Genomic DNA, 54732 nt, shown 5'->3' with positions numbered 1-54732 from the left:
CTCGTCGTGCAGGCGGACGCCCCGGACGACTACAAGGCGTACATGCACCGCTCCGGCCGGACCGGTCGCGCCGGCGCCGAGGGCACGGTCGTGACGATCGTCACCCGGAACCGCCGCCGCAAGATCGAGGGCATCCTCGACAACGCCGAGATCGAGGCCGACCTCGTCGAGGCCGCCCCGGGCGACCGCCTGGTCGCGGAGCTCGCGGCGCGCTGACGCGCGGAACGACGGACGGGAGGCACGGTGCCAGCTGGCACCGTGCCTCCCGTCCGTCTTGCTGCCGCGTCAGCGGTTGAAGAAGAGCAGACCGCGCACGTAACCGGCCTGGCCGGCGTGCTGGACGCAGTCGTCGAGGATGCTGACGAGCCGGACGCCCGCCGTCACCGGCGGGTCCCACGCGTCGTCGACCACGGTGTCGAGGTCCTCCGGTGCGAGCGTGGCGAGGTACTCGACGGTCCTGGCCGTCACCGCGTCGAGGTAGCCGGTCAACAGCTCCGCCGACGCCCGCACCCGGCCGACGTCGTCGCGGGACATGCCGTAGCCGAGCGCCTCGGTCGGGAAGGGCAGGCCGAACCAGTCGGCCCAGCCGTCCGCGGTCCAGACCTGCTCGGACCCGGCGAGGTCGGCGACCTGGGTGTCCTGGCCGCGTGCGGCGTGCCAGGCGAGCCACGCGAGGGTGTTCGCGCCGGCGGCCGGACGTGCGGCGAGCTGGTCCTCGGAGAGTCCGTCGAGGGCACGGCCGATCGTCTCCGGCACACGGGAGAACGCTTCGGTGAGGAGTTCGGAGGGGGTCATGCCCGCGACGCTACGCGCGTCGCGCGAGGGCGGAGCCCACCTCGTCGAGGACCGCGGCGAGGGCGGCGCGCTCACCCGGCGGCACGACCTGCCGGAACGCGTCGACCCAGCGTGCACCGATCGTCTCGGCGACCGCCACCCCGGACGGGGTGAGGTGCAGGAGGATGCTCCGCCGATCGGTCGGGTTCGGACGTCGTTCCAGGTGTCCGCGGCGCTCGAGCCGGTCGATGAGCGACGTCATCGCGCCCGTCGACAGCTCGAGGTGCGCACCGGCCTGCTTCGGGGTGATGCCCTCGCCGTCGGCCGCTGCGAGGTGGAAGAGGAAGCGGGCGTCGGTCGGGCCGAGGCCGTTGGCGACGCTCTCGTGGTCGAGGGCCCGCGCGTGCTGTGCCTGGAACAGGCGGAACGCGGTGAGGAGTCGCGTGAGGTCTGCATCGGGCGCGGGGGCGACGACGTCGGGGGAGACGGGCGCGGGGGGCAGCACGTCGGCCCGGCGGGCGGGGAGCACTGGGGCAGGGTCCGTCATCACGGTTCTCTCGGGTGGGGGCGTCGGTGCGGCGTGCACGACGTGGTGCTCATCTTCCAGGTATCTCAATGATTGAACCACCCCCGGAACAGGGGGTGTTCCTCGTCTTGTGAGACGCACGACGAGCAAGTATCTTGATGATCGTAACAACGCGATGGTCGCTCACCTCGATCATCACCACGGCACGCAGCGCGACCAACCACCGCGGGTCCGGGCCGACCACCGATCAGATCTCTTCTCCGCTGGAGCACACACATGTCCCGTGTCACCCCTCGCGCCGCCCGTCTCGCCGCCTGGATCGCCGTCCCCGCCGCACTCGTCGCGTCGGGTGTCGTCGTCTCGACCGCCTCGTACTCGGCCTTCTCGGCCACCACCGTCAACCCGACGAGCAACTGGACCGCCGGCACCGTCGCACTCACCGACGACGACAACAACACCGCACTCTTCACCGCGACCGGCCTCAAGCCGGGGTCGACCGGCACGAACTGCATCGCCGTGACCTCCACCGGCTCGCTGCCCTCGACCGTCAAGCTCTACGGCACGAACGCCGCCACGACCAACGCCCTCGCGACGAACATCAACCTCACCGTCGAGCAGGGCACCGGCGGCGGTTTCGGCTCCTGCACAGGCTTCACCCCGGCGACCACGAGCGGCACGCTCTACTCCGGCACCGTCGCCGGCTTCGGGTCGGCCTCGACGAACTTCGCCACCGGCGTCGGCACCTGGGCCCCGACCGGCACGGCCTCCGAGACCCGTGTCTACCGCTTCTCGTACACGGTGCCGACGTCCGCGCCGAACTCGATCCAGGGCGGCACCGCGGCCCTCGGCTTCACCTGGGAGGCCCAGAACAGCTGAGCCGTCCCGCTCCCGTCGTCGCGCTCCCCGTCGGAGGTCCTCGTGGTCAGCATCGCCGTGCCCGGTGGCAGCACACCGCGCAGTGCGTTCCACGACGCCGTCGACTGGGGGCGCGTCGTCGTCGGGACGCTCGCCCGCGGCGTGGTCGCCACCGTGCTCGGTCTCGCGCTCTGGGCCGCCGCCCCTGCACTCATCGGGTGGCAGCCGACCACGGTGATGACCGGGTCGATGGAGCCACGGCTCGTCCCGGGCGACGTCGTGGTCTCGCGCCCGGTGCCGCCCGCCGAGGTCCGACCGGGCAGGATCCTGCTCGCCGACGACCCCGACCAGCCGGGGCACCTGCGGATGCACCGCTACGTCGAGGAGGGCCCCCGCGGCACACTCGTCACGAAGGGCGACGCCAACCCGCAGGCCGACTCCACGCCGCTCGAGCCCGAGGCCGTGCACGGGGTGGCGTTCCTGCGGATCCCGTTCGTCGCGGCGCCGATCACCTGGCTCCGCGAGGGCGAGTGGGTCCGGCTCGCGCTGCTCGGCCTCGGGTTCGCGGCCGTCCTCGCGCTGTGCGCCGTGGACGGGTCGCTCCGTCGCTTCGCGGCCGGCGACGACGCCGACGGAGACGACGCGGACGGCGGCGACGCGGGTGGCGAGCCCACGGACAGCGCTGACGGTCCGGCGCGACCGGGTGACGGCCTGGAGGCACGGGGCGGGCCCGCACCGTCCCTCCCGTCCGGCGGTGGCACGACCGTCACCCGGCGCTCGCTCCGTCGACGTGACCGGAGGGTCCGGCGGGTGCGCCGCCTCGGCGGCGGGGCCGCCGTGGTCGTGCTGACCGTCGGGCTCGGCACACTGCTGTCGCCGCCGGCCGTGGCGGCGCCGTTCTCACGGACGACGAGCGCGGCGTCGACCTACGGGGCGGCGACCGCGGCGAGTGTGCTGACGCTGACCTGCACCCAGGCCACGTCGAACACGGTCACGATCGCGTGGACGTACCCGACAGGCATCGGGACGCCGAACTCGTTCGACCTCCTGGTCGGGAACACCCAGGTCGCGACCGCGTCCGGCGACGCCAGGTCACTCTCCTACCAGGGGAGTGGGCTGCTCGACCTCGGGACCACCTACACACTGACCCTCCGCACGAACCTCGGCGGATCGTGGACCACCGTGAGCACGCCGACGGTCCGCGTGAAGGTGGCATCGCTCCTCGGGATCACGTCCGCCACCTGCGCCTGACCGGACCGTCGTCCACAGGTCGCGCGGGGCGCCCGTGGATGTCCGTGGACGGCGCTACCGTGACGGCATGCGGATCCTGCACACCGGCGACTGGCACCTCGGTCGGACCCTCCTGGGCGCAGACCTGCTCGACCACCAGGCCGCCTTCCTCGACCACCTCGTCGACGTCGTCCGCGCGCGGTCGGTCGACCTCGTCGTCGTCGCCGGTGACGTCTACGACCGCGCGATCCCGCCGGTCGAAGCAGTCCGCATGCTCTCCGGTGCGCTCGAACGCCTCGCCGAGCACGCGACCGTCGTGATCACCCCCGGCAACCACGACTCCGCGGCCCGGCTCGGGTTCGGGGCAGGGGTCATGGCCTCCCGCGTCCGCATCCTCGCCGAACCCGCCGGCATCGCGACGCCCGTGCTCGTGGACGACCCGTCGGGTGCCCTCGCCGTGTACGGCATCCCGTACCTCCACCCCGACCTCACCCGGTGGGCGCTCGCCGCGGTCCCGGACGAGCCCCTCGCCCGGTCCCACCAGGCAGTCGTCGGTGCGGCCACCGGTCGCATCCGCGCCGACCTCGCCACGCGGCCCGGCACGCGGAGCGTCGTCGTCGCACACGCCTTCGTGGGCGGCGCCGAACCGAGCGACAGCGAGCAGGACATCCGCGTCGGCGGTGTCGACATGGTCGCGCGGTCGACCTTCGACGGGTTCGACTACGTCGCCCTCGGGCACCTGCACGGCCCGCAGCGCGTCGGTGACGGCGACCGGGTCCGGTACGCCGGCTCACCCCTCGCCTTCTCCTTCGGGGAGCGGCACCAGGCGAAGTCCGTCACCCTGGTGGACCTCGCGGCGGACGGCAGCGTCGCGGTCGAGCTGCTGCCCACGCCCGTGCCACGGCGGCTCGTCGACGTCCGGGCGCCCATCGCCGACATCGAGTCCGGAGCGTTCGCGGACCACGCGGACGCCTGGGTCCGCGTCGCGGTCACCGACACCGTCCACCCCGAACGGATGTACCAGCGCGTCAAGGACCACCTGCCGCACGCCCTCGCCATCACGCACGAGCCGGCCGCCGCCGCCGCACGTCCGGCAGCGCGTGCGGTCACGGCGACGTCCGACCCGGTCGAGGTCGCAGCCGACTTCGTCACCTTCGCGACCGGAGCCGCGCCCGACGATGACGACCGCGCCGTCCTGACCGAGGCGTACGAGTCCGCCGCGCGGGCACTGCAGACCGAGGGGGACCGCTGATGTACCTGCACCGCCTCGAACTCCGCGCGATCGGGCCGTACCCGGACACGGTGACGATCGACTTCGCCGCGCTCGCCGCGTCCGGGGTGTTCCTGCTCGAGGGCCCGACGGGTTCGGGCAAGTCGACCATCATCGACGCCGTCGTGTTCGCCCTGTACGGCGGGCTCGCCGGTGCGGACGCGAGCAACGACCGACTGCACAGCCAGCACGCCGACCCGTCGGTCGAACCGTACGTCGAGCTCGTCTTCGAGACCGGCGCCGGGGTGTTCCGCGTCCGGCGGACCCCGCAGTACGACCGCCCGAAGCAGCGCGGGACCGGCACGGTCAAGCAGCAGGCATCGGCACAGCTCCTCCGGCTCGCCGGGCCGTCCGACCCCGCGGGCGAACCCCTGTCGGCCCGCATCCCGGAGGTCGGAGCCGAGATCGCCCGCATCGTCGGGCTCGACCGTGCGCAGTTCCTCCAGACGGTCGTGCTGCCGCAGGGGGAGTTCGCCCGGTTCCTCCGCTCACCGGGTGAGGACCGTCGGAAGCTCCTGCAGTCGCTCTTCGGCACGCAGGTCTACGACCGCACCGCCGAGGAGCTCGCCGCACGCCGTCGGGCCGTCCTGGCCGAGGTCGAGGGTGCGGACGCCCGGGTCCGCGACGCGCTCGCCCGGTTCGCCCAGGCGGCGGACGTCGACACCGCGACCGAGTCCGACGTCCCCGGCACGGTCGACGCGCTCCGGGACGCAGCACAGCGTGCCGAGGGTGTGCGGGCCGATGCCGCCGCCGCTGCCCGGGCCGCCGCCGAACACGAGGCGCTGCTCCGGGCGCGCGCGACCGCGGTGGTGCGCCGTCGCGACCTCCTCGCGCGACTGGCCGCCCTCGACGCGGGCTCCGGCGAGGTCGAGGCCGCCCGGCAGCAGCTCGAGCGGTCGACCCGGGCAGCCCGGGTGGTGTCCTTCGCGGACAGCCTCGACGCCGCGCGCGACCGAGCCGCCGCAGCGCGGGCCGACGCGGCCACGCTCCGCGAACGGCACGGACTCGAGCACGGGGCCGACGTCGGAGCGTTCGCAGAACGACTCCGCGCCTCGGTCGAGGCCGAGCGCCACCTCGTCGACCTCGCCGCCCGGATCGATGCCCGGACGACCGCGCTCGACGCCGCCCGCCGCGACCTCGCGGCACTCGGGGACCACGTGGCCGAACGCGACCGTGAGCTGCAGGGACGACCCGCGCGTCGCGCCGAGCTCGTCGCCCGGGCAGCCGCGGCGGCGGAGACGGCTGCCGGCTGCACGGCTGCCGAACACGAGGTCGAACGGCTCGTGGTCGCCCGCCGCGAGCGAGCGGCCCTCGCGGAGGCCGCCCGACGCCGGTCCGGAGCGGAACAGGCTGTGGCCGCCGCCCGGACCGCCGCCGAGTCCGCCCTGGCGACCGAGCGTGACCTGCGGGACCGCCGCATCGCGGGGCTCGCCGGGGAACTCGGAGCCGCCCTCGAAGACGGTTCCCCGTGCCCGGTCTGCGGTGCCGTCGAGCACCCTGTCCCGGCTGCCCCGAAGGACGACCACCCCACCACCGACGCCGTCGACCAGGCGGCCGACCGCGCTCGTGCGGCGGAGGCAGCCCTCGGCGACGCCGCTGCCGACCTCCGCGTCGCGGAGGCCGAGCACCGACGGCTCGCCGACGCGGTGGGTGGCCTGGACGACGCCGACCTCGCCGCGGCGTTCGACCGCGCCACCGCCGCGGTGTCGGCCGCGCAGGACGCCTCCCGGACGGCCGTCGCCCTTGACCGCGAACTGACCACCTTCGACGAGGCCACGCGCGCGAGCGAACGCGCCCGCAACGACGCAGAGACCCGCCGTGCCGTGCTGGCCACCGCCGTCGAGGCCGACGCCGAGCGGCTGCGTGAGGACACCGAGGCGATCAGCGGCGCGGTCGCTCGGCTGACCGTCGTGCCCGTCCCGGGTGTCGAGGGCGGCTCGGCGCTCGCTCCGGTGGTCCGTGCGATCGAGGCGCACGTCGCGGTGCTCGGCGCCGTGGTCCGGGCCGACGCCGCGGTGGACCAGGACGACCGGGTCGTGGCCGACCGCACCGTCGAGGTCGACGCCGCCCTCGAGGAGCACGGCTTCGACGAGGTCTCCGACGCACGTGCGGCGTTGCTGGACGACGCCGCAGGAAGCCAGCTGCGGCAGATGGTCGACGACGCGATCGCCGCCCGGGGCGCCGTCGACGCGGGCCTCGCCGACCCCGCGGTGCAGGCAGCCGCAGCCGATGCCGACGCCGAGTTCGACGTCGTGGGCGCCGCAGCGGAACGGGAGCGGGCCACCGATCTGCTCGACGAGGCGACCCGGGCCGCGGTCACCGCCACCGATCGGTCGACCGCCGTGCAGCGCTGCGCCGCCGAGCTGGCCGGGGCGGTGCGGGCGCGTGACGACACCAGTGCTCGCAGCCGAGCGGTGGTCCGGCTGGCCGACGTCGCGAACGGTGCGACGGCCGCCAACCCGTCCGGCATCACCCTCGGGACCTACGTGCTGATGCGCCGCTTCGAGGACGTCGTCGCGGCGGCGAACGACCGACTCCGCGGCATGCTCGCCGGACGGTTCACCCTCGAGACCTCCGACGAGCGCGAGTCCGGGTCGCGGGCCCGTCGGACCGGCTTGGCGCTCGCGGTGCACGACCACACGACCGACACCGTCCGTGATCCGCGCAGCCTGTCCGGCGGTGAGACCTTCACGGTGTCGCTGTGCCTCGCGCTCGGGCTCGCCGACGTCGTGCAGGCCGAGGCGGGTGGGGTGTCGCTCGGCACGCTGTTCGTGGACGAGGGCTTCGGCACGCTCGACCCGGAGGCGCTCGACGGCGTGCTCGTGCAGCTGTCACGGCTGACCGCCGGCGGTCGTCAGGTGGGGATCGTCAGCCACGTCGAGGAGCTCAAGCAGCGGATCCCCGAGCGCATCGCGGTGCGCCGGACGCCGGACGGCGGGTCGCGCGTGACGACGACGGTCTGACGTCACGCGCATCTCCGGTGACTTCTCCGGTGACAGCGGCGGTGACCGCTACGGCGACGGGGTCGAGTCGATCGTGCCGTCGGGCGGCGGCAGGATGTCCGCCGCGACCCACGGGAAGACCCACGTGAACAGCACGTACACGATCGCTGCGAGCAGCACGACCAGCTCGATCACCTTGAGTGCGGTCGGTCCGGGCAGGAGCCGCCAGACGAGCGGGAAGATCACTTGGCGAGCTCCTTCGGGGTGCCTTCGGACACGGGCATCCAGTAGTCGAGCTTGGCGTGCACGATGTAGCGCTCCGCCGCGGACCACATCGGGTGGCAGGCGGTGAGGGTCAGCCAACGGTCGTCCGCCGTCGGCTCGACGCCGGGCTTGTTCGGGACGGGCGCGATCGTCTCGACCTTGTCCGGCGTGACGATCTGGGAGTCGGTGACCTTGTAGACGTACCAGACGTCGAACTTCGTCGCCTTGTCCGTCACCCGGACGACCACCGCGTCGCCGTCCTTGAGCTCGGCGATCTGGTTGAGCGGCTTGCCGTACGTCACGCGGTGCCCGGCGACGGCGAAGTTGCCCTCGGCGCCCGGCATCGCGGTGTCCTGGTAGTGCCCGAGCCCGATGGTGTTGAGCACCTTCTCACGGTCGGTGCCCTCGCCGATCGGACGGTCGTAGTCGGCGCCGAACCGGGGGATCTGCATCGTGCCGAACACGTCCTCGACGTCCTTCGGCTCGGAGAGGACCGGAGCCGGTCCGCGGTGCTCGGTCCCCGTGCCGGTCGTCGGGTCGGTCTGACCGAGCCCGTCGATGAGCTTCGTCTGGCCCTGGACCGCGACGACGTCCGTCCACCAGGCCGTCCACACGACGTAGAGCCCCGTCCCGGCGCCCGCGATGATGAGCAGCTCGGCGATGAGCGAGACGATCGCGCCGCCGACGCTCTGACGACGACGAGGCGCCCGACGTCGCGGTGCCTGACGGTCGTCGCCGCCCGTGTCGTCGCCGGATCGCGACGGGAGGGTGTCGTGCGCGGTCACGGTGCTCCTGATCCTGGGGTGGTCGGACAGTTGTACCATCCCATGCCGACGTCCGGGTGACGCCGTTCTCCACAGGACCGTTACCGTGTGGAGATGCAGTACGCGATCCGCACCTTCGCCCGCACCGACACCGACGCGGTCGTGGCGCTCTGGGAGGCGTGCCGGCTCGTCCGACCCTGGAACGACCCGCGGCGCGACATCGAGCGCAAGCTCACGGTGCAGCCCGAGCTGTTCCTCGTGGCTGTCGACGCGGACGATGCGGTGGTCGGTGCCGGCATGGCCGGGTTCGACGGGCACCGGGGATGGGTGAACTACCTCGCGGTGCGGCCCGACCTGCAGGGCTCCGGGCTCGGTCGGACGTTCATGCGGGAGTTCGAGCAGCGGTTGGCCGCGATCGGCTGCCCGAAGCTCAACCTCCAGGTGCGCGCCGGCAACGAGCAGGTGCTCGGCTTCTACGAGTCGCTCGGGTACGAGCCCGACCACACGGTGTCGCTCGGCAAGCGGCTCATCCCCGACGTCTGACGCCCCCTCGGCCCCGGCTGGCGACGGCCGAGACCCGGGTCTGCGGACACCTTGCGCGCCGATCCGCCGCGAAAGTGTCCGCGGGTCCGAGACTGGGGCGCGCCAGACCTGGCCCCGGACCTCACACCAGCGCGAGCCCCACCGACGCCGCGAACGCGAGCACGATGCCGACCGACTGCAGCACCGTCAGCCGTTCACGGAGCAGGACCCCGGCGAGCACCACCGTGCCGATCGGGTAGAGCGCGTTGAGCACGCTCATCACCGGCAGGGTCAGCGGGTCGGCGCTCGCGTGCAGTCCGGCCTGGATGAACACGTTCGCCAGGGCGTCCAGCACACCGCACGCTACGACGGTCCCGACGAACCGACCGGACCACCGCGTCCGCCCCGGAACGACCGCGGCAGACCCCGCGGCGACCGCAGCGGACCCCGCGACCGCGGCAGACCCCGCGGCCGGAGCCGACGGAGTGACGCGATCCGCGCCTCCAGGCCGCACCGCCCGACCGCGGCGGGCACGCCGCAGGACGACCGTCGCAGCCACTCCCAGCACCACCACCTGCAGCACCCGCGCCACCAGCAGCGGGGCGACCCCGGAGTCGGCCGGGGTCATGTCGTACGCCAGCACGATCCCGCCGAACCCGCACCCCGCGACCGCGGCCGCGACCACCCCGCGGACGGTGACCCGCGCGCCCGAGCCGTCCCGGACCGACGCGACGAGCACGACGGCGACCACCGCCACCACGAGCATGACGCCGGCGAGCGGGGACAACGTCGTCCCCCTGGACACCGCGACGAGCACGGGCACGCAGGCCGCGAAGACCGCGGTGAGCGGCGAGAGCACGCTCATCGGGCCGATCGCGAGCGCCGTGTAGAGCAGCAGGACCGCGACCCCGCCGGCGAGCCCGGCGACCGCACCCCAGAGCACCGCCCGGCCCGAGAACGCCGACGGCACGACCGCCAGCCCGACGAGCAACGGCGCGATCCCCACCAGCGCGGCGACGGCGGTGACGACGACGGGCCGGGCCCGACGCGAGGCCAGCCCGCCGAGGAAGTCGGCGAACCCGTAGACGAGCGCGCCGGACAGGCCGAGGACGACGGTGAGCACGGCTCCCATCCTGCCCGTCCTTGTACCCTGCACCGCGTGAGTGTTCCCTACCAGCGCCTGACCCGCATCGATGCCCGGTGGCGGTGGTGGCGTCCGCTCGTGGCGCTGGCGTTCCTCGCGGGGTGGTACCTCGTGTCGCAGGTGCTCATCGTCATCGCGTACACGATCCCGGTGGGTGCGACGAGCGGCGCCGAGGGGCTGATCGACTTCGAGCAGAAGCTGTCCAGCGGCGCACTCGACCCGACCGATCCGCTGACGCTGTCGGTGTCGCTCGTGTCCCTCGTGGTGCTCCTCCCCGGGATCGTCCTCGCCGTGCGGGTCGCGGGCCTCGGGCGTGGTGTCCTGTCGTCCGTGCGCTTCCGGGTCCGCTGGGGGTGGACGGCCTGGTGCCTCGTCCCGACCCTCGTCATCGCCGCGATCATGTTCTTCATGCAGGCGCTCTACCCGCTCGGCGACGGCATGATCACGGGCGACGGCTGGAACCACGCCGCCATCGGCCAGTCCACCGTCACGCTGTCGACCCTCGTGCTCACGGTCGCCCTCGTCGTCGTGCTCGTGCCGTTCCAGGGCGCGGCGGAGGAGTTCGTCTTCCGCGGCTTCCTCATGCAGACCGTCGCCTCGTGGATCCCGCGTCGCGCCGGGACGATCACCGCGGTCGCCGTCTCCACCGTGGTCTTCGCCCTGCTGCACATCCCGAACGGCTACAACGTCTGGGGCATCCTCGACGTCGGCTCGTTCGGTCTCATCGCGGCGATCATCGTGCTCCGGACCGGCGGCCTCGAGGCCACGGTCCTCCAGCACGCGTTCAACAACATCATGATCTTCGTGCTGCAGGCGCCGGGGTGGTCGCGGATCGACCTGCAGTCGCAGGACGCGAACGGGACTCCGGGCGGCTGGTTGGTCAGCCTCGGCACGTCCTTGGCGTACTGGGGCATGGTCGAGCTGCTCGCGAAGTGGCGTGGCCTCGACCGACGCTTCGCAGGTCACCAGGCGCCCCGCTTCCGCGGTCCGGTCCCCGCCTGGGCGGGCGGCCCACGGTGGACCCAGCCGGGAGGCGCGGGTTGGGACGGCACGCCGGCCCACGCGGCGGGGACGGCCGGTTCGGGTCCGGCGGACGACGCCGGTCGCGCGGACGGCGCAGGTCCTGTGGACGGCGTCGGCGCTGTGGACACGACCGCGGGTGTCGCCGGCCGCTCGTAGGCTGGGGGCATGAGCACGACGGCCACGACCTCCCCGTCGCGGTCCGCGGCGCTCGACGTCCTGCACCGGGTGTGGGGTTACGACGACTTCCGCGGGCAGCAGGCCGCGATCATCGACCAGGTCGTCTCCGGCGGTGACGCCCTCGTGCTCATGCCGACCGGTGGCGGCAAGTCGCTCTGCTACCAGGTGCCGGCCCTCGTGCGCGACGGCGTCGGGGTCGTGGTGTCGCCGCTCATCGCCCTCATGCAGGACCAGGTCGACGCCCTCGCCGCGAACGGCGTGCGCGCGGCGTTCCTCAACTCGACGCAGGGCCCGGACGAGCGCGCCCGGGTCGAGCGGGCGGTCGTGTCGGGCGAGGTGGACATGCTCTACCTCGCGCCCGAGCGGCTCCGGCTCGAGAGCACGCGGGCCCTGCTCGACCGCGCCCGCATCGCGCTCTTCGCCATCGACGAGGCGCACTGCGTCGCCCAGTGGGGCCACGACTTCCGGCCGGACTACCTCGAGCTGAGCGTGCTGCACGAGCGGTGGCCCGCCGTGCCCCGGATCGCGCTGACCGCCACGGCGACGCCGCAGACCCACCGCGAGATCTCGGCACGGCTCGGCCTCGACGACGCCGCGCACTTCGTCGCCGACTTCGACCGGCCGAACATCCAGTACCGCATCGAGCCGAAGACCGGCGCGCTGCAGCAGCTCCTGACCTTCATCCGGACCGAGCACAGCGGCGACGCCGGCATCGTCTACTGCCTGTCCCGCAACTCCGTCGAGCGCACCGCGGCCGCGCTCGCCGAACAGGGCATCCCGGCGCTGCCGTACCACGCGGGACTCGACGCCCGGGTGCGGGAACGCAACCAGTCGACGTTCCTGCGCGAGGACGGCGTCGTCATGGTGGCGACGATCGCCTTCGGCATGGGCATCGACAAGCCCGACGTCCGGTTCGTCGCCCACCTCGACCTCCCGAAGTCGGTCGAGGGCTACTACCAGGAGACCGGGCGTGCGGGCCGTGACGGCCTGCCGTCCACCGCGTGGCTCGCGTACGGCCTCAACGACGTCGTGCAGCAGCGCCGGATGATCGACCAGTCCGAGGGCGATGCCGCGCACCGCCGCCAGCTGAGCGCGCACCTCGACGCCATGCTCGCCCTGTGCGAGACGATCGAGTGCCGACGGGTCCGGCTGCTCGCCTACTTCGGGCAGGAGAGCACGGCGTGCGGCAACTGCGACACGTGCATCGCGCCCCCGGAGTCGTGGGACGGCACGGTCCCGGCGCAGAAGCTCCTGTCGACCGTGGTCCGACTCGAGCGCGAGCGCGGCCAGCGGTACGGCGTCGCACACCTCGTGGACATCCTCGTCGGCAAGCAGTCCCCGCGGGTGCAAGAGCTCCGGCACGACTCCCTTGCGACGTTCGGCATCGGCAACGACCTCTCCGAGGGGGAGTGGCGCGCCGTCGCCCGGCAGCTGCTCGCACAGGGGTTCATGGCCGTCTCCGGTGACGGCTACGGCACGATCGTGCTGAGTCCCACGAGCGCGGACGTCCTCGCCGGACGGGTCGTGGTCCGCATGCGCCGCGATCCGGTGAAGGCACCGCGGGCGAGCCGGTCGCGGCGCACAGTCGTGACCGACATGCCGCAGGAGGCCCTCGGGCTGTTCGAGTCCCTGCGCGCCTGGCGAGCCGAGCAGGCGCGGGAGCAGGGCGTCCCGGCCTACGTTGTGTTCAACGACGCGACGCTCCGCGGGATCGCCGCCGTGAAGCCCGCCGACGTCGACGCGCTCGGTGAGATCTCGGGGGTCGGATCGGCGAAGCTCGAGCGGTACGGCCGGGCCGTGCTCGACGTCGTCGCCACCGCGGTCGACTGACCGATCTCCGCACTCGGCGGGCCGCATGCCGTGTCGGGCATGTGTCCCCGGACGCGCTCACTACACTCGGAACCTCCCGTCACGAGGAGGCCCGGGTGTCCGGTTCGACGAAGTTCGCCACCGCTCTCAGCCGTGCGGTGGTCACGCCGCTCGCCCGGCTGCTGTGGCGTCCGCGGATCGTCGGACGGCGCAACGTGCCCCGGCACGGCGCCGTGATCCTGGCGAGCAACCACCGGTCCTTCATCGACTCCCCGGCGATCACGCTCATGGCGCCGCGGAAGGTGTCGTTCCTCGCGAAGCAGGAGTACTTCACGGGGTCCGGCGTGAAGGGCGCGGTCTCGCGGGCGTTCTTCGGCGGCATCGGTGCGATCGGCGTCGAGCGCGGGGCGGGGTCGGCGGCGCAGCACGCCCTCGACCTCGGACTCGAGCGGCTCGAGGCGGGGGAGGCCTTCGCGATCTACCCCGAGGGCACGCGCTCGCTCGACGGCCGCCTGTACAAGGGCCGGACGGGTGTCGCCTGGCTGGCCCTGACGAGCGGTGCGCCCGTGGTCCCGGTGGCACTGACCGGCACCGAGGACGTCCAGCCGGTGGGGTCGAGGATCCCCAGGCTCGCGAAGGTGACGATCGAGTTCGGGAAGCCCCTCGACCTGTCGTCCTTCGGTGAGGCGTCGTCCGGACGTGCCCGGCGCCACGCGACGGACGCGGTGATGGCCGCGATCCAGGAGCTCAGCGGGCAGCAGCCGGCGAACGCGTACAACAACCCGCCCGCCACCATCGTCGAACGGGTCAAGCAAGCACTCCGACGCGACGACCCGACCGCAGCCGTCGAACCCGAGTGAGTATTGCGCATCTGAAATACTGATGCTTCAATGGAGGCGTGCCGTCGGCACAGCGAGCGGACCGAACCGCTCGTCACACACCGACCGGAAGGCAGGCAGCATGTCCTCCACGCCCCTCTTCGACTCCGTCGCCCGCTCGCGCGAGCGGGCCGCTGTGCCCGTGCCCGAGATCGCCGCGACGCCCGTCCCGACCTCGCCGATGTCCGCGCCGCTCGGTGCCGGCTCCTCGTCCGCCGTCCCCTCGGCACTCGTCGCTGCGATCGACGACATCCCGCAGCGCGTGGCGGCGAGCATCCGGGACGAGCACCGTGTGACGCCCGAGCAGCTCGTGCTCGTCGAGGCCGTCGCCGACGCGATCACCCGCGCGGTCGTCGACGCCGTCGTGGCCGAGGTTGACCGCATCGCCCGCGACGGCGTCGTCTGCGCCTGAGGCCGGTCGTGACCACCACGACCGAGCGGCACCCGCTCCCCACTCGGCGTCAGCTCCGCGCGGTCGAACGCGAGCGGGACTCCCAGACCAGCTCCCAGACCACCGGGGCGGCGGTGTCCCCTCCTGCCGCCCCGGTGCCGACACCCGACCTCCCGAGCCGCCGCAGCCTCCGTGCCGCGGAGCAGGCCTCCCGCGGGGCAGGCCCCGCCCGCAGCTTCACCGAGGCCGTCACCGGCGCGGTCGCCGTCCCGTTCCGCGCGATCGGCGACGCCGTCTCGGCCACCCGGGCGATCCCCGTCACCGCGACCGCGGTCGCAGCCTGTCTGGTCGTGTCCGTCGCCACGCCGCAGGCCGCCGTGGCGTCGACACCGCAGGTCACCACCGCGTCCGTCGGCGCCGCCGGGCAGCAGTACGTCGCGTCCGGAGCCGTCGCGGCGGCGGTCGAGCGGGACGCCTTCGACGTCGGTGCACGACGGGCTCCGGCCGGCCGTTCCGACCGGTCGCCTGCTCGCGCGTCCGGTCCCGACGTCGTCCGACCGGTTGCGGGGACGATCCCGCTCGCCGGTGGCTTCGGGGGTCGGCAGGTCGCCGGCTGCGGTGCCTGCTCGACGAACCACCAGGGGCTCGACTTCGCGGCCCCGCACGGGGCTCCGGTCGTTTCGGTCCTGGCGGGGCGGGTCGTCTCCGCCGGTGTCTTCGGCGGGTACGGCAACCAGGTCCTCGTCCAGCACGGCGACGGCACGCAGACGCGGTACGGTCACCTCTCCCGGATCGACGTCGTCGTGGGGCAGACGGTCGGCGTCGGTCAGCGGATCGGCGCGGTGGGCAGCACGGGTGTGTCGACCGGTGCGCACCTCCACTTCGAGGTCATCGTGGGCGGTGTCGCGACCGATCCCGCACCGTGGCTCTCCGCCCGCGGGGTGCTCTGAACCGGGCGGCGTAGCGTCGGGCCGGTCGCGGCAGGGTGCCGCGCAGGACGGAGTCGCTCGTGCGCGTGTCGGTGTTGGGAACGGGTGCGATGGGTGCCGGTGTCGCGGGGTCCCTCGTGCGTGCCGGCCACGAGGTCACGGTCTGGAACCGGACGCGGGAGCGCGCCGAACCCCTCGCGTCGCAGGGTGCGACGGTCGCGAGCGAGCCGGCAGAGGCCGTCGAGCACGCCGAGGTCGTCCTCCTGACGCTCTTCGACACCGATGCCGTGGTGGACGTGCTCGAGCAGGCCGCGGGGGAGGCTCCGGAGGGCGCCGTGTGGGTCCAGGCCTCGACGATCGGCACGGACGGGACCGACACGGTCGTCCAGCTCGCGGCGAAGTACGGTGTCACGCTCGTCGAGGCGATGATGCTCGGCACGAAGGCTCCGGCGGAGCAGGGGAAGCTCACGCTCCTCGCCGCGGGGCCCTCGGACGTGCTCGACGGACTCGGCCCGGTGTTCGACGCGATCGCGGTGAAGACCGTCCGCGCCGGCGACCAGGTCGGTCAGGGCACGGCGCTCAAGCTCGCCGCGAACGCCTGGATCGCGTCCGTCACCGCGGCGACCGGGCAGTCCCTCGCGATCGCGCGGTCCCTCGGTCTCGACCCGGCGCTGTTCCTCGAGGCGATCGACGGGAGCGCCAGCGATTCGCCGTACGCGCACACGAAGGGCGAGTCGATGATCCGGGGCGAGTTCCCGGCGCAGTTCGCGCTCGACGGGTTGCGGAAGGACATCGGTCTCATCGCCGAGGCCGCTCGCGACGCCGGGGTCTCGACGGTGCTGCTCGACGCCCTGGGTCGGGTGTACGCCGACGCGAGCGCGGCCGGGCATGGCGCCGACGACATCGCGGCGGTCGGTACGGCGTTCTGACCGAGGTGCGCCACCACGCAGCGGTCCGCGTCCCGGTCCGCGCCACGATCCGCGCCGCACGGCAGCAGGTCAGTGCCGGCGGAGCCACCGCCGCACCGCGCCCGTGAGTCGTCCGACGGCCTCGTCGTTCATGGTGTTCGCGAGGTCGAACGCTTCGCGCGCGGGGTCGGACCCGGCGCGGATCCGTCGGAGCGCGGCGTCCGCACGAGCCCGGGCGTCGAGCTCGGCGAGCGGCATGTCGTCCTCGGGGTCGTGCCCCTCGGTGCCGGGGTCCGCGCGCGTCATGCCGCGAGGCTACGCGACGGCGACGTCGTCCGACTGCGCGTCCTCCGGAGCGATGTGGTCGACGACCCGGGTCATGTCCTCGAGGAAGGACACGATGACCCGGAGCTCCGCCGCGTTCAGCGAGGACGCGACCTCCGCACCGCTCTCGTCGAGCTGGTCGAGGACCCGGAACGCCTGGCGCATCGACTCGCCGGAGGCGGTCAGGAACACCCCGCGGCGGTCGTGCGGGTCGGGGTGCCGCTCGACGTGGCCGCTGCGCACGAGTCGGTCCACGAGCGCGGAGGTCGACGCGGCGGTGATGCCGAGCTCCTCGGCGAGCTGCTTGGAGTTGACACGCCGCCCGGTCTGGTCGGCGTCGAGCAGCACCCGGAGTGCGAGGAGCGCGTTCTCCCCGACGCCCAGGGCTTCGCGGGCCCGACGCTGTGCGGCGTTCTCGGCTGTGCGGTAGCGGCGGAGGGCGTTCAGCACGTCGACCGCGTCGACCCTCGAGCGATCGTCGTACCAGTACCCCGCCGAGTGGGTGACTTCCTCGGTGGACATACCACGATGCTAGACGCTCTAGTTAGATTGTCTAGCGAGTTCGCGTCGATCGGCCACGCAACACCGGTGACCCGTGCCGGAAACACCCCGGCAACGACCGCTCAGTAGGTTCGCGGCATGCGGGTGCGGACGTGCTGAGCCATCTCGCCGGGAGCGTCTTCCGCCTCGGTGCCGCCGTCGAGCACACCGACGCCGTCGCCCGACTCCTGGACGTCTACGTCGCCCGACGGCACCCGTCGACCGCGCCGCCGGTGCAGACGGCCTCCGTGGCGCTCCGGACCGTCGTGGGTGCAGTGGTCCAGCGCGACGCGGACCTCGCCGTCACCCTCGACGCCCTGGCGCTCGACCGTCACGAGCCGGCATCCATCGCGAGTGCGATCGCGGTCGCCCGGGACAGCGCGCGCCGGGCTCGCGAGGTCGTGTCCACCGAGCTGTGGGACTGCCTGGACGTGACCCGGTCCCGGATGCCCCGCAAGGTCGGCGGGGACCGAGCGCACGACTTCCTCACCTGGGCGAAGGAGCGCAGCGCGCTCGCCGTCGGGGTCGTCGACGGTGACGCCAGCCGTGACGAGGTGTGGGCGTTCTTCACCCTCGGCCGGTCGCTCACCCGGTGCCGCACGACCGCGGCACTGCTCGGTTCCGAACTGCTCGCCCCCGGATCCGCCGAGTCGTGGTCGGACGCGCTGCGCGGCTGCGGTGCCCGCGAGGCGTTCCACCGCGGAGCCCACCACGACGTCGAACCCGCCGAGGCTGCAGCGTTCCTGCTCCTCGACACGAACAGCCCGCGTGCGCTCGGCTTCCTCGCCCACCGAGCGGCCGACGGGCTCGCGGGCGTGGCTCCGGCGTGCGTGGCCGAGCAGGTCGCGGGGTTCCGGCGCGCGGTCGCGGCGCTCGACGCGGTCGCGCCCGAGGACGCGCTGACCGCACTGCCCGGTGTGACGACGCACCTCGCGGCAGCCGCTGCGGCGGCCGACAGGGCGCTCGAGGAGCGCGTGTTCCAGGTGGCCACCCCCGTCACCTGACCCGTGTCCTCAGGCGCACCACGGGACGGACGGGAGGCGTGTGGCGGCGCCGCACCGCGCCTCCAAGCCGACAGGTGACCGCGTCGGTGACGTGGCGGGTGTCAGACGCCGCTCGACCGGTTGGCGACCGCCTCGTCACGCGAGAGGTCCTGTCGGAGCGCCGCCCGCGCCGCCCGCGGGCTCACGGTCGGCACCGCGTGGGTCACCGCGAGGTGCAGGCGGGAGTCGGCGTCGTACCGGAGTCGGAGGCGCTCGAAGCGGACGAGCCAGACCACGGCGATCGCGAGGGCGACGAAGCCGGAGGCCGCCCCGACCCCGATGGCCCACCGCGGCCCCGCGGCGTCGGCGATCGCGCCGACGATGGGGGCGCCGATCGGGGTGCCGCCCGCGAAGATCGCCATGTAGAGCGCCATGACCCGACCGCGCATCGCGGGCGCCGTGGTGGTCTGCACGAGGGCGTTCGCGGTCGTCATGAAGGTCAGCGAGGCGAGCCCGACGAACATGAGGACGACCGCGAAGCTCCAGTACGTCGGGGCGAACGCAGCGGCCGTGCAGGCGATGCCGAAGCCGGCCGACGCGATCACGAGCGTGCGCATCCGGGGGCGGTCCCGTCGTGCCGACAGCAGGGCGCCGAGGACCGAACCGATCGCCATGACCGAGTTGAGCAGGCCGAACTCGCCCGCGCCGCGGTGGAACTCGATGCGGGCCATCGTCGAGGTGAAGATCGGGAAGTTCACGCCGAACGTCCCCACGACGAAGATCATGCACAGCACGACGATGATGTCCGGCCGTGTCCGCACGTACCGGAAGCCCGCGACGATCTGGCCCTTGCCGCGCTTCGCACGCGGGCGGTCGGCGAGCTGTGCCGGGTCGACGAACCGCAGCGCGAGGAGCACGGCCAGGAACGACGCCGCGTTGATGACGAAGACCCAGCCGGAGCCGATCGCCGCGATGAGCACACCGGCGACGGCGGGTCCGATGAGCCGTGCGGCGTTGAACGACGCGGAGTTGAGCGCCACGGCGTTCGACACGTGCTCGCCCTGCACGACGTCGGAGACGAAGGTCTGCCGGATCGGGGTGTCGAACGCGGCGACGATGCCGAGCGCGAGCGCGAAGCCGTACAGCGACAGCAGCGTCGCGGTGTGGGTGAGCACCATCACGCCGAGCCCGAGGCCGAGCGCACCCATCAGCCCCTGCGTGAGCATGAGCATCTTCCGGCGGTCGAACCGGTCGGCGACGAGCCCGGTGACGGGCAGGAGGAGCAGCTGCGGCCCGAACTGGAGCGCCATCGTGACACCGACGGCGACCGCGTCGTTGTCGGAGAGCTGCGTGAGGACGATCCAGTCCTGCGCGGTTCGTTGCATCCAGGTGCCGACGTTGGACACCAGGGCACCGGCGAACCAGATGCGGTAGTTGTGTCCCGAGAGGGACCGGAACATGGCCGTCACTGCTGCGCGAGCCTCCTCATGATCTCGGTGGCGTCGGCGAGCGTCTGGCGCTCGGCCGGCGTGAGGGCGGTGAGCCGCGGGCTCAGCCAGCCGTCGCGGCGTCGTCGGGTCTCCTCGACGAAGGCCGCGCCGGCGTCGGTGGTGCCGATGAGCACCTTGCGGCGGTCGTCGCCGTGCAGGCGCTTCGACACGAGTCCGCGCTCGGTCAGGACCGCGACGGTCTTCGTCATCGACGGCGGGGTCACGCCGTCCTGCCGGCTGAGGTCGGCGAGGGTCATCGCTCCGTCGCGGTGCAGTCGGGCGAGGGCGGAGAACTGCGCGTCCGTGACCGTCTGGTCGGCCTTCTGGTTGCGCAGGGTCCGCGAGAGCCGGTTCACCGCGATGCGGAGATCGGTCGCGAGCGACGCACGGGTGGCGGTGGGGGACATGATCGTTAGCCTACCAAATTAGTTCAGTGAACGAACCGGTTGTGCGCAGAGCGGACCTGGAACGGCCACCGCAGGTGTACCGTTCGGACTGTGGGCAACAGGTGTTGCTCAATTCAACGGAAGAAGGAGCACATGTCCGAGTTCGAGGGCAAGGTCGCCGTCGTCACCGGTGGCGGCAGCGGCATCGGCGAAGCGATCGCGAAGGAGCTCGCTGCGGCGGGCGCGAAGGTCGTCGTCACCGACATCAAGGAGGACGCCGCACAGCGCGTCGTGTCGGAGATCGAGGCCGCGGGCGGGACCGCGAGCGCGTTCGAGGCGAACTCCGCGCTGGCCGCCGACAACGAGCGCATGGTGCGATTCGCGGTCGACACGTACGGAGCGCTGCACCTCGCCGTGAACAACGCCGGCATCGGTGCCGCCCCGCAGCCCATCGGCGAGTACGACGTCGACGCGTGGGACCGCGTGCGTGCGGTCGACCTCGACGGTGTCTTCTACGGACTCCGCTACGAGATCCCCGCGATGCTCGCCGTCGGCGGTGGCGCGATCGTGAACATGTCGTCGGTGCTCGGCTCGGTCGGCATCGCCCAGAACGCCGCGTACGTCGCCTCGAAGCACGCACTCGTCGGGCTGACCAAGGTCGCCGCGCTCGAGTACACGGCGCAGGGTGTCCGCACGAACGCGGTCGGCCCCGGCTTCATCGACACCCCGCTCGTGCGCTCGTCGCTCTCCGCCGAGGCGCTCTCGGCCCTCGAGCAGGAGCACGCCGCCGGTCGGCTCGGCACCGACGCCGAGGTCGCCGCGCTCGTGCTGTTCCTCCTGAGCGACAAGGCGTCGTTCATCAGCGGCAGCTACCACCTGGTGGACGGCGGCTACAGCGCCCACTGACGTGGGCACGCGGACGGGAGGCCCGGATCACCTGACCGACTCCGGTCACGTCATCCGGGCCTCCCGTCCGTCTCAGTGGAACTGCGGGATCGTCATCCAGATGCTGAAGAGCACGGCGGCGATGCACACCGCGAAGCACAGCCCGGCACCCGCCAGGGCGAGCGGGGGCGTGTGGCCGGACCGCGGCGTCTCCTCGGTGTACTGCGTCCGCTCGCCCCCCGCGTCGACCGGCTGTCCGGTCCCGAGCAGCCGCAGGCCCAGCGTGTAGAGCAGCACCACGCCCACCGCCGCGACGAAGCCCACCCACGCGACCGTCCCGATCGCACCGAAGTCGATGTCCATCTCGTCCTCCACTCAGGCCGCGACCGGCTGCTGCGCCGGCTGCTCTTCGTTGACGTTGTCCTGCGTCACCGGCTTGCGGCGCGCGAGGAAGAAGAAGCCGAGGCCCGCCGCCAGGGCGAGGACCGCGACGAGGACGAGCCCGACCGTCGAGGTCGCTGCCACCGCCGTCGCGAGGGCACCGACGACCGCGGCGGCCGGCAGCGTGATCACCCAGGCGACGACGATCCGCCCGACGACGGACCAGTGCACGTCCGCGAGCTTCTTGCCGAGGCCCGACCCGATCACCGAGCCGCTCGTGACGTGGGTGGTCGACAGGGCGAACCCGAGGTGCGACGACACGAGGATCGTGGCGGCCGAGCTGGCCTCCGCCGCGAAGCCCTGCGGCGACTGCACGTCCGAGATGCGCTTGCCGACCGTGCGCATGATCCGCCACCCGCCCATGTAGGTGCCGAGGCCGATCGCGAGCCCGCACGCCAGGATCACCCAGAGCGCCGGTCCGCTGCCCGACGGCTGGTAGTTCGCGGCGATGAGGGTCAGCGTGATGACGCCCATGGTCTTCTGCGCGTCGTTCGTGCCGTGCGCCAGCGAGACGAGCGACGCGGAGATCGTCTGCCCGTGCCGGAACCCGGTCGCGGCGCCGTGCGTCGTGGCGTTCTTCGTCAACGAGTAGGCGAGGTACGTCGCGACGAGGGCGATCACACCCGCGATGACCGGGGAGAGCAGCGCCGGGAGCACGACCTTCGACACGACCGTGGCCCAGTCGACCGAGTTCAGTCCGGCGCCGATGATGGACGCGCCGATGAGGCCGCCGAACAGCGCGTGCGTGGACGACGACGGCAGGCCGAAGTACCACGTGGCGAGGTTCCACAGCACGGCGCCGACGAGTCCGGCGAAGATCATCACGGGGGAGATGTGGATGCCGTCCTGGCCCTCGCGGATGATGCCCTGCGAGACGGTCTTGGCGACCTCGGTGGAGAGGAACGCGCCGACCACGTTGAGGACGGCGGAGATGAGCACGGCGGTCCGGGGCTTCAGGGCACCCGTGGCGACCGAGGTGGCCATGGCGTTCGCGGTGTCGTGGAAGCCGTTCGTGAAGTCGAACACGAGGGCCACCACGATCACCAGCACGACGGTGACGAGGACGTCCATGCGCGGAACGGTAGGCCCGCTCGGAGCCTGCTGCGTGAACGCCGGGTGAACACGCCACGGAACCCGTGCGGCACCGGCGCGTCTGCGAGGATGCAGAGGTGCCGACCTTCTCCGCAGCCCGAGGGGACTCCTCGTTCACCGACGCGCACGGCGTCGAGATCGTCTACTCCACCTGGCGAGCCGGCAAGCCGAAGGGCATCGTGCAGATCGCCCACGGTGTCGGCGAGCACTCGCTGCGCTACGAGCCACTCGCACAGGACCTCGTGCGCGCCGGCTGGACCGTGCACGCCAACGACCACCGCGGGCACGGGCGCACCGGGCTCGCGCAGTGGGACGGCGACCACGCGAAGCTCGGCCGGCTCGGCCCCGGGGGCTTGCGTGCCGCGATCGCGGCGGTCGAGCAGCTCAGCGCCCTCGCCCGCGAGGACACCCCCGGCGTCCCGCTCGTCCTGCTCGGGCACTCGTGGGGCTCGCTCATGGCGCAGCGGATCGTCAACACGTCGAGTGCGCTCTACGACGGCGTCGTGCTCTCCGCGACCGCGTACCGGCTGCCCGGGTGGATGAACAGCGGGGACCTCAACGCCCGGTTCGCCGGGGCCGGACCGACGAAGTACGAGTGGATCAGTCGCGACCGCGCGGTGATCGACGCGATCGGCCTGGATCCACTCGCGGTCGAGGCCGATGTCATCCGGCTCTTCGGCCTCCCGGACACCCTCCGGCTGCTCGGGGTCCCGCGTCGGGGCATCCCGCACGACCTCCCGATGCTCCTGCAGGTCGGCTCCGACGACACCCTCGGCGGGCCGCGGTCCGTCGAGCGCCTGGCGCGGGCGTACCGGACGCGCGGGAAGCTGTCGGACGTCGAGGTGCGGGTGTACGAGGGGGCGCGGCACGAGGTCTACAACGAGACCAACCGCGACGAGGTCGTGGGCGACCTCGTCGCGTGGCTGGAGCGCACGGTCGCGCGCTGAGTGCGGGCGTCCGTGACGGGCGCGACCACAGGACGGACTGGAGGCACGGGGCGGGCCCGCCACGGGCCTCCAGGCCGAGAGACGGGGACGACGATGACCGCACGCGACACCGAGGTGCTGGTGACGCGCCTCGACGAGGCGGCGACGGTGGCGCTCGACCGGCGGGAGCCGCCCGGTCGGCGCTACGCCCAGTGGGCGGCGACGCCCAGGCCCGCGGCGAGCTGACCGTCCTCGTCGCCTGGATCGGCACGGAGCCGGTCGGATCCGGCGAGGTGACAGTGGGCGACCGGCCGGAGCTGCGGAACCTCCGGGTCGAGCCGGACCAGCGCGGGCGAGGCATCGGATCGGCCCTCATCGCCGCGGCCGAACGTCTCGCGGAGCCGTCCGGTGCGCTCCGCATCGGCGTCACGCAGGACAACCCGGACGCCCGCCGCCTGTACGAGCGGGCCGGGTACGTCGTGACCGACGAAGTCGAGGAGTACGACTACACCTTCGTGGACGACGACGGTCGGCGGGTCACCGCGCACGAGGCCTCCGTGTACCTCGCCAAGGACCTCCGTCGCGGGGACTGACGACCGCCCGGCCGAGGCCCGCGGGCGTAGGGTCGTCGTGTGCACGGTGAGTACAAGGTCCCAGGCGGGAAGCTCGTCGTCGTCGACCTCGAGGTCGTCGACGGATCGATCCAGGAGTTCCGGCTCGCCGGTGACTTCTTCCTCGAACCGGACGACGCGCTGCCGCTGATCGACGCCGCCGTGAACGGCCTGTCGTCGACGACGGACGCCGCCGGGATCGCCGCCGCCGTCCGCGGCGCGCTGCCGGAGGGGGCGCAGCTGCTCGGCTTCACGCCGGAGTCGGTCGGGGTCGCGGTCCGCCGGGGGCTCTCGCGGGCGTCCTCGTGGCAGGACTACGACTGGGAGGTCATCCACGAGGGGCCGATCTCCCCGAACGAGCACCTCGCGCTCGACCAGGTGCTCACCGAGGAGGTCGGGGCGGGCCGTCGTGGCCCGACGCTCCGCATCTGGGAGTGGGACGAATCCGCGGTCGTGATCGGCTCGTTCCAGTCCCTCAAGAACGAGGTCGACCCCGAGGGGGCCGCGAAGTACGGCGTGCAGGTCGTGCGGCGCATCTCCGGTGGCGGCGCGATGTTCATGGAGGCGGGCGCGATCATCTCCTACTCGCTCTACGTGCCGGCCGACCTCGTGCAGGGCATGACCTTCGCCGACTCGTACGCCTACCTCGACGAGTGGGTGATCGAGGCGCTGAAGTCGCTCGGGGTCGACGCGTACTACCAGCCGCTCAACGACATCACCTCGGCGAAGGGGAAGATCGGCGGCGCCGCGCAGAAGCGCCTCGGCACCGGAGCCGTGCTCCACCACGCCACGATGAGCTACGACATGGACGGCCAGAAGATGGTCGAGGTGCTCCGGATCGGCCGCGAGAAGATGAGCGACAAGGGCACGACCTCGGCAGCGAAGCGCGTCGACCCGCTGCGCTCCCAGACCGGCCTGCCCCGCGCGGAGGTGATCGAGCGGCTGATCGGCACGTTCACGAAGCTCTACGGCGCGCACGAGGGGCACGTCACCGAGGCCGAGCGGCAGCGGGCGCAGGAGCTCATCGACACGAAGTTCGCGACGAAGGAGTGGCTCGAGCGCGTGCCGTGAGTCGACGGCGCCGCCGCGGGGCGCTGTGGCGCGGTGCCGCCGCGGAGCGCTGCTCAGGGTGCCGTGCTGAGCGCGTGGGCGAGGCCCCGCACCAGGAGCGCACGCGATCGGTCCGTCGCGGCGCCGTCCGGGTCGCTCGCGGACGACCGCGTCAGGCCGTCGACCACGGCGATGACGGCGTCGGCCGCGACCGGCGTGGGCACCGCGAGGACGACGTCGTGCATCGTGGACCAGTGCCGCAGCGCTGCGTCGACCGCGTCACGCCAGAGTCGGCGCTCCGTCTCGAGCAGCGGACCGTCCCCAGCGGCACCCGGCCCGCTGGCACTCACGGCCTCGAGCAGGCGGAAGCGTTCGGGTTCGGTGCGGACCAGCTCGATCCACGCGGCCACGGCGGCGTCGAGTGCTGCCGTGAGGTCGTCGTGGGCGTCGGCCGCACCGAGCACACGAGGCAGCGACGCGCGGGCCTGGCGCTCGAGCAGGGCGACGACGAGGTGCCTCCGGGCGCCGAACACGTAGTGGACCACCCCGTGTGCGACCCCGGCGCGGGCAGCCACGGCACGGGTCGTCAGTCCACCGAGCCCCTCGTCGCGGACGACGAGGGCCGCGGCGTCGAGCAGCTCCTCACGCCGGTCGGCACGACTGCGGTACCCGCGCGTCCCCTCGTCCTCCGTCATCACAGGAAGCGTACGGCGCGTGCGCAGGGTCGTGCTGGACGATGAATCTGGCCGCTTGGCCGAATCAGGGAGGAGCCCCCATGGAGATCATCGTCCGAGCGGCTGCGGAGCACGAGCTGCACGCCGCCGCCACCGTCCTGGCAGAGGCCTTCGCCGAGGACCCGGTGCTCGCCGAGATCCGGCCTCCGCGTTCCGGCGAGCACCGGGTGGCCGTGCTCGGGCGGCTGTTCGCCGCCTTGATCCGAGCGGTGCCGGAACGGTCGAGCGCCGTCGACGTCGCGATCGCGCGTGACCGGGTCGTCGGCGCTGCGTTCTGGCAGGCGCCGCTCCCGCACCGAGGCGGGCTCCGGGCGTTCGTGCGGCAGGTGCCGGAACTCGTGCGGGTGCTCGGGATCGCGGGCGGACTCCGGGCGCTCGCCCACCTGCGCCGGATGGAGCGTGCCCGCCCGGCCGCGCCGCACTGGTACCTCGCCGAGATCGGCGTGTCGGAGGCCGTGCGTGGGCAGGGCGTCGGCGGGCTGCTGCTCGAGCACGCACTCGACCGGGTGGACCGGCGACGGCAGGGCGCGTACCTGGAGTCGTCGACCCCGCACAACCGACGGCTCTACCGGCGGCACGGGTTCGCCGACGGGGCACCGCTCACCGGGTTCACGTCCGCGGCACCCGTGTCGATGTGGCGGCCCGCGGTGGACCAGACCGTCGGGCCGCGGCCGGCCTAGGGCTTCGCGCCGTTGCCGTACGAGCCGTGCAACGTGGTGTGCTCGAACGCCGTCCGCTCGATGACCGAGTGCACCTCGTCGAGCACCGCCTGGTCGACCGAGTCCACGCCGATGGTGAGCGAGCCGTAGTCGACCCGCATCGTGGACGGGATCGTCGCGTCCAGACCCGCCACGTGCGGGGTCGCGGCGAGCGTGGCGAGCCCCTGCGCGACCGCCGTCGACGTGCTGCGGGGGATCACCTGGTCGAACGTGCCCTCGTAGTGCGTGGTGCTCGCGATGTGCCCGGTACCGGCCGGCACGGTGAGCGTGAGGCCCACGCCCGTCCAGGCGAGTTCCTCGGCCATCGTGCTCGGGACCGCGCCGACCTCGGCGGGGGAGGCCGACGCATCGGTGACGACCACGAAGCGCGACGAGAAGTGGTTCGTCGTCACCTCGCGGGTCGGGCAGGAGGGATCGGGAGCGGTGCTCGGTGCGTTCGTGGTCGTCTCGACTGCGCGGTCCACGCCCGGCAGCGCCCGGACGGCTCGGAGGGCGGACGCGACCTCGCGCGCGACGGTCGGGTCGAGCGTCGCCCCGGGGGTGGGGGTCGCCGTCGACGGGTCCGTCGGTCCGGAGCGCTCGGGGGAGTCGCCGACCGCGGGACAGGGAGCCGAGCCGCCGCCGCTGCCGCTGCCGTGGAACGCCTGGCGTGCGATCCCCTCCGCCGTCGAGCAGCCGGTCAGGACGGCCGCGCAGAGCACGACGACGAGGGTTGCTCGGAGACGACGCATCGCTCCAGTCTGCACGACGGGCGATGCGGTCCCAGCGCCAGAACGGGGTCGGCGGCCCGGGAGGGGGGAACCGGGCCGCCGCCCCACCAGTCTCGGTGTCCTCCCCAAGAACGACGTGTGTGGATCAGGAGAATCCCCCGCGCGGCTGATGTCGGCACCCGAAGCCCCACGTAGCGTCGTGCACGTGAACTGGTTGATCCTCCTGGGGGCGGTGGCCGCAGCGGTCGTCGCGATGTGGGTCGCCGATCGCGTGGGGTGGATCGACCTGTCGAACAAGGCCACGCGCTCGGGCGGCTCCGGCGGCGTCGTGTCGATGTTGGACGAGGTCTTCGCGCCGACACGGCACGAGGCCCAGGCAGAGTACGAACGGCAGTCGCGTCTGCCGCGAGAGGCCCCGACGCCCGCCGACGACGACCACGACCTGCTCAGCGGGCACGTGCTCATCAAGGTGCCGGGGGTCCGGGCGGGCGGTCGGCACGAGGTCCGCGTCGGGACGCACGACCGCACCTACTGACCGGTCGGTGCCGCCCCGGCGCCACGACGCGCCGACGCCGCTCAGCGCGCGGTGAGCTCCTGGTAGTCCGGGTGCCGCTCGATCCAGGCCTTGACGTAGCTGCACTGCGGCACGACGGTGCGGGACGAGTTCGCGCGCACGTCGTCGAGCGCCGCCTGCACGAGCATGGATGCGTGGCCGCCGCCGCGGTGCTCGGGGTCCACCTCGGTGTGCACGAAGCGGATCTCGTCGCCCTCGATCTCGTACGCCGCGAGTCCGATCACCTCCCCGTCCTCGACGAGGGAGTACTGCTGCTGCTCGGTGTCGTTCCGGACCTCGGGTGTCGCCATGTCCGCGACGCTACGCCCGGGCGGCCGGTGAGCGCACTGTGAACCGCGCTCCGTACGCGAGGATGGACCCGTGCACGACGACCGCGGACCGGACCGGGTGGTCCACGGGGACGCCCTCGACGTCCTGCCGACCCTCGACGACGGCTCCTTCACGCTCGTCTACCTCGACCCGCCGTTCAACACCGGCCGGAAGCAACGGCGACACGCGAGCACCGCGGTCAGGAGCACGGGTGACACGGCGCCGGGCGCCCCCGGGCGACGCGAGACCGTCACGGGCTTCCGCGGCGGCACGTACGAGCGGGTCCGTGGCGACCTGCTCCGCTTCGACGACCGGTTCGACGACTACTGGTCGTTCCTCGAGCCGCGGCTGCTCGAGGCGTGGCGGGTGCTCGCCGACGACGGGACGCTCTACCTGCACCTCGACTACCGGGAGTCGCACTACGCGAAGGTGCTGCTCGACGCGCTCTTCGGCCGTGGGTCGTTCCTCAACGAGATCGTCTGGGCCTACGACTTCGGGGCGAAGTCGAAGACCCGGTGGCCGACGAAGCACGACACGATCCTCGTCTACGTGAAGGACCCCGCCCGGTACTACTTCGACTCGGCGGCGGTGGACCGCGAGCCGTACATGGCGCCGGGGCTCGTGACGCCCGAGCAGCGGGAGCGCGGCAAGCTGCCGACGGACGTCTGGTGGCACACGATCGTGTCGCCGACCGGCCGTGAGAAGACCGGTTACCCGACGCAGAAGCCCGAGGGCGTGCTCCGCCGCATCGTCCAGGCCTCTTCGCGCGAGGGCGACTGGGTGCTCGACTTCTTCGCCGGCAGCGGCACCACCGGGGCCGTCGCGACTGCCCTCGGCCGCCGGTTCGTGCTCGTCGACGACAACGCAGCGGCGATCGACGTCATGCGTCGGCGCCTGCCCGGCGCGACGTTCTCCGCCGTCGGCTGACGACGGAGGACGGGCGGCTGGTCGGTCGGTCGACTACTCGGCCGAGTGGCGGCCGTGCGGGTGATCGCCCTGGTCCGGCCGGGAGGCACGGCTCGCCTCCGCCGGGTCGGCCTGCGGCGCCGGCGTGGTCGCGTCCGGGGCGGACGCGGCCGATCCGTCGGCCGGTGCGGCGTGCGCCGGACGGGTCCGGATGGTGCCCGTCGTCGTCGGCGGCTCGTCCACCGGCGCGGCAGCCGAGTGCGCGCCGTGGGTCGTGGCGTCGGGCAGCGGGGCACGGGTGTCCGCGGAGGCGGGAGCCGAACGTCCGTCGGACGCGACCGGCGTGGCGGGGGAGGCCGTGCCTCCCGGCCGGTCCTGACGGGGGACCGTCACGTCCGGCGAGGTCGGGACCACGTCCGTCGACCCGGTGTGGGGCGTGACGAGCGAACCCGTGTTCGCGGCGGCCTCCTGCGCGTCGGCGGTGAGGCGGTCCTGCCCGCCCTTCGCGGCGTTCGCCTGCTCCTGCAGTGCCGACACCTTCCGGAGCGGCGGGACCCGGAAGAACCAGGTGAGCACGAACGCGAGCAGGATCACGCCGAGGCCGACGTAGTAGACGGTGACCGCGGAGCTGCTGAAGCCGACGAGGAACGACCGGGTGAGCCGCGGGTCCGCGCCGTTGAGGAACGACGTGTCGCTCGTCGTCGAGGAACTCGACGAGCTCGTCGTGCCCTTCTCGAGCTGCTTCTTGATCGTCGGAGCGACCTCGTCGACGACGTTCCTGCGCTGCGTCGCGTTCGAGTAGTCGACCTGGACAGTCCCGTCGACGACCTCGGCCTTCGCCTGGGACGCGACCTGCTCGAGCGCCTGCTGCTCGGCGTCGGGCTTGGCTGCCGCGACCTGCTCGGCGATGACGGAGTCGGCGGAGGCTGCCGGGACCTGTCCGGCGGCGACGGCCTGCTGGACCTTCGCGGTGACCTGCTTCGTGACGGCCTCGTCCGCGGCGGCCTTGGCCTTCGCGGCGCCCGCGTTGAGCTGGTCCTGCACGTTCGACTGGATCGGGTCGACGATCTTGTTCCAGATCTGGTCCATGACCGCCTTGTTGTCCGCGGCGTTCGCGACGGACGGGGTCAGCGCGGCATTGAGGCTGCTCTTGAGCGTGGACTCGTTCTGCAGCGCCGTCGTGATGTTCGTCGGCATGAGCGAGAACAGGACGGAGAGCAGGACGGCCGTGCCCATGGTGCCGCCGATCTGGCGGAAGAACGTCGCGGCGCTCGTGGCGACACCGATGTCGCGCGGGGACACCGAGTTCTGCGCCGCGAGGGTCAGGGTCTGCATGAGCTGGCCGAGCCCCAGGCCGATGCCGAACATGCCGAGCATGAGGAACCACAGCGGGCTGTCCGCCGTGAGGAACGTCAGCACCGTGAAGCCGATCGCGGTGAACGCCGTGCCCGTGACCGGGAAGACCTGGTACTTGCCCGTGCGCGAGATGATCTGACCCGAGGCGATCGACGCGATCATCAGGCCGAGGACCATCGGCAGCATCGCGAAGCCGGACTCGGTCGGCGTGACGCCCTTCACGATCTGCAGGTACAGCGGGATGGTGAGCATCGCGCCGAACATGCCGAACCCGACGAGCACGCTGAGGACCGCGGCCATCGAGAAGACGTGCGAGTTGAAGAGCTTCAGCGGCAGGATCGCGTTGTCGCCCATCGCCCGCTCGACGATGACGAACGCGATGAGCCCCAGGAGGCCGATGGCGTAGCAGGCGATCGACCCGGCCGACCACCAGCCCCAGTCGCGGCCCTGCTCGGCGACGAGGAGCAGCGGGACGAGGGTGACGATGACGAGCGCCGCACCCCACCAGTCGATGCGGGGCTTGCCGCGGTCGCCGAACTTCGGGAGGTGCAGGAACGTCGTCACCATGATCAGCGCGATGATGCCGATCGGGACGTTGATGAGGAACACCCAGCGCCAGCCGGCGATGAACACGATCTCGTTCGCGCCGGCGAAGAGGCCGCCGACGAGCGGGCCGATGACGCTCGAGATGCCGAACACGGCGAGGAAGTAGCCCTGGTACTTGGCGCGCTCACGCGGAGCGAGCATGTCGCCCATGATCGCGAGCGGGAGGGACATGAGGCCACCGGCGCCGAGGCCCTGCAGGGCGCGGAAGCCGGCGAGCATGAGCATCGAGGTCGAGAACGACGCCAGCAGCGACCCCACGATGAAGATGCCGATCGCGGTGAGGAACAGCGGGCGGCGACCGAAGATGTCGGAGAGCTTGCCGTAGATCGGCGTGGTGATCGTCGACGCGATCAGGTAGCCGGTCGTCACCCACGCCTGCTGGTCGAGGCCGTGGAGGTCGTCGCCGATGGTGCGGATCGCGGTGCCGACGATCGTCTGGTCGAGGGCACCGAGGAACATGCCGGCCATCAGGCCGTAGATCACCAGCAGGATCTGCCGGTGGTTCATCACGGCGTTCGAGGACGTCGTGGGAGCCGCGGGTGCGGTCGCGGTCTGGGTCATGAGCAGGTCTCCCGAAACTTTGCGCTGGGTGCAAAGTTACAACCTCCGCAAGGCGAAGGTTCGCCCGGAGCCCGTTCCTGAGTGGATCGGCAGACCTCCGGCTGCTGCCGACCAGCCGGAGGGTACGCCTGCGTCCCGCTACGCGCCGAGGGCTGCGTCGACGATCTCCTTGGCCTCGCGCTGCACCTGCTCGAGGTGCTCCTGCCCGACGAAGCTCTCGGCGTAGATCTTGTAGACGTCCTCGGTGCCGGACGGCCGAGCTGCGAACCACGCCTTGTCCGTGACCACCTTGACGCCGCCGACCGCCGCGTCGTTGCCCGGCGCCTTCGAGAGCTTGGCGGTGATCGGGTCGCCCGCGAGCGTGTCCGCGGCGATGGCGTCGCCGTCGAGCTTCGACAGGCGGGCCTTCTGCTCCTTGCTCGCCGCGGCGTCCACCCGCTGGTAGACCGGCGCGCCGAACCGCTCGGTCAGCTCGGCGTAGAGCTGCGACGGGGTCTTGCCGGTCACCGCGATGATCTCCGACGCGAGGAGCGCCAGGATGATGCCGTCCTTGTCGGTCGTCCATGCGGTGCCGTCCTTGCGCAGGAAGCTCGCACCGGCGGACTCCTCACCGCCGAACGCCACCGAGCCGTCGATCAGGCCCGGTACGAACCACTTGAACCCGACCGGGACCTCCCACAGCCGGCGTCCGAGGGACTCCGCGACCCGGTCGATGATGCTCGACGAGACGAGGGTCTTGCCGATCGCGGCGTCGTCGCGCCACTCCGGCCGGTGGGCGTACAGGTACTCGATCGCGACGGCGAGGTAGTGGTTCGGGTTCATCAGGCCGCCGTCCGGCGTCACGATGCCGTGCCGGTCGGAGTCGGCGTCGTTGCCCGTCAGCACGTCGAACTCGTCCTTGCGGGCGACCACCGACGCCATTGCGCTCGCGCTCGACGGGTCCATGCGGATCTTGCCGTCCCAGTCGAGGGTCATGAACGCCCAGGTCGGGTCGACCTCGGGGTTCACCACGGTGAGGTCGAGGCCGTAGTGGTCGCGGATGCGCTCCCAGTACGGCAGGGACGCCCCGCCGAGGGGGTCGGCACCGATGCGGACGCCGGCGCGCTTGATCGCGTCGATGTCGATGATGTTCTCGAGGTCGGCCACGTAGGAGCCGAGGTAGTCGTAGCCCTCGGCCGCGGTGTCGTCCTGGCGACGCACCTCGGCGTTGCCCCCGGCGATGATGGCGTTCGCGCGGTCGGCGATCCAGCTGGTGGCGTCGCTGTCGGCCGGGCCACCGTGCGGGGGGTTGTACTTGAAGCCGCCGTCGCGGGGCGGGTTGTGGCTCGGGGTGATGACGATGCCGTCCGCCGTGTCCGGGTTGCCGGCGCGGTTGTAGGCGATGATCGCGTGGCTGAGGGCCGGGGTCGGGACGAAGCCGTCGGCGCTGTCGGCGAGCACCCGGACGCCGTTCGCCGCGAGGACCTCGAGCGCCGTCCGCTCGGCCGGGGCCGAGAGCGCGTGGGTGTCACGACCGATGAAGAGCGGGCCGTCGGTGCCCTGCTGGGTCCGGTACTCGACGATCGCCTGCGTGATCGCGGCGATGTGGGTGTCGTTGAACGCGGTGTCGAGGGACGAACCACGGTGCCCGGAGGTACCGAACACGACCTTCTGCTCGGGGACGGAGACGTCCGGGACGCGCTCGTGGTACGCGGCGAGCAGGGCGTCGAGGTCGACGAGGTCGTCGGCGGTCGCAGGGGTTCCGGCGCGGTCGTTCATGTGCCCATCCTGGCACCCGGTGGTGGTGCGCGTGCTGGTCGTCCGTCCCAGGCGCGCGCGACGGACCGTGCGGCGTCCGCCGGAACGGAGCGAGCGGCCGCCCGAGCCGGATCGGTAGGGGGACGATCCGGTGGGCGACCGCTCGCGGTCTGTGGAGTGGCGCTGTCCGAGGTGGGGTCAGGCCGTACGGAAGGAGCCCGTCGCCGTGCGGAGCGAGCCGGTCGCGGTCCGGAACGAACCCGTCGCCGTCCGGACCGGACCGGTGGCCGTGCCGCGACCGGACTGCGTGTCGACGAAGCGTCCGAGCGGTCGGGCGACGGCGACACCCGTGTAGGTGCCCAGCGGACGCTGTGCCGCGGTCACGGTGTAGGCGCCGAGTTCGTCGCGCCGCGTGGTGCCGCTCACGTACGAGCCGCCGAAGGGGAAGTCGCGGTTCTGCATGTGAACGATGGTAGCGCCGTGTCTTGCATCATGCAAAACAAACGGTTGCGCGATGGGCCTGGTCAGGCGATGAGCTCGCAGAACGTCCGGCCCTCGGCCGTCCAGCTCTGCCGGGCGAGCAGCCCCGCGTCGGCCGCGTGGCCGTGGAGGGCGTCGAGCCCGGTCTCGGCCCACGGGAACGCGGCGCTCTCGTGGCCGTCGGCGTCGACCACCCGGGCGGTGTACGTCCGGTCGGCGTCACGGTCCGGGTTCGTCTCGACGACCACGCGGCCGCCGACACGCACGATCGCCCGACACCGGGCGAGGAGCGCCGTCGGGTCGCCGCCGATGCCGATGTTCCCGTCGATCACGAGCGCGGTGTCCCAGTGGCCCTCGTCGGGCACCGGGTCGAAGACCGAACCCTGCACCGCCCGACCTCCGGAACGGCGGGCGATCGCGACGGCCTCGGCGGAGACGTCCACGCCGAGCGACGGCAGGCCCACGGCCCGTGCGGCGACGAGCATCCGACCCGGGCCGCAGCCGATGTCGATGACCGGACCGTCGGCGTCGTCGAGCAGCGACCGGTCGACACGGTCGGCGGCGGCGCTCCAGCGTCCGACGTCCATCGTCGTGACCGTGCCGGGTCGGCTCGGGTCGGTCAGTCGGAGGCGTCCGTCGGAGCGGAGAGCACGAGCGTACGGCTCGCCGCCGCCTGCGCCGAAGGTCATCGGGGCGTGCATGGTCATCGGGCACCTCCGGAGGTCGTGCGTTCGGATGCCAGGGCGGCGGCGAACGCGGAGTCGGGCGCGAGTTCGACCACTCGGTCGGCGTCGGCGATCTCGTCCACGTCGAGCAGGGGTGCGAGGTCACCGACGTCGAGTCCGGCGTCCACCAGTCGGGCGCGCTGCACCGCCCCCGTGTCGTCCTTGGACATCGGCACGCCGCGGATGAGCGCACCGTCGGGCACGTGCAGGTACAGCGCCCAGAACCCGCCGTCCTCCGCCGGTCCGAACCAGGCGTCGCGCTCCGGCTGCTCGAACACCGCGGCGAGGTCCGCCGGGCGCACCTGCGGCGTGTCCATGCCGACCAGGAGCAGCGGCCCCTGGACGGCGTCGAAGAGGGTGCCGAGGCGCTCGTCGAGGTCACCGGTCGGCTGGGGCAGGACGTGGAAGCCCTCGGCCGCAGCCGGGACGACCTCGCCGTCGAAGAACAGGATCCGACGGGCGGCCGGCAGCGCGCGCACCGTCGCCAGGGTGTCGGACAGGCTCGCGGCTGCGACGCGGGCGGCGCCCTCGGGGCCGAGCGCCGGGATGAGGCGGGTCTTCACGCGACCGGGCAGGCACTCCTTGGCGACCACCGCGACCGTCACGGCGGTCACGAGCGCGCCCCCTCGACGGGACCGGCCACGCGCTCGAGGGGAGCGGTGTCGGCGGCGGTGGGGCGTGCCTCCAGTCCAGTCGTGCCGGTCGTCGTGGGGGCTGCCGCGTCGGGGGTGGCGTCGGTGACCGTGCGAGGGCGGCGCTCGCCGGAGCGGTAGGCGCGGAGGAGGCGCGACATGTCGCGGACCGCGTTGACCGTGCCGCGGAGCGTGCCGGTCACCTTGCTGTCACCGATGCGTTGCGCGTAGCCGATGTCGCTCTCGTCGACGCGGAGGCCGGCGGCGTGCGCCGCGAGGACCATCTCGAGCGGGTAGCCGCTGCGGCGGTCCTGCAGGTCGAGCGCGACGAGCTGCTCGCGGCGCATCACGCGCATCGGCCCGAGGTCGCGCAGCCGGTAGCCGGTGGCGCGGCGCATGAGGACGGCGAGCACCCGGTTCGCGAAGCGTGCGTGCGGTGCCCACGCGCCGCGCGAGGTCGGGACGCGGCGGCCGAGTGCGAGGTCAGTGCGACCCGACGCGACGCGGTCGAGCAGGCCGCGCAGCTCGGCAGGGTCCATCGAGGCGTCCGCGTCGCAGAACGCGACGAAGTCGGCGGTGGCGGCGGCGACGCCCGCGGCGCACGCGGAGCCGAAGCCGCGGCGGGGCTCGGTGACGACCGTGGCGCCGTGCGCGCGGGCGACGTCTGCCGAGCCGTCGGTCGAACCGTTGTCGACGACGATCGCCCGGTAGCCCTCCGGCAGCCGCCCGATCACACGGGGGAGGGCGTCGGCCTCGTCGAGGCACGGCAGGATCACGTCGACGTTCATGCCGTCTGTTCGGTGCGGACGGCCGGATCGACGGGGGTCACCGTGCGGATCGGGGTTCGCGGAGCTCGCGGGCGTCGTCGACATGGTCCCCACGGTGCCCGGGCGGCCTGACCGGAACCGGGCCGGGCTGTACCCCGGTGTCCGGATACGGTGTCCCCCGATGTGGGGTGGCGGAGCCGGTGCGGCGGCGGTCGGTCGGGGCGGGGCGGGGCCGGGTCGTGGCCGAGTCTCGTGCTGCCGGACACTTCTCGCGCTCCGGAACGCGAGACGTGTCCGCCTGCGCGAGACTCGGGGCGCTCCACACGAGACTCGGGGCGCGCGGCCGCGAGCCACGCAGCGCCTCAGCGCACCGCGGCCCGCAGCGGCGCCGTGGCGAACTCGCGCATGCCCCGCTCGAAGTCGACCTCGGCGCGCCACCCGAGCTCCCGCCCGATGCGCTCCGACGACGCGGTCACGTGCCGGACGTCCCCGAGCCGGTACTCGCCGGTGACGATCGGCTGCGGCCCGTCCGGCCCGGCGATCGCGGCGGCCATCTCGCCGATGGTGTGCACGGTGCCCGAACCGACGTTGTACGCCCGGAACGAGTCGTCCGGCAGGTCAGCCGTCGCCGCGATCGACGCCGCGTTCGCGCCCGCGACGTCGTCCACGTGCACGAAGTCCCGCCGCTGCCGGCCGTCCTCGAACACCCGGGGAGCCTCGCCCCGCGCGAGCGCCGAGCGGAACAGGGACGCGACACCGGCGTACGGCGTGTTCGCGGGCATGCCCGGCCCGTAGACGTTGTGGTACCGGAGCGCGATCGCCCGGCCGCCCGTGGCCCGTGCCCACGAGGACGCGAGGTGCTCCTGCGCCACCTTCGTCTGCGCGTACACGTTGCGCGGGTCGAGCGCGGCGTCCTCGTCGATGAGGCCCGGCACGAGCGGCTCGCCGTCGGCACCGATCGGGTCGAAGCGTCCGGCGTCGAGCTCCTCGCGGCGGCGCGCCGGCGGCCGAGTCGGGTCGCCGGCAGCGGTCGCGTACGCCCCTTCGCCGTAGACGACCATCGAGCTCGCGACCACGAGCCGGCCGATGCCGTGCCGGTCCATCGCGGCGAGGACGTGCGCCGTCCCGGTGTCGTTCGAGGAGACGTAGTCGGGGGCGTCCTGGAAGTCGACGCCGAGTCCGACCTTCGCGGCCTGGTGGCAGACGACGTCGACCCCGTCGAGGGTGGCGTCGAGCACGGCATCGTCACGGACGTCCCCGTGCACGAAGTCCACGCCCTCGGGCACGGTCGCGGGCTGGCCGGAGGCGGCCGGACCGGACGCCGCGCCCGCGCCCGAGCCGGACGCCGCGCCCGAGCCGGACGTCGCGCCCGAGCCGGACGCCGCGCCGTCGCCGTGCACGTCGGCCCGCAGCGAGTCGAGCACCCGGACCTCGTACCCCTCGGCCAGCGCCCGCCGGACGATCGCGGAGCCGATGAACCCCGCGCCCCCGGTGACGAGCAGCCGGGTCACGCGGTCGCCCCCGGCCCGTCCACCGGCAGTGCCAGGACCGACGCGCTCGCGGTCGTCGGCACGAGCTCACGCGGCGTGAAGTCCTCCGGGATCGCTGCGACGATCGACCCGATCGCCCGCACGATGACCTCGTTCGCCCGCTTGAGCCGCTCCATCACCGCTGCGTGCGTGACCGGCTCGTCGTCCGGCCCCGCCGCGAGCTCGAGGCCCGCGTCGGCGTCGGTCACGAACGACAGGTTCACCGTGCCGATGCCGAGCTCCGCCGCGAGGGGGACCTCCGGTGTCATCGTCATGTTGATCGTGTGGCCGCCGGCCTCGCGCATCCAGACCGACTCGGCACGGGTCGAGAACCGCGGGCCCTGGATCACGACGCACGTGCCGGTCGTCCGGTGCGGCACGCCGAGTGCGGCGACGGCCTCGACGGCGGCGGCGCGGAGGACCGGGTCGAAGGGGTCGGCGAACGAGAGGTGCTGCACGTCGTCCTCGAAGAAGGTGTCGGAGCGGCCCCAGGTGCGGTCGATGAGCTGGTCCGTCACGACGAAGGTGCCGGGTGCGTAGTCCGGGTGCAGGCCTCCGACGGCGCTCGACGAGACGATCGCCCGGACGCCGAGCGACCGCAGGGCCCAGGTGTTCGCACGGTGGTTGATGCGGTGCGGTGCGACCGAGTGCGACCGGCCGTGCCGGGTGAGGAACGCCACACGTCGGCCGGACATGGTGCCGATGCTGATCGGGCTGGAGGTCTCGCCGAACGGCGTCGCGACCGTCCGCTCCTCCGCCGTGCCCGCCTCGAACAGCTCGTACAGGCCCGATCCACCGATCACACCGATCGTCACGTCGTTCTCCACAGGTCCTCCGAATCGTCCTCGGCGCGGGTTGCGCGCTGGATACGCTACTGACGCTCCCTGACGGCGGTTCCGCCGGGCAGCTCACGTCCCCTTGCTCCGTCCACGACTTCGGAGGGCCCTGTGCGAACGATCGGTCGACACGCCGAAGCGGTGGCTGCGCTGCTCGCCCCGGTCACCACGCAGCTCACGCCCGGCACGTCCGACCGTTCCTGCCTGGAGGCCCGGCGCACCGTCGACCTCGCCGCCGACGCCCGCGCCGGGGCACGCCGTCGGCTCGCGACACGCGTCGTCGCACCGGTCGCGCTCCCCGCGTTCGACAACAGCCAGATGGACGGCTTCGCCGTCCGCGCCGCCGACGCCGGCCGGGCCCTCACGGTCGCTGCCCCGATCCCCGCGGGCCGGGTCCCCGCCCCGCTCGCGCCCGGTGCCGCCGCGCCGATCATGACCGGTGCGCGGATCCCCGACGGGGCCGACGCCGTCTTCCCCGTCGAACGCACCGACGTCGGCGCGTTCCCCGCGGCGTTGACGCTCGATCGCGTCCACGTGCCCGACGACGTCACCGCGGGGGACTTCGTCCGCACCACCGGCTCCGACCTGCCCCGGGGCGGGGTCGTGGCCGAGGCCGGGGCGTTCGTCGCCCCGGCGCTCCTCGGTGCGCTCGCCGCAGCCGGCGTGGAACAGGTCGACGTCGTCCGTCCGGTCCGGGTGCTCGTCGTGAGCACCGGCTCCGAACTCGTCGGTGTCGACGTCCACGGTGCGGGCATCGGCGACGCGAACGGCGTGGCGCTGACCGCCGCGCTCGCCGAGGTCGGTGCCGAGGCCCGCACCGTCGTGGTCCCCGACGACGAGACCGCGTTCCTCGCGGGCGTCACCGAGGCCGTCGGCGACTGGGCCGACCTCGTCCTGACGACCGGTGGGATCAGCGCGGGTGCGTACGAGGTCGTGCGGCAGGCGCTCGAGCCGCGCGGGATCGAGGTGACGCCGGTCGCGATGCAGCCCGGTGGCCCGCAGGCGCTCGGGACGGTGACGTTCGGCGACCGAGCCGTCCCCGTGATCGCGTTCCCCGGCAACCCCGTCTCGGCGCTCGTCTCGTTCGAGGTGTTCCTCCGCCCGGTGCTCGCCCCGCTCGTCGGGCTCCCGGCCGACCGCCCCGTGCAGGTGCTGCCCGCGGCCGAGGCCGCCGTCTCGCCCGAGGCCAAGCACCAGGTCCGACGCGGCAGGGTGGAGGACGGCTGTGTCCACCTGGTCGGCGGCCCGAGCTCCCACCTCCTCGCGCACTACGCCGCCGCGACGCACCTCGTCCACGTCCCCGTCGGCACCGCCGCCGTCGAACCGGGTGACCCGCTCACCGTCTGGAGTCTGTAGATGACCGACCTCTCCCACGTCCGCGCCGACGGATCGGCTCACATGGTCGACGTCTCCGACAAGGACGTCACCGACCGCTCGGCCACTGCGACCGCGACCCTCGTGACCCGGCCCGACGTCGTCGCCCGGATCATCGACGGCTCACTGCCCAAGGGCGAGGTCATCGGCACCGCGCGCATCGCCGCGATCATGGCGGTGAAGAAGACCTCCGACCTCGTCCCGCTCTGCCACCCGCTGCCGATCTCGGGGGTCCAGGTCGACATCACGGGCGCCGACGACCGCGTCGTGGTCGAGGTGTCCGTCCGCACCACCTCACGGACCGGCGTCGAGATGGAGGCCCTGACCGGCGCCAGCGTCGGCGCGCTCACGGTGTACGACATGGTCAAGGCCGTCGACCGGGCAGCGACCATCACCGACGTCCGGGTGCTCGAGAAGCACGGCGGCCGCTCGGGCGACTGGGAGGCAGACCGATGACGTCCGAACCGACGAGGGGGCGAGCCGGCGTGCTCGTCGTCTCCACGCAGGCCGCGGCGGACCCCGCACTCGACCGCACCGGGCCGGTGATCGCCGCCTGGCTCCGCGAGCACGGCTTCACGGTGGCGGAACCGACGATCGTGCCCGACGGCGGTCCGATCGCGGAGACGATCACGGGCGAGGTCCTCGCCGGCGCCCGGGTCGTCATCACCACCGGCGGCACCGGCGTCACCCCCACCGACCGCACGCCCGAGGCCGTCGCACCCCTGCTCGACCTCGAACTCCCCGGGATCGTCGAGGAGATCCGGCGCCGGGGCCTCGCCGGGGCCGGACCGACCGCACTCCTCAGCCGCGGAGTCGCCGGGATCGCCGCCGGCGGGACGTTCATCGCCACCCTTCCCGGGTCCCGAGGGGGCGTGGCCGACGGGCTCGACGTCCTCGGCGGACTGCTCGACCACGTGCTCGCCCAGCTCCACGGCGACGGACACGCACCGCGGAGCGCCTCGTGACCGGGGCGCAGGCTGCCGGGCGGGTCCTGCTCGCGGACGTCGTCGACCGCGACGTGACCGTCGAGGAGACGAGCACCGCCGTGGCCTCCGACCGTGACGGCGCTGTCGTGACGTTCGCCGGGGTCGTCCGCGACCACGACGGCGGCAAGGGCGTCACGGCGCTCGACTACGAGGGGCACCCGACCGCGGCCGCCGTGCTCCGCGAGGTCGCCGAGACGATCGCAGCGGACCACCCCGACGTCCGGATCGCCGTGCTGCACCGGGTCGGAGCCCTCGTGGTGGGGGACGTCGCGCTCGCCGCCGCCGTCGCCTCGCCGCACCGGGCGCAGGCCTTCGCTGCCTGTGCGGCCCTCATCGACCTCGTGAAGGAACGCACCCCGATCTGGAAGCACCAGCGCTTCCTCGACGGCTCCGACGAGTGGGTCGCCGCCCTCTGACGGATCCTCGGGCCACCTGGTTGGCTGGAGGCCGCGGCGAGCAGCGATGAGGGGCACGATGACCGACACCGTGGAACGGGCTGAGCAGCGGTGGGCAGCGGCCGAGGCCCGAGCGCTGGACGTGCTCGCGCTGCCGGCCCCACGCCGGTTCTCCGTCGCTCGCGCGGCCGCGCTGCTCGTGCTCCCCGCGATCCTCGTCCTCGTCGTGGGCCGCACGTTCCCACCGGACTCGACCGGCCGGTGGGTCGTCGCGTGGAGCGGGCTGGTCGCGTACACGATCGTCCTCGTCGCGTCCCTGGTCGTGGCGGCGCGGGACCGCCGACGCGGCCGCGTGTCGCCCCCGGTGACGGACGTCCTGCTCCCGCGGGAGCAGGACGCGGTCCGCCGCGTGATCCGCGAGCGCGAGCGGGCACCCGAGGACCGGCTCGACGTCGTCCGCGCCACGGCGCTCCAGCGGGTCCGGACAGCGTCCACCGTGCTGCCCGCGGCGATCGTCACGATCGGCGCCGCCGCTGCGCTCGTCGCCGGTGACTTCTGGGTGCTGAACGCCGGATGGGCCGTGGTGGGGCTCGGGTCCGGGGCGATCTCGATCCGCTCGGCGTCCACGGCGCAGCGGTACCTCGACCACGAGGCAGAGTGACCCACGCGCGACCGGTCGCACCCTGGCGACGAGCCTGTACGCCGTCGCAGGAGACCGTTGCCCGATCGCAACCGCGGCACGCGTTCGGGGCGTAGCCGGGCTCTCGGCCGGTCCATAGAATTCGACCTCATGAGCGTGCTGCTGTACGGAGCGGGGACCCTCCTGCTCGTCTTCGCCCTGATCGACATCCTGACGAAGACCGACGCCGAGATCCGCGGGCTGCCGAAGCTCGCCTGGGTCCTCATCTGCATCTTCGTCCCCGTCGTCGGCCCGATCGTGTGGTTCGCCGTCGGTCACGACTGGGCACCCGGCGAGCGGAACCACGGCCGCTACCTCGATCCGGTCCGCCACGAGGACCGGTACGCCACCCTCGGGGAGGCCCGGTCGGCCCACGGCGACAAACGCGTCAGCGGCACCGAACAGGAACTCGCCGACCTCGAGCGCGAGATCGAGTACTGGGAGGCGCAGGCGCGCCTGAAGCGCGCGAAGGAAGCAGCCGGCGAAGGCGACCCGACCCCGTCGAGCTGAGCCGCGCCTCCAGGCCGACCCGACGGAACGACCGCGACGCGACCGCGACCGCGCCCGCCGCGCGCCCCCGTACCCTTGTCGGGTGGCTCATCTCCTCGGCGCCGAGAACCTGCATCTCGAGTTCCCCACCCGTGTCGTCTTCGACAGCGTCACCCTCGGCATCGACGAGGGCGACCGCATCGGCGTGGTCGGCCGGAACGGCGACGGCAAGTCGACGCTCCTCGCGCTCCTCTCGAAGCGGATCGAGCCGGACGACGGCCGGGTCACACACCGCCGCGGCTTGACGGTCGGGTACCTCGACCAGCGCGACGTCCTGCCGGCGGGCGCGACCGTCGGCGCGACCGTCGTCGGCGACCGAGCCGAGCACGAGTGGGCCGGCGACCCGACGATCCGCGACATCATCGGCGGCCTCGTGTCGGACATCCCGTGGGAGGCGAACGTCGACGACCTCTCGGGGGGCCAGCGACGACGCATCGCCCTCGCGAAGCTCCTCGTCGGCGACTGGGACGTGCTGTTCCTCGACGAGCCGACGAACCACCTCGACGTCGAGGGCATCCAGTGGCTCGCCGACCACATCAAGCGTCGGTGGTCCGCGAACCAGGGCGGTCTCGTCGTCGTGACGCACGACCGGTGGTTCCTCGACGCCGTGTCGACCGACACGTGGGAGGTCCACGACGGCGTCGTCGACCCCTTCGAGGGCGGTTACGCGGCGTACATCCTCCAGCGCGTCGAGCGTGACCGGCAGGCGGCGGCGTCCGAGCAGCGCAGGCAGAACCTCGCCCGCAAGGAGCTCGCGTGGCTCCGTCGCGGCGCACCCGCCCGGACCAGCAAGCCGAAGTTCCGCATCGATGCGGCGAACGCCCTCATCGACGACGTCCCGCCGATCCGCGACACCGTCGCGCTCTCGCAGATGGCGACCGCACGCCTCGGCAAGGACGTCGTCGACCTGCTCGACGCCGGTGTCACGTTCGGCGACGACGTCATCCTCCGTGACGTCGAGTGGCGGATCGCGCCGGGGGAGCGGACCGGCATCCTCGGGCCGAACGGCGCGGGCAAGTCGACGCTGCTCAACCTGGTGTCCGGCAAGCTCCAGCCCACCACGGGTCGCGTGAAGACCGGCAAGACAGTGCAGGTCGCGGTGCTCGACCAGCAGCTCGCCGACCTCCAGCAGTACGCCGACGACCGGGTGCGCGAGGTCGTCGCCCGCAAGAAGACCTCCTACGTCGCCGACGGCAAGGAGATGACGCCGTCGCAGCTGCTCGAGCGCCTCGGCTTCACCTCCGCGCAGCTCTCGACACCGGTCAAGGACCTCAGCGGTGGGCAGAAGCGACGGCTCCAGCTCATGCTCATCCTGCTCGACGAACCGAACGTGCTCATCCTCGACGAGCCCACGAACGACCTCGACACGGACATGCTCGCCGCGATGGAGGACCTCCTCGACACCTGGCCGGGCACGCTCCTGGTGGTCTCGCACGACCGGTACCTGCTCGAACGCGTCACCGACCAGCAGTACGCCGTGCTCGGCGGGCACCTCCGGCACCTCCCCGGCGGGGTCGACGAGTACATGCGGCTGCGTGCGTCGGGCTCGGTGCCCGCGACCGCGTCGGCGGCTGCCGCCGCTGCTGCCGGGAGGCCCGACACGGCAGGCGGGACCGGCTCGGCCGCCAACGTGGCCGGGTCGGCGGGCGGGGCCGGGGCCGGGGCCGCGGGTGCTGCTGCTGCGTCCGGTGCGTCTGGCATGCCGGCCGCTGCGGCCGCGGCCGCCGCTCCGGCGCTCTCGGGTGCGGAGCGTCGGGCGGCGGAGAAGGAGATGTCGGCGCTCGACCGCCGGATCGCCCGCGTCGGTGCCGACCGGCAGGCGGTCCTCGACGCGTTCGCGGCGCACGACCAGTCCGACTACGCGGGACTCGGTGCGCTGCAGGCGAAGCTCGGGGCGCTCGAGGCCGAGGTCGAGTCGCTCGAGGAGCGCTGGCTCGAGGTCGCGGAGCAGCTCGGGGTGTAGTCGCCCGGGCTACGCGTCGTCGGTGAGGAACGACGAGCCGCAGCCGATGGCCGGCCCCGAGTTCCCGTCACCCACGCCGATGGCGAAGGACTGGTCGAGCGTGGCCGTGTGCGTCGTCCAGAGCGGTCCGGCCGACGTGGCGGTGAACCCGTCGACGCGTCCGACGCTCGCGCCCGGGTGCACGACCAGGCGCCCCACGAGGTCGAGCCTGCCGTGCGCCGGAACGGTCCAGCCCGCACCGATCGCCACCGTCCGGCCGAACTCGTGCGGCATCACCGGAGCGTCCGTGACCCACAGCCCGGCTGGTGTTCCGTCGTCGTGCACGACCACCTGCAGCGGTGTCACGTCGGCCCCCTCGACACTGACCGGACCGACGTCGGCGACGTGGACGCTCCGCCCGGTCGGGTTCTCGAACTCGACCATGAACCATGCGGCAGCGGTGGTCGTGCCGTCTGGGTACAACCCGCACGCGATGCCCCGACCGGGTGTCACGGAGAGGGTGTTCCCCGGCGCCGTGACGATGCCCAGCCCGATGGCGAGCACCACCGCCCCGACCGCACTCGCCCCGACCACTGCCCGCCCGATGTCCACCACGCAACCGTAGGGCAGCGGGCGCGGTGGAGCGTTCCCCCGTTCGGGCCTCGCGAGCCAGCCCGTCGCTACGCGGCAGGCGACGCATCCGCCGGGTCGCCGCCGCCCGGGTTCGCCACGACCTCCCAGAGGTGGCCGTCCGGGTCCTGGAAGAAGCCGGAGTACATGCCCCACGGACGTGTGTACGGCGCAGCGAGCATCGTCGCCCCCGCGGACCGCGCCCGGTCGAGGAACGCGTCTGCATCGGACTGCGAGCCGACGAAGTGCCCGATGGTCGAGGTCGGACCGTGCGGGAGGTCGACGCCGGAGTCGAGCGCCATGTCCTCGCGGCCGTACACGCTCACGATGAGTCCGTCGTCGAGCGTGAACATGGCCGTCGTCCCGCCCGCTTGCGAGTCCGTCCGCGGGTACTCGGTGCCGATGACGCCGCTGCCCTCGATGCCGAGCAGGTCGCGGTAGAACGCGGCCGAACGCTCGACGTCGGCCACGGCCAGGGTGATCGCGTGCATGGCCGCAGGCTAGTCCGCTCGGGCGTGGTCGGTCGCGCCCGGTTGCGCTCAGTCGCCCAGGCCGAGGATCAGCCGTCGCAACAGGGCGGACAGCTGCGCCTGTTCCGGGCCGGCGACCTCGTCGAGGATCCCGCGTTCGGCGTCGAGCAGGTCGGCGATCGCGGCGTCCACCGCCTGCCGTCCGGACACCGTCAGCGCCACGAGGATCCCGCGTCCGTCGCGCGGGTCCGTCCTACGGCTCACCAGGCCACGTGCCGCCAATCGGTCGACGCGGTTCGTCATCGTGCCGCTCGACACCAGCGTCTGCTGCAGCAGCGTCTTCGGGCTCAGCTCGTACGGCTCGCCTGCACGCCGGAGTGCAGACAGGACGTCGAACTCCCACGGCTCCACCCCGCTCGCGTCGAACGCTGCACGGCGTGCGCGGTCCAGGTGCCGTGCCAACCGGTCCACCCGCGAGAACACTTCGAGCGGGGCGAAGTCGAGGTCGTCACGCTCACGACCCCACGCCGCGACGATCCGGTCGACCTCGTCCTCCTGCGGCATCCCCCCATCTTGGCCGAACCGGGAGCGCACGGCCACCGACCGGGGCATGGGAGGATGGTCGGGCACTCGGTGGGCTCCACCCCGTCGGTGTGTTCCGCCTTGGTGTAACGGCAGCACGACGGCCTTTGGTGCCGTTAGGTCCGGGTTCGAATCCTGGAGGCGGAGCGCTGGCCAGTTCGGTCTTTGCGGGATTCCTGGTCATTCTTTTGCTCGTGAGGCGTGTAGGAGCCGTTCGACATCGTCTGCGCACTGCCCGGAACCTCGTGCTGACCGAGAAGTGGGGCCGAGCTGTTGGCGCGTGCGCGGTTCCGTGAACGACGAATGCCCCCTGACCCGTTTCCGGGCAGGGGGCATTGGCTCGGCTATCGAGCGAAGTTGGTGTGGGTTCAGTTCGGGGCGAGCGTCGGCGCCTAGCCGAGGAGCTCGTCGATGGGTATGAGGTAGTACTCCGGAGGTTCGGAGTTTGCTTCAGTCGATCCGGCTGCTGGACCCGGGCGTTCGGGTTCTGCTTGGCGTACGTCATCCAGTGATTGCGATTCTTCGCGCTCAATCGCTTGAGCGCGAGGCGGTCCTGGAGGAAGTGGATCAACCGGCGAAGGTTCTGGGAAGCCGCAGCAAGCGCTGCAGCAATCTCCGCAAACCACGGGCCGCGACCTCGACGGTTCAGCGGGTCGTGGAGTCCCTCGGCCTGAGGGTCCTTTACCCGTGAGTTGACGGACTCGATCGTGTTGCGAAGTCCATACCAGCCGCGCCACTCTTCGGACTTGTATTCGAACTCCTGTCCGAACTTGAGGTGCTTCGTGCCGTCCCCGTTGTTGCGCTTGTCGTCGACGAGACTGCCGGGAATCTTGACCGTCTTGCCAGGGATGGGGGTATCGAATTCCTCACCGGTGGTGGTGTCGAAGTCGATGGAGTCGAGTCCGATTGGGTAGAAGTACTGCCGCGAGCCATCGGCGTTGTGGCGGCCTCGGGGCTTGAGCCGATACTTCGCGCGCTGCTCCCGACGCTTGGTGACGAGGTCGTGTCCGGCGGCGAGCTTCGCCTCACGAGCAACGGGATTGGTCATCTGCGACGCAGCGATTCGGGTCTTCGCCCATGTGGATTCAGCGAGCTTGAGGGCCTGGGGCATGAAGGAGGGGTACCAGGATCCGTCGCACATGACGAGGTCGTGCTTGCCGTCCTTGCTTGCGTAGTACGCCTGGATGCCGAGCTTGTCATGGGGGTAGTCCATAACAGCGTTCGCGCCGCTCGTTGCGATGGGGAGCTGAAAGTCCTCGGACTTCGCGCCGGGCAGGTAGGCGCGGTCGGCGATGACGGTTGTAATCGGGATTCCGCGTTCTTTGCAGGAGTCGAGGAAGCGCTTGCCCTGGCCGGCGACCTCCCCGGGCTTGTGGCCGCCGAACCAGATGATGAAGAGTGGGGCGTCGATATCCGCGCCAGGACTGTTGCGGGTGAGCGTGCCAAGCTCGGCTTCGCGACCAAAGATGCGCTTCCCCGGGGCAGAGTTGGTGCCGTCGTGGTCACCCTCGCGGACGTAGAAGCCGCAGCCGTAGTTGACCGATGCGGTGTCGTCACCCGTCATGCGCTCGAGGTTCTTCTGCATGCCCGCAACGGGGATGACCGTGGCATCGATCGCCGCAGTGCCGTGCATGCGGTCCCGGAGCTCCTTAGGAAGAAGGAGCCAGGTCCCCTGAAGTAGCTGGTTGCAGATGGTCATCATGCGTCCTTCGAGCAGCTCCAAGCGCTCGGGGTCGGAGTAGAACTCCTCCTTGATTTCCGCAAGACGCGCCGGGCTCGGGCGACGCCAGCGGGGGCCGGGGTCGCGGTCGAGCAGGTCCTTGAAGCGGTGCACTGCCCGCCAGTAGGCGTCGTAGAGCTCTCCTCGCTCGAAGATGCTGGGGTCGATGCCGAGCATCTCGAGCTCTTCGTCCGTCGCGTCAACGAGCAGGTCTGCGCCTGCTCGGATGCTGACGGTGCCTTTGACGCGCATCGTGACGAACATGAGTTTCATGGCGCTCGTCGTGCTCATGTACGCGTTGCGTCCTCGGCGGGACGGGTGGTCTTCGAGCCAGTACTGCTCGAGGAGTTCCTCGATGCCACCGAGCGCGATGACCTTGCTCGTCTCACGGACGGCTCGGTGGAACGCGTCGCGCTTGCCCATCTTGAGGTACATGAGCATGGACATGCCGAAGCAGTCCTGCATCCACTGTTCCGCCTTCTCGAAGTCGTGATGCTTCGCCTTCGGCGCGGTCATCGGGCGACCTCCGCGCGGAGCTGACGCCGGTAAGAGGCGTCTTCGAGCGCGGGAACGTGTGCGACGAGCTGGTCGAGGTGTTCGAACTTCGTGACGCCAGCCGCGGTCATGAGGGCGCGGAGGTTCGTGCCTGCGATGAGGTGCGTAATCAGCCAGGTGTTCCGCATCCGGGTGGTGACGGGGTCTGGTTCGTTGCCGCGGTCGGTGTCGTACAGGAACGTGGTGAGGGTGCTGATCCCGTGCTTGATGCGCTTGGGTGAACCAAAGACCCAGTTGTCCGTGGCGACGTCGGCGGCAGATTCGAGCAGCAACGGTTCGAAGCGGGCGAGCAGCGGCACGACGCGGCCCGTGCGCGCGACGGTGATAAGGACCCCGTCGGTGTCGACGGTGATGTCGCGGCGGCGGACTTGCAGCAGTTCGTTGGCCTTCAGGCCGGCGCCGGTGCACAGGGCGAGCGTGACGCCAGCGCTGCGTCGACGTGCGGCGGTGGCCTGCCCCCTCGCCCAGCTTTCGAGCAGATGCAAGTCGAGATCCGAGTAAGGCGCGGCGGTGTTCTGCGGGGAGGTTGCTGCGAACTCGAGCGGAACAGAGCCGACGAGGGCTTCGGACGCCCGCATCAGCAGCGACCGGTACGTGCGGCGCGTCGTGTCGGCCCAGCTGACATCACTGCGGGTGACGTAGCGGCGAACCATGACCGGGTGGAACACGACCATCGTCGCGGCCGGGTAGCCGTTGACATTGACAACCCAGTCGACGTAGGGCGCTGCGACGACGAGGACGCGATCAACGTCGAGCGATGCGGCCGCGGCGGTCGCGACTGCTGCGTCGAGCACGAACGACTCGATGAAGGCCCACCGGTCGGCCGGGAAAGTCGGCTGGTAGGTCATCGGCCATCCGCCCGCCAGCGTACGGCCGAGCGTGGTTCCCGCTCGCTGCGCGGGGGAGCGAGGGATGAGGAACGCGATGAGCAGGGTCGAGGCCATGGCGGGCCTATGCGTCCACGTGTGATCCAGCTGTGCCGTGCGGGTCCTGAAAGTGATCGCGTGCCGCTCAAATCCCCGTGAAACCGGGGAAGTGGACGTGTCGGCAGGAGCCGCGGTAACTGATGCAGCTCGGGCGTGTCGTGGTTCTGCTGAATGGTCGACGACACCGGGGTGACATCGACGGTGTGCATGCGTTCCGGGGAGCTTTCGTATTCGGGGACACCGGAACGCTAGTGATCTTCACGGCTGGGTTGGTCCTGTTCGTGGACCCGAGGTGGCGGTCAGTGGCGCGTCGACCAGAAATCTTCGCGGTCCGCGCATACCGCTCCCGAGGTCGACCTGCGGCCTCGGAGAGGACCGCATGCCCACCCCGAACTCTGCGCTCACTGCCCTTTGGAACGACTACGCCGAGTACGCCGCCCGCCCGACCGGCGTACTCACGCTGGATGAGCGCCGCGGCGTCGCGTTCTACCTCGCCGACCGCGATGACGCCGCTGATGTGGAACCGTTCGTTCGGCGGTGGATCCGCAACGTGCACGACGTCGACACGTTCCGGCAGCAGCATGGTCGGCTGCCTCGTGCGGACCCGGCGCGTCCGCGGCCCGCAACCGACGAGCAGGCGCTGGTGGATGTTCTGGCCTACTTCCGCGAGGTCGGCAACGCGGACGGGTACTGCACCTATCAGCGGCGGCGACTCGAAGCGATCCCTGGTTTCGCGTGGCGACCTCGAGACGCACGGTGGGAGGAGATGCTGCAGCGGCATCAGCAGTTCTGGGCCGACAACGGCCGTGCGCCGCAGCGTCGTGCCTTGGACGGGGATGAGGTGTCGATCGGGCGGTGGGTCGCGCATCAGCGTGCCCGGCACCGGCGTGGCGCGCTCCCGGGCGACCGGGAGCAGCAGCTTCGTCGTGCTCGATACAGGATCCTCTGACCGCCCGGGTCAGGCTCGGCCGCGGATCTCGGCGAGGATCCGCTGCCGGTGCTCGGTGGTGTCGAGCGTCGGGATGTGCCTCAGGAGCGTGAGCAGGTGCTCGGCCTTGCTGAGTCCGGCGGCGTCGAAGAGGAAGCCGCCGTCGGTCAGTGCGGCGAGGTGGGTGCTCAGCCAGGTGGTGCGCATCCGGTTCGGCACCGGCTTCGGTTCGCTGCCGAAGTCGGTGCGGTTGATGAACGGGGTGACGATGTTGAACGTCGTCGCCCGATTCTGACCACCCACTACCCACGCGTCAGCTTCGAGATCGATGATGCTGTCGCGAAGAAGCGGCTCCCACCGTTCGAGAATCGGCACATCCCTTGGAGTGGTGCTCCGCATGTGCACGACAGCACCTTCTCTGTCCAGAGTGATGTCGCGACGGCGGAGGTGCTGCATCTCCCACGGCAGGAGGCCGGCGCCGGCGCCGAGCGCCAAGATTGCGCCGGCGTTGCGCCGTCGGAACGACGTTGCTTGCCCCCTCGCCCAGGCTTCCAGCAGTCGCAACTCGAGGTCGGTGTACGGGGCGGTCGCGGACTGCCCGTTCAGCGGACCGAAGGAGATTGCTCCCTCGTTCGGAAGCAGTACCTCGGAGATGCGCAGTAGTAGTGACCGGTAGTCCCGGAGCGTCCGGTCCTTCAGGCCGAGGTCGTCGCGACTGATGTACCGACGGATCCACACGGGGTGGAAGACGTTCGGCACCAGCGGCATCCCCATCACGTGAACGACCCAGTCGACGAACGGCGCGACGGCAACCATCAGCCGCTCCGCCAAGTACCCGCATGCCGGTGCGATGACGGCCACCGCGTCCTCCGTGAACGTCCGAACGTTGGCCCACCGCGCCGCCGGAATGTTCTGGCTCTGGTAGTTCCGCACCATGCGGGCGGGCTCGGCGCGAAGCTGCGCGACAAGAGTCCCCTCGTCCGTCGGCGAAGAGCGCGTGCCAAGCGGTCGCCTCGGGACGGCGAGCGGTTCCGCTTCCCAGCAGCGCGTGTGCGCGCAGTCGATGATCAGTCCGGGCCGTGCGAACGGACGGCCATACGCGGCGCCGCGGGGACGACCGAGATCGGTTGCGGAACTGACTTCGTCTTGCCGGGGAAGGACGGAGTGCCCGAAGTCTCGTGGTCGGCGAAGCGCCTCGACAGCGCCGGGAAGAAGTGTGCTCATGGCAGGAGCTATGCGTCGTCCTTCGCGGCAGGCGGGCCTGCGCACGAAACGAAGACGCACAGGCACAGGTCACAGCCGGGCTCCGGGGTCGCGCATAGGGGCAGGAGAACCGACTCCTGGAGGACCCCCAATGGACTACCGCACCGCAACCCGCGAAGAACGAGCCGCCGAGTTCATCGACTTCGCTATGAAGCTGCACGAGGGCCGCTACGACTACTCCCTCGTCGAAGCGGCATACATCAACGGCGACACGAAGGTCACCATCGTCTGCCCCGGCCACGGGCCCTTCGCTCTAACCCCTCGGGAGCACCGCCGCATCCGTGACACGCCATGGGGTCCGCAGCGCGGGCAGGGGTGCCGCGATTGCAAGGGCTTCAACGCGCGCGTCGAGCTCCGCCGCGAGCGATTCATCGCGAAGGCGCAGAAGATCCATGGCAGCCGCTACGACTACAGCGAGGTTGTCTACGTCGACGCGAAGACGGACGTGAGCGTCGCGTGCAGCGAGCACGGCGCGTTCGCAGTCCGACCGGACAATCACACTTCCAAGTACCCCGCTGGCTGCCCTGACTGCGCGCTCCGCGCGCACCGTGGGGCTCCCCGTTCAAGGAAAGCGCCCGACAAGGGTCAGTGGCGAACCCGTCCCGCCGGCACCACTTCGGGTCGGAAGCGCCCGAAGCGGAGCGCGTCATAGCCGCCTGGACGTGGCCCTGATCAGCCCTATGAGCGCTCCCGTTACCGTCCGTATGGCGTCCCGCTGATGCGAACCAAAACGGACCAGCTATGTGCGACGCCTCGCCCCAGTCAGCCGCGCACACGCCCTCAGCCCATCAAGTCGCGCGCCTCACGACCGGCTAACGGGACCTTCCCACCGGGGCTTGTCACTGAACGAGTGCCGTCGACCGCGAGGCGGGTCCAACACCACTTCGTGACGGCGACGATAGATTTGCGCTCATGACCCCTCGACGCGTTGTACTCGTGACACTGGGTGCACTGGTCGTCGTCATCGGCTTCGTGTTGATGGCCCACTCGGACGGCAGGCTCGACCGTCTGGTGGCGTTTCTCGTCATCTTCATCGGGTTCGCTCTAGTCGTGTTCACCACGGCTCGACCGGGCCAAGCGGCTCTCGCCCGCTACTGGCGCAAGTACGAGAAGAAGTAGCTACGACGCACGTCACTCCTGCCGGACCGTTGAGCGATCGGCTACCGCACCACGGCTTGAGCCCGTTCAGACAGCGACATGTTGGAGATGCGGATTGGGCGGCTGTCTTGAGTGGTGTGATTACTCGAGAGCGCGGCGTACCGCTCCAACGATGTCATCTAGCAGGTAATCGGGGTGAACCTCGAGCAGGGTCATCCCGTACTCAGCGCACAACCAACGCTTCGTAGCGTCGCGCTGCTGCTGCCGCTCGAAAGCCTCCCGTCCACCGAAGAACTCCACCGGGCGCGAGTGTTGAGCACCCTGGTACTCGATCGCGACGTTTCGCCCACGGAACACCATGTCGAGGGACTGTGGTGCCAGCCACGATGGCCGTACCTGGTGGTCGATTCGCTCGTCGGGGAACGCAGCACGTAGTTGATGCAGCAGACGTATCTCGGACACCAGGCCCTCGCCGACGCGCGGGAGCCCAGCGGCCTGACGTGCGCGGTTCTCCGATTCGCGGAACAGGGGCCGGCAGAGCGCTCGGATCAAGCCCTCGAAGGCGTACGGGTTACTGCGGTTCCAAGTTGCTCGGATGGGACGCTCGTAGCCTGAGAATCCCTCGAACGCGGTCAGGCGGTACGGACCGACGGTACGGCCGTGATCGATGAGCTGAACGATCTGGTCGACCGAGTAGTCGGAACCGATCAGGTCGTAAAGGCTCTGCGCTATCGCTTCTGTGGCTTCGCTTGCATGCAGTCGCCTCCAAAAATGTCCGATGATGCTGATGCCGTGCTCGTCGTGGAACCTGTCGAGCGTTCCCTGAAGGTCATCAAGCGCCGCGTCGAGGTTTTGCCAGCCCGCCTTGGTGATGTTTGAGGATCCCCACCGCATGACCTCCCACGCTTCCGCACGCGGCTGCAGCAGGTCGCTGAGACCGACGAAGGCAACGAGCCGTCGAGATCCGTACGTCAGCTTCAACGCGTCGGCCCACTCCTCTCGGAGGTAGTGCATGTCGGCGAGGCACTGTTGTGCTTCGCTTTGGGCCACGGATTTCGGGTATGCGTCGATGATGCGAGCCGCTCCCTCCATCGCCGTCTTGGGATCAATGTCCCACTCGGCCAGGAGCTCGTGCAGCATGACGACGGGGTAGCCGAACTGCCCGTCAACGTCGATCGCATCGCCCGCAAGGAACCGTGGTCGGTAGTGCTTCGAAAAGAACGATGTCTGCAAACGGTTCATCTCAGGCAGCTCGTTTGCCGCTACCACCTGGAAGCGGTGGACCCGTTGAGAGGGTGAGTTGGCCGTCACACGTTCAGCATGCCAGCGAAGTTACAACCGCCGGCGTGCGCGATGAACGATCCCTAGCTGGGTGGAGCCCGAGCACCGTCGCTTGGGGCGCTGCAAGGCTCGCCGGTACGCTACCCCGGTGGGGGCGCAAATGACACCTGAGCAGTTCCGCGCCGAGTTCGCCACGGAAGCAGGCCGGCGCCGACTCGGATACGCACCGAATCAGGAGCGACAAGATCGTGTTGACCGAATTCTGGCCGACGATTTCCACTTCCGGCAATTCTTCCAGCAGTGGCAGGCCCGGCAGCGGAAGGTCCGAGCCGCAGAGAGGCGGGAACGACGAGCAGCGTGGGGCCGGACAGGCATCATCATGCTCCTCGCCGGGCCGGCACTCGCGGTGACCGCCGCAAACATCGTCTCCGACCACACACAGCGCGTCAGCGACGGGCCTTGTTACGAACGGCCGCACCTCTACAGTGACGAAACGACCACTGTCTGCCCGGCACACACCGAGCCGATCGACGACGGCTACCGAGCAACATGGTCGGTGCTCGGCTGGGGTGTCGGCGGCGGATTGGTCGTCGCGGGGCTCGTGCTCGCTGTCCGGCTCCCTCGGTCCTGATTCGGGAGTTTGGGGTACCCGCAAGTCTCCTAACTGGTCGAATTCGCCCCACAATCGGCGACGACCATGGACGCTTTGCACCGTTGCGGCGACCAGCATCCACAGTGTGTTGGTTTGGATCGAGAACCGGGCTGCATCAAAGCCGAGGCGGTCGGCGGGATTTGTCTCGCTTGCCGATCCGCTATCGGTCGCCCTTCGACTTGCGGAGCCCGAAACGCCACAACCAGATCCCGGCTCCGAGCCACAGGACTCCCAGCGCAGCGTTGAGCAGCATCAACAGCAGGTCGACGTCGGGCCGCGTGAGACGCACGATCGAGGTCGAGACGAAGACGACCCCAAAGACGAGGGCGATTGACCCCAGCACCTTTGCGCTCACCACGTCCATGCGGCGAACCTACCGCTCGTGGT

Annotated in this window: 62 protein-coding genes and 1 tRNA gene (1 of these 63 only partly in view); 34 read left to right on the top strand and 29 right to left on the bottom strand. The window is 71.7% G+C overall.

Features of this window, described 5'->3' with window-relative positions:
* A protein-coding gene (locus QPJ90_RS01910) for a DEAD/DEAH box helicase (RefSeq protein ID WP_290132789.1) crosses the window boundary here: on the top strand, positions 1-216 show its 3' end. The gene continues 1974 nt to the left of window position 1, outside the view; the window shows 216 of its 2190 coding nt (coding positions 1975-2190); its start codon lies beyond the left edge, outside the window; it ends in the stop codon at positions 214-216.
* Positions 217-285: 69 nt separating this feature from the next.
* On the opposite strand, the gene QPJ90_RS01905 is transcribed toward QPJ90_RS01910, so the two are convergent.
* Both QPJ90_RS01905 and QPJ90_RS01900 read right to left on the bottom strand, forming a co-directional pair.
* Positions 286-795: a DUF664 domain-containing protein gene (locus QPJ90_RS01905; RefSeq protein WP_290132788.1), complete on the bottom strand. Its 510-nt coding sequence runs from the start codon at positions 793-795 to the stop codon at positions 286-288.
* A 10-nt stretch (positions 796-805) separates the two neighbouring features.
* Positions 806-1321, bottom strand: coding sequence for a MarR family transcriptional regulator (locus QPJ90_RS01900; protein ID WP_290132787.1), 516 nt, complete (start codon positions 1319-1321; stop codon positions 806-808).
* A gap of 255 nt (positions 1322-1576) precedes the next feature.
* Between QPJ90_RS01900 and QPJ90_RS01895 the strand changes: the two genes are divergently transcribed.
* From QPJ90_RS01895 to QPJ90_RS01880, 4 genes are all read left to right on the top strand, one after another.
* The gene (locus QPJ90_RS01895; protein WP_290132786.1) at positions 1577-2176 is read left to right on the top strand and encodes a hypothetical protein; all 600 of its coding nucleotides are present in this window, start codon (positions 1577-1579) and stop codon (positions 2174-2176) included.
* Positions 2177-2218: 42 nt separating this feature from the next.
* A complete protein-coding gene (locus QPJ90_RS01890) occupies positions 2219-3406 on the top strand; it encodes a S24/S26 family peptidase (RefSeq protein WP_290132785.1) in 1188 nt (395 codons plus the stop codon).
* Positions 3407-3473: 67 nt separating this feature from the next.
* On the top strand, positions 3474-4637 hold the full coding sequence (locus tag QPJ90_RS01885) for an exonuclease SbcCD subunit D C-terminal domain-containing protein (RefSeq protein WP_290132784.1): 1164 nt from the start codon (positions 3474-3476) through the stop codon (positions 4635-4637).
* Complete coding sequence (locus QPJ90_RS01880) at positions 4637-7618, top strand: SMC family ATPase (RefSeq protein ID WP_290132783.1); 2982 nt, start codon at positions 4637-4639, stop codon at positions 7616-7618. The genes QPJ90_RS01885 and QPJ90_RS01880 overlap by 1 nt, the downstream gene beginning before the upstream one ends.
* Before the next feature lie 48 nt (positions 7619-7666).
* On the opposite strand, the gene QPJ90_RS01875 is transcribed toward QPJ90_RS01880, so the two are convergent.
* Positions 7667-7843: a hypothetical protein gene (locus QPJ90_RS01875; RefSeq protein WP_290132782.1), complete on the bottom strand. Its 177-nt coding sequence runs from the start codon at positions 7841-7843 to the stop codon at positions 7667-7669.
* Entirely contained in the window at positions 7840-8646 is an 807-nt protein-coding gene (locus QPJ90_RS01870; protein ID WP_290132781.1) for a class E sortase, read from the bottom strand. Before QPJ90_RS01870 ends, QPJ90_RS01875 begins: the two co-directional genes overlap by 4 nt.
* 93 nt (positions 8647-8739) lie before the next feature.
* Here QPJ90_RS01870 and QPJ90_RS01865 point away from each other — a divergent pair, with 93 nt between their 5' ends.
* Entirely contained in the window at positions 8740-9168 is a 429-nt protein-coding gene (locus QPJ90_RS01865; protein ID WP_290132780.1) for a GNAT family acetyltransferase, read from the top strand.
* Positions 9169-9289: 121 nt separating this feature from the next.
* Here the strand turns inward: QPJ90_RS01865 and QPJ90_RS01860 are convergent, their stop codons facing one another.
* Entirely contained in the window at positions 9290-10270 is a 981-nt protein-coding gene (locus QPJ90_RS01860) for an EamA/RhaT family transporter (RefSeq protein WP_290132779.1), read from the bottom strand.
* Between the two features lie 36 nt (positions 10271-10306).
* Here QPJ90_RS01860 and QPJ90_RS01855 point away from each other — a divergent pair, with 36 nt between their 5' ends.
* The 6 genes from QPJ90_RS01855 to QPJ90_RS01830 all read left to right on the top strand — a co-directional run bounded on the left by QPJ90_RS01855 (position 10307) and on the right by QPJ90_RS01830 (position 16427).
* The gene (locus tag QPJ90_RS01855; RefSeq protein ID WP_290132778.1) at positions 10307-11470 is read left to right on the top strand and encodes a CPBP family intramembrane glutamic endopeptidase; all 1164 of its coding nucleotides are present in this window, start codon (positions 10307-10309) and stop codon (positions 11468-11470) included.
* A gap of 9 nt (positions 11471-11479) precedes the next feature.
* The gene (recQ, locus tag QPJ90_RS01850; protein ID WP_290132777.1) at positions 11480-13321 is read left to right on the top strand and encodes a DNA helicase RecQ; all 1842 of its coding nucleotides are present in this window, start codon (positions 11480-11482) and stop codon (positions 13319-13321) included.
* Positions 13322-13416: 95 nt separating this feature from the next.
* On the top strand, positions 13417-14160 hold the full coding sequence (locus QPJ90_RS01845) for a lysophospholipid acyltransferase family protein (RefSeq protein WP_290132776.1): 744 nt from the start codon (positions 13417-13419) through the stop codon (positions 14158-14160).
* A 100-nt stretch (positions 14161-14260) separates the two neighbouring features.
* Positions 14261-14590, top strand: coding sequence for a hypothetical protein (locus tag QPJ90_RS01840; protein ID WP_290132775.1), 330 nt, complete (start codon positions 14261-14263; stop codon positions 14588-14590).
* Between the two features lie 8 nt (positions 14591-14598).
* Positions 14599-15519, top strand: coding sequence for a peptidoglycan DD-metalloendopeptidase family protein (locus QPJ90_RS01835; RefSeq protein WP_290132774.1), 921 nt, complete (start codon positions 14599-14601; stop codon positions 15517-15519).
* A gap of 35 nt (positions 15520-15554) precedes the next feature.
* A complete protein-coding gene (locus tag QPJ90_RS01830; RefSeq protein WP_354670485.1) occupies positions 15555-16427 on the top strand; it encodes an NAD(P)-dependent oxidoreductase in 873 nt (290 codons plus the stop codon).
* A gap of 69 nt (positions 16428-16496) precedes the next feature.
* Here the strand turns inward: QPJ90_RS01830 and QPJ90_RS01825 are convergent, their stop codons facing one another.
* Together QPJ90_RS01825 and QPJ90_RS01820 are read right to left on the bottom strand one after the other, a co-directional pair.
* Positions 16497-16712, bottom strand: a complete 216-nt coding sequence (locus QPJ90_RS01825; protein ID WP_290132772.1) for a hypothetical protein — start codon at positions 16710-16712, stop codon at positions 16497-16499.
* A 9-nt stretch (positions 16713-16721) separates the two neighbouring features.
* Positions 16722-17252: a MarR family transcriptional regulator gene (locus QPJ90_RS01820; RefSeq protein WP_290132771.1), complete on the bottom strand. Its 531-nt coding sequence runs from the start codon at positions 17250-17252 to the stop codon at positions 16722-16724.
* Positions 17253-17383: 131 nt separating this feature from the next.
* Here QPJ90_RS01820 and QPJ90_RS01815 point away from each other — a divergent pair, with 131 nt between their 5' ends.
* The gene (locus QPJ90_RS01815; protein WP_290132770.1) at positions 17384-18274 is read left to right on the top strand and encodes an alpha-E domain-containing protein; all 891 of its coding nucleotides are present in this window, start codon (positions 17384-17386) and stop codon (positions 18272-18274) included.
* Positions 18275-18375: 101 nt separating this feature from the next.
* Here QPJ90_RS01815 and QPJ90_RS01810 read toward each other — a convergent pair whose 3' ends face one another.
* Both QPJ90_RS01810 and QPJ90_RS01805 read right to left on the bottom strand, forming a co-directional pair.
* On the bottom strand, positions 18376-19722 hold the full coding sequence (locus tag QPJ90_RS01810; protein ID WP_290132769.1) for an MFS transporter: 1347 nt from the start codon (positions 19720-19722) through the stop codon (positions 18376-18378).
* Positions 19719-20150, bottom strand: a complete 432-nt coding sequence (locus tag QPJ90_RS01805; RefSeq protein ID WP_290132768.1) for a MarR family transcriptional regulator — start codon at positions 20148-20150, stop codon at positions 19719-19721. The genes QPJ90_RS01810 and QPJ90_RS01805 overlap by 4 nt, the downstream gene beginning before the upstream one ends.
* A gap of 132 nt (positions 20151-20282) precedes the next feature.
* Between QPJ90_RS01805 and QPJ90_RS01800 the strand changes: the two genes are divergently transcribed.
* A complete protein-coding gene (locus QPJ90_RS01800; RefSeq protein WP_290132767.1) occupies positions 20283-21035 on the top strand; it encodes a glucose 1-dehydrogenase in 753 nt (250 codons plus the stop codon).
* Positions 21036-21107: 72 nt separating this feature from the next.
* On the opposite strand, the gene QPJ90_RS01795 is transcribed toward QPJ90_RS01800, so the two are convergent.
* Together QPJ90_RS01795 and QPJ90_RS01790 are read right to left on the bottom strand one after the other, a co-directional pair.
* Positions 21108-21377: a hypothetical protein gene (locus QPJ90_RS01795; protein WP_290132766.1), complete on the bottom strand. Its 270-nt coding sequence runs from the start codon at positions 21375-21377 to the stop codon at positions 21108-21110.
* Between the two features lie 12 nt (positions 21378-21389).
* Positions 21390-22526 carry an inorganic phosphate transporter gene (locus tag QPJ90_RS01790; protein ID WP_290132765.1) on the bottom strand — a complete coding sequence of 379 codons (1137 nt, stop codon included), beginning with the start codon at positions 22524-22526 and terminating at the stop codon, positions 21390-21392.
* A 98-nt stretch (positions 22527-22624) separates the two neighbouring features.
* Between QPJ90_RS01790 and QPJ90_RS01785 the strand changes: the two genes are divergently transcribed.
* From QPJ90_RS01785 to QPJ90_RS01770, 4 genes are all read left to right on the top strand, one after another.
* Positions 22625-23494 carry an alpha/beta hydrolase gene (locus tag QPJ90_RS01785; protein WP_290132764.1) on the top strand — a complete coding sequence of 290 codons (870 nt, stop codon included), beginning with the start codon at positions 22625-22627 and terminating at the stop codon, positions 23492-23494.
* A 93-nt stretch (positions 23495-23587) separates the two neighbouring features.
* Positions 23588-23719: a hypothetical protein gene (locus QPJ90_RS01780; RefSeq protein ID WP_290132763.1), complete on the top strand. Its 132-nt coding sequence runs from the start codon at positions 23588-23590 to the stop codon at positions 23717-23719.
* Positions 23686-24066 carry a GNAT family N-acetyltransferase gene (locus tag QPJ90_RS01775; protein WP_290132762.1) on the top strand — a complete coding sequence of 127 codons (381 nt, stop codon included), beginning with the start codon at positions 23686-23688 and terminating at the stop codon, positions 24064-24066. The genes QPJ90_RS01780 and QPJ90_RS01775 overlap by 34 nt, the downstream gene beginning before the upstream one ends.
* Before the next feature lie 39 nt (positions 24067-24105).
* Positions 24106-25155: a biotin/lipoate A/B protein ligase family protein gene (locus tag QPJ90_RS01770; RefSeq protein ID WP_290132761.1), complete on the top strand. Its 1050-nt coding sequence runs from the start codon at positions 24106-24108 to the stop codon at positions 25153-25155.
* A gap of 53 nt (positions 25156-25208) precedes the next feature.
* Here QPJ90_RS01770 and QPJ90_RS01765 read toward each other — a convergent pair whose 3' ends face one another.
* Positions 25209-25829 carry a TetR family transcriptional regulator gene (locus tag QPJ90_RS01765; protein ID WP_290132760.1) on the bottom strand — a complete coding sequence of 207 codons (621 nt, stop codon included), beginning with the start codon at positions 25827-25829 and terminating at the stop codon, positions 25209-25211.
* Between the two features lie 80 nt (positions 25830-25909).
* On the opposite strand from QPJ90_RS01765, the gene QPJ90_RS01760 reads away from it, so the two are divergent.
* Positions 25910-26548, top strand: coding sequence for a GNAT family N-acetyltransferase (locus tag QPJ90_RS01760; protein ID WP_290132759.1), 639 nt, complete (start codon positions 25910-25912; stop codon positions 26546-26548).
* Here the strand turns inward: QPJ90_RS01760 and QPJ90_RS01755 are convergent.
* Positions 26545-27318 carry a hypothetical protein gene (locus QPJ90_RS01755; RefSeq protein WP_290132758.1) on the bottom strand — a complete coding sequence of 258 codons (774 nt, stop codon included), beginning with the start codon at positions 27316-27318 and terminating at the stop codon, positions 26545-26547. The two genes, QPJ90_RS01760 and QPJ90_RS01755, sit on opposite strands and share 4 nt — an antisense overlap.
* A gap of 184 nt (positions 27319-27502) precedes the next feature.
* Here QPJ90_RS01755 and QPJ90_RS01750 point away from each other — a divergent pair, with 184 nt between their 5' ends.
* Complete coding sequence (locus tag QPJ90_RS01750; protein ID WP_290132757.1) at positions 27503-27832, top strand: hypothetical protein; 330 nt, start codon at positions 27503-27505, stop codon at positions 27830-27832.
* 41 nt (positions 27833-27873) lie between these two features.
* On the opposite strand, the gene QPJ90_RS01745 is transcribed toward QPJ90_RS01750, so the two are convergent.
* Positions 27874-28161: a GNAT family N-acetyltransferase gene (locus QPJ90_RS01745; RefSeq protein WP_290132756.1), complete on the bottom strand. Its 288-nt coding sequence runs from the start codon at positions 28159-28161 to the stop codon at positions 27874-27876.
* A gap of 70 nt (positions 28162-28231) precedes the next feature.
* Here QPJ90_RS01745 and QPJ90_RS01740 point away from each other — a divergent pair, with 70 nt between their 5' ends.
* The gene (locus QPJ90_RS01740) at positions 28232-29107 is read left to right on the top strand and encodes a DNA methyltransferase (RefSeq protein ID WP_290132755.1); all 876 of its coding nucleotides are present in this window, start codon (positions 28232-28234) and stop codon (positions 29105-29107) included.
* 33 nt (positions 29108-29140) lie between these two features.
* On the opposite strand, the gene QPJ90_RS01735 is transcribed toward QPJ90_RS01740, so the two are convergent.
* The 8 genes from QPJ90_RS01735 to QPJ90_RS01700 all read right to left on the bottom strand — a co-directional run bounded on the left by QPJ90_RS01735 (position 29141) and on the right by QPJ90_RS01700 (position 38306).
* A complete protein-coding gene (locus tag QPJ90_RS01735) occupies positions 29141-31609 on the bottom strand; it encodes a DHA2 family efflux MFS transporter permease subunit (RefSeq protein ID WP_290132754.1) in 2469 nt (822 codons plus the stop codon).
* 138 nt (positions 31610-31747) lie between these two features.
* The gene (gene pgm / locus QPJ90_RS01730) at positions 31748-33367 is read right to left on the bottom strand and encodes a phosphoglucomutase (alpha-D-glucose-1,6-bisphosphate-dependent) (RefSeq protein WP_290132753.1); all 1620 of its coding nucleotides are present in this window, start codon (positions 33365-33367) and stop codon (positions 31748-31750) included.
* A gap of 177 nt (positions 33368-33544) precedes the next feature.
* Complete coding sequence (locus QPJ90_RS01725; protein ID WP_290132752.1) at positions 33545-33808, bottom strand: hypothetical protein; 264 nt, start codon at positions 33806-33808, stop codon at positions 33545-33547.
* 62 nt (positions 33809-33870) lie between these two features.
* The gene (locus QPJ90_RS01720) at positions 33871-34533 is read right to left on the bottom strand and encodes a methyltransferase domain-containing protein (protein WP_290132751.1); all 663 of its coding nucleotides are present in this window, start codon (positions 34531-34533) and stop codon (positions 33871-33873) included.
* Complete coding sequence (locus QPJ90_RS01715; protein WP_290132750.1) at positions 34530-35165, bottom strand: DUF2064 domain-containing protein; 636 nt, start codon at positions 35163-35165, stop codon at positions 34530-34532. The genes QPJ90_RS01720 and QPJ90_RS01715 overlap by 4 nt, the downstream gene beginning before the upstream one ends.
* On the bottom strand, positions 35162-35971 hold the full coding sequence (locus QPJ90_RS01710; protein WP_290132749.1) for a glycosyltransferase family 2 protein: 810 nt from the start codon (positions 35969-35971) through the stop codon (positions 35162-35164). Before QPJ90_RS01710 ends, QPJ90_RS01715 begins: the two co-directional genes overlap by 4 nt.
* A 341-nt stretch (positions 35972-36312) precedes the next feature.
* Positions 36313-37461: an NAD-dependent epimerase/dehydratase family protein gene (locus tag QPJ90_RS01705; RefSeq protein WP_290132748.1), complete on the bottom strand. Its 1149-nt coding sequence runs from the start codon at positions 37459-37461 to the stop codon at positions 36313-36315.
* Complete coding sequence (locus tag QPJ90_RS01700; protein WP_290132747.1) at positions 37458-38306, bottom strand: MTAP family purine nucleoside phosphorylase; 849 nt, start codon at positions 38304-38306, stop codon at positions 37458-37460. The genes QPJ90_RS01705 and QPJ90_RS01700 overlap by 4 nt, the downstream gene beginning before the upstream one ends.
* A gap of 150 nt (positions 38307-38456) precedes the next feature.
* On the opposite strand from QPJ90_RS01700, the gene glp reads away from it, so the two are divergent.
* From glp to QPJ90_RS01665, 7 genes are all read left to right on the top strand, one after another.
* On the top strand, positions 38457-39671 hold the full coding sequence (gene glp / locus QPJ90_RS01695; protein ID WP_290132746.1) for a gephyrin-like molybdotransferase Glp: 1215 nt from the start codon (positions 38457-38459) through the stop codon (positions 39669-39671).
* Entirely contained in the window at positions 39672-40145 is a 474-nt protein-coding gene (gene moaC, locus QPJ90_RS01690; protein WP_290132745.1) for a cyclic pyranopterin monophosphate synthase MoaC, read from the top strand. It begins immediately after the preceding gene.
* On the top strand, positions 40142-40654 hold the full coding sequence (locus QPJ90_RS01685) for a molybdopterin-binding protein (RefSeq protein WP_290132744.1): 513 nt from the start codon (positions 40142-40144) through the stop codon (positions 40652-40654). The genes moaC and QPJ90_RS01685 overlap by 4 nt, the downstream gene beginning before the upstream one ends.
* Complete coding sequence (locus QPJ90_RS01680; protein ID WP_290132743.1) at positions 40651-41091, top strand: molybdenum cofactor biosynthesis protein MoaE; 441 nt, start codon at positions 40651-40653, stop codon at positions 41089-41091. The genes QPJ90_RS01685 and QPJ90_RS01680 overlap by 4 nt, the downstream gene beginning before the upstream one ends.
* Before the next feature lie 58 nt (positions 41092-41149).
* The gene (locus tag QPJ90_RS01675; protein WP_290132742.1) at positions 41150-41731 is read left to right on the top strand and encodes a hypothetical protein; all 582 of its coding nucleotides are present in this window, start codon (positions 41150-41152) and stop codon (positions 41729-41731) included.
* A 129-nt stretch (positions 41732-41860) separates the two neighbouring features.
* Positions 41861-42259, top strand: coding sequence for a PLD nuclease N-terminal domain-containing protein (locus QPJ90_RS01670; protein ID WP_290132741.1), 399 nt, complete (start codon positions 41861-41863; stop codon positions 42257-42259).
* Between the two features lie 82 nt (positions 42260-42341).
* A complete protein-coding gene (locus QPJ90_RS01665; protein WP_290132740.1) occupies positions 42342-44261 on the top strand; it encodes an ABC-F family ATP-binding cassette domain-containing protein in 1920 nt (639 codons plus the stop codon).
* Positions 44262-44270: 9 nt separating this feature from the next.
* On the opposite strand, the gene QPJ90_RS01660 is transcribed toward QPJ90_RS01665, so the two are convergent.
* The 3 genes from QPJ90_RS01660 to QPJ90_RS01650 form a co-directional block, all read right to left on the bottom strand.
* Complete coding sequence (locus QPJ90_RS01660) at positions 44271-44852, bottom strand: hypothetical protein (RefSeq protein ID WP_290132739.1); 582 nt, start codon at positions 44850-44852, stop codon at positions 44271-44273.
* 68 nt (positions 44853-44920) lie between these two features.
* Positions 44921-45361 (bottom strand): VOC family protein, encoded by a 441-nt coding sequence (locus tag QPJ90_RS01655; protein ID WP_290132738.1) that lies wholly within the window; start codon positions 45359-45361, stop codon positions 44921-44923.
* Positions 45362-45409: 48 nt separating this feature from the next.
* Positions 45410-45904, bottom strand: a complete 495-nt coding sequence (locus tag QPJ90_RS01650) for a MarR family transcriptional regulator (RefSeq protein ID WP_290132737.1) — start codon at positions 45902-45904, stop codon at positions 45410-45412.
* 93 nt (positions 45905-45997) lie between these two features.
* Between QPJ90_RS01650 and QPJ90_RS01645 the strand changes: the two genes are divergently transcribed.
* Positions 45998-46069, top strand: a tRNA-Gln gene (locus QPJ90_RS01645).
* Between the two features lie 628 nt (positions 46070-46697).
* The gene (locus QPJ90_RS01640; RefSeq protein ID WP_290132736.1) at positions 46698-47603 is read left to right on the top strand and encodes a hypothetical protein; all 906 of its coding nucleotides are present in this window, start codon (positions 46698-46700) and stop codon (positions 47601-47603) included.
* A 551-nt stretch (positions 47604-48154) separates the two neighbouring features.
* Here the strand turns inward: QPJ90_RS01640 and QPJ90_RS01635 are convergent.
* A complete protein-coding gene (locus QPJ90_RS01635) occupies positions 48155-49141 on the bottom strand; it encodes a hypothetical protein (RefSeq protein WP_290132735.1) in 987 nt (328 codons plus the stop codon).
* Between the two features lie 361 nt (positions 49142-49502).
* Here QPJ90_RS01635 and QPJ90_RS01630 point away from each other — a divergent pair, with 361 nt between their 5' ends.
* Positions 49503-50072 (top strand): helicase associated domain-containing protein, encoded by a 570-nt coding sequence (locus QPJ90_RS01630; protein WP_290132734.1) that lies wholly within the window; start codon positions 49503-49505, stop codon positions 50070-50072.
* A gap of 9 nt (positions 50073-50081) precedes the next feature.
* Here QPJ90_RS01630 and QPJ90_RS01625 read toward each other — a convergent pair whose 3' ends face one another.
* Entirely contained in the window at positions 50082-51275 is a 1194-nt protein-coding gene (locus tag QPJ90_RS01625; RefSeq protein WP_290132733.1) for a hypothetical protein, read from the bottom strand.
* A gap of 130 nt (positions 51276-51405) precedes the next feature.
* On the opposite strand from QPJ90_RS01625, the gene QPJ90_RS01620 reads away from it, so the two are divergent.
* Together QPJ90_RS01620 and QPJ90_RS01615 are read left to right on the top strand one after the other, a co-directional pair.
* Positions 51406-51966 carry a hypothetical protein gene (locus QPJ90_RS01620; protein WP_290132732.1) on the top strand — a complete coding sequence of 187 codons (561 nt, stop codon included), beginning with the start codon at positions 51406-51408 and terminating at the stop codon, positions 51964-51966.
* Between the two features lie 260 nt (positions 51967-52226).
* The gene (locus QPJ90_RS01615) at positions 52227-52433 is read left to right on the top strand and encodes a hypothetical protein (protein ID WP_290132731.1); all 207 of its coding nucleotides are present in this window, start codon (positions 52227-52229) and stop codon (positions 52431-52433) included.
* A gap of 120 nt (positions 52434-52553) precedes the next feature.
* Here the strand turns inward: QPJ90_RS01615 and QPJ90_RS01610 are convergent, their stop codons facing one another.
* Positions 52554-53723, bottom strand: a complete 1170-nt coding sequence (locus tag QPJ90_RS01610; protein ID WP_290132730.1) for a hypothetical protein — start codon at positions 53721-53723, stop codon at positions 52554-52556.
* Positions 53724-53853: 130 nt separating this feature from the next.
* On the opposite strand from QPJ90_RS01610, the gene QPJ90_RS01605 reads away from it, so the two are divergent.
* A complete protein-coding gene (locus tag QPJ90_RS01605) occupies positions 53854-54324 on the top strand; it encodes a hypothetical protein (protein WP_290132729.1) in 471 nt (156 codons plus the stop codon).
* 181 nt (positions 54325-54505) lie between these two features.
* Here the strand turns inward: QPJ90_RS01605 and QPJ90_RS01600 are convergent, their stop codons facing one another.
* Entirely contained in the window at positions 54506-54709 is a 204-nt protein-coding gene (locus QPJ90_RS01600; RefSeq protein ID WP_290132728.1) for a hypothetical protein, read from the bottom strand.
* Between the last annotated feature and the right edge of the window lie 23 nt (positions 54710-54732).

The sequence above is a fragment of the Curtobacterium sp. 458 genome, from assembly GCF_030406605.1.
In the GTDB taxonomy this organism is placed as follows: domain Bacteria; phylum Actinomycetota; class Actinomycetes; order Actinomycetales; family Microbacteriaceae; genus Curtobacterium.
The sequence above is the reverse complement of the archived record's forward strand: the minus strand, read 5'-3'. Positions and strand labels throughout refer to the sequence as shown.

Coding starts and splice junctions, on each gene's coding strand:
- QPJ90_RS01905 (WP_290132788.1), bottom strand. CDS start 795: ATGACCCCCTCCGAACTCCTCACCGAAGCGTTCTCCCGTGTGCCGGAG.
- QPJ90_RS01900 (WP_290132787.1), bottom strand. CDS start 1,321: ATGACGGACCCTGCCCCAGTGCTCCCCGCCCGCCGGGCCGACGTGCTG.
- QPJ90_RS01895 (WP_290132786.1), top strand. CDS start 1,577: ATGTCCCGTGTCACCCCTCGCGCCGCCCGTCTCGCCGCCTGGATCGCC.
- QPJ90_RS01885 (WP_290132784.1), top strand. CDS start 3,474: ATGCGGATCCTGCACACCGGCGACTGGCACCTCGGTCGGACCCTCCTG.
- QPJ90_RS01880 (WP_290132783.1), top strand. CDS start 4,637: ATGTACCTGCACCGCCTCGAACTCCGCGCGATCGGGCCGTACCCGGAC.
- QPJ90_RS01865 (WP_290132780.1), top strand. CDS start 8,740: ATGCAGTACGCGATCCGCACCTTCGCCCGCACCGACACCGACGCGGTC.
- recQ (WP_290132777.1), top strand. CDS start 11,480: ATGAGCACGACGGCCACGACCTCCCCGTCGCGGTCCGCGGCGCTCGAC.
- QPJ90_RS01840 (WP_290132775.1), top strand. CDS start 14,261: ATGTCCTCCACGCCCCTCTTCGACTCCGTCGCCCGCTCGCGCGAGCGG.
- QPJ90_RS01825 (WP_290132772.1), bottom strand. CDS start 16,712: ATGACGCGCGCGGACCCCGGCACCGAGGGGCACGACCCCGAGGACGAC.
- QPJ90_RS01820 (WP_290132771.1), bottom strand. CDS start 17,252: ATGTCCACCGAGGAAGTCACCCACTCGGCGGGGTACTGGTACGACGAT.
- QPJ90_RS01805 (WP_290132768.1), bottom strand. CDS start 20,150: ATGTCCCCCACCGCCACCCGTGCGTCGCTCGCGACCGATCTCCGCATC.
- QPJ90_RS01800 (WP_290132767.1), top strand. CDS start 20,283: ATGTCCGAGTTCGAGGGCAAGGTCGCCGTCGTCACCGGTGGCGGCAGC.
- QPJ90_RS01795 (WP_290132766.1), bottom strand. CDS start 21,377: ATGGACATCGACTTCGGTGCGATCGGGACGGTCGCGTGGGTGGGCTTC.
- QPJ90_RS01790 (WP_290132765.1), bottom strand. CDS start 22,526: ATGGACGTCCTCGTCACCGTCGTGCTGGTGATCGTGGTGGCCCTCGTG.
- QPJ90_RS01780 (WP_290132763.1), top strand. CDS start 23,588: ATGACCGCACGCGACACCGAGGTGCTGGTGACGCGCCTCGACGAGGCG.
- QPJ90_RS01765 (WP_290132760.1), bottom strand. CDS start 25,829: ATGACGGAGGACGAGGGGACGCGCGGGTACCGCAGTCGTGCCGACCGG.
- QPJ90_RS01760 (WP_290132759.1), top strand. CDS start 25,910: ATGGAGATCATCGTCCGAGCGGCTGCGGAGCACGAGCTGCACGCCGCC.
- QPJ90_RS01755 (WP_290132758.1), bottom strand. CDS start 27,318: ATGCGTCGTCTCCGAGCAACCCTCGTCGTCGTGCTCTGCGCGGCCGTC.
- QPJ90_RS01745 (WP_290132756.1), bottom strand. CDS start 28,161: ATGGCGACACCCGAGGTCCGGAACGACACCGAGCAGCAGCAGTACTCC.
- QPJ90_RS01735 (WP_290132754.1), bottom strand. CDS start 31,609: ATGACCCAGACCGCGACCGCACCCGCGGCTCCCACGACGTCCTCGAAC.
- pgm (WP_290132753.1), bottom strand. CDS start 33,367: ATGAACGACCGCGCCGGAACCCCTGCGACCGCCGACGACCTCGTCGAC.
- QPJ90_RS01725 (WP_290132752.1), bottom strand. CDS start 33,808: ATGCAGAACCGCGACTTCCCCTTCGGCGGCTCGTACGTGAGCGGCACC.
- QPJ90_RS01720 (WP_290132751.1), bottom strand. CDS start 34,533: ATGACCATGCACGCCCCGATGACCTTCGGCGCAGGCGGCGGCGAGCCG.
- QPJ90_RS01710 (WP_290132749.1), bottom strand. CDS start 35,971: ATGAACGTCGACGTGATCCTGCCGTGCCTCGACGAGGCCGACGCCCTC.
- moaC (WP_290132745.1), top strand. CDS start 39,672: ATGACCGACCTCTCCCACGTCCGCGCCGACGGATCGGCTCACATGGTC.
- QPJ90_RS01685 (WP_290132744.1), top strand. CDS start 40,142: ATGACGTCCGAACCGACGAGGGGGCGAGCCGGCGTGCTCGTCGTCTCC.
- QPJ90_RS01675 (WP_290132742.1), top strand. CDS start 41,150: ATGACCGACACCGTGGAACGGGCTGAGCAGCGGTGGGCAGCGGCCGAG.
- QPJ90_RS01670 (WP_290132741.1), top strand. CDS start 41,861: ATGAGCGTGCTGCTGTACGGAGCGGGGACCCTCCTGCTCGTCTTCGCC.
- QPJ90_RS01655 (WP_290132738.1), bottom strand. CDS start 45,361: ATGCACGCGATCACCCTGGCCGTGGCCGACGTCGAGCGTTCGGCCGCG.
- QPJ90_RS01650 (WP_290132737.1), bottom strand. CDS start 45,904: ATGCCGCAGGAGGACGAGGTCGACCGGATCGTCGCGGCGTGGGGTCGT.
- QPJ90_RS01635 (WP_290132735.1), bottom strand. CDS start 49,141: ATGGCCTCGACCCTGCTCATCGCGTTCCTCATCCCTCGCTCCCCCGCG.
- QPJ90_RS01630 (WP_290132734.1), top strand. CDS start 49,503: ATGCCCACCCCGAACTCTGCGCTCACTGCCCTTTGGAACGACTACGCC.
- QPJ90_RS01625 (WP_290132733.1), bottom strand. CDS start 51,275: ATGAGCACACTTCTTCCCGGCGCTGTCGAGGCGCTTCGCCGACCACGA.
- QPJ90_RS01620 (WP_290132732.1), top strand. CDS start 51,406: ATGGACTACCGCACCGCAACCCGCGAAGAACGAGCCGCCGAGTTCATC.
- QPJ90_RS01615 (WP_290132731.1), top strand. CDS start 52,227: ATGACCCCTCGACGCGTTGTACTCGTGACACTGGGTGCACTGGTCGTC.
- QPJ90_RS01605 (WP_290132729.1), top strand. CDS start 53,854: ATGACACCTGAGCAGTTCCGCGCCGAGTTCGCCACGGAAGCAGGCCGG.
- QPJ90_RS01600 (WP_290132728.1), bottom strand. CDS start 54,709: ATGGACGTGGTGAGCGCAAAGGTGCTGGGGTCAATCGCCCTCGTCTTT.